The sequence below is a fragment of the Streptomyces sp. NPDC024555 genome (assembly GCF_055559335.1).
Genome location: NZ_JBVHKV010000001.1, coordinates 569546 through 627216, shown reverse-complemented (window position 1 = coordinate 627216; position 57671 = coordinate 569546). Strand labels below are relative to the sequence as shown.

40 protein-coding genes, 10 tRNA genes, 1 other RNA gene and 1 riboswitch (2 of these 52 running past the window's edge) are annotated in these 57671 nt (G+C 71.2%); of the genes, 22 read left to right on the top strand and 29 right to left on the bottom strand.

Going from position 1 to position 57671, the window contains the following annotated elements:
- Positions 1-754, top strand: the 3' end of a protein-coding gene (locus ACZ4FH_RS02600) for a PrsW family intramembrane metalloprotease (protein WP_467301709.1). Its footprint begins 914 nt before the window's first position; the window shows 754 of its 1668 coding nt (coding positions 915-1668); its start codon lies beyond the left edge, outside the window; the stop codon is at positions 752-754.
- Positions 755-881: 127 nt separating this feature from the next.
- Here ACZ4FH_RS02600 and ACZ4FH_RS02595 read toward each other — a convergent pair whose 3' ends face one another.
- From ACZ4FH_RS02595 to ACZ4FH_RS02580, 4 genes are all read right to left on the bottom strand, one after another.
- Positions 882-1826: an aldo/keto reductase gene (locus ACZ4FH_RS02595; protein WP_467301708.1), complete on the bottom strand. Its 945-nt coding sequence runs from the start codon at positions 1824-1826 to the stop codon at positions 882-884.
- 162 nt (positions 1827-1988) lie between these two features.
- Positions 1989-3113 carry a M23 family metallopeptidase gene (locus tag ACZ4FH_RS02590; protein ID WP_467301707.1) on the bottom strand — a complete coding sequence of 375 codons (1125 nt, stop codon included), beginning with the start codon at positions 3111-3113 and terminating at the stop codon, positions 1989-1991.
- 11 nt (positions 3114-3124) lie between these two features.
- A riboswitch (cyclic di-AMP (ydaO/yuaA leader) is annotated at positions 3125-3280 on the bottom strand.
- A 215-nt stretch (positions 3281-3495) separates the two neighbouring features.
- Positions 3496-4668, bottom strand: a complete 1173-nt coding sequence (locus tag ACZ4FH_RS02585) for a PP2C family protein-serine/threonine phosphatase (protein WP_467301706.1) — start codon at positions 4666-4668, stop codon at positions 3496-3498.
- Between the two features lie 204 nt (positions 4669-4872).
- Positions 4873-4946 (bottom strand) — tRNA-Met (locus ACZ4FH_RS02580).
- Positions 4947-5392: 446 nt separating this feature from the next.
- On the opposite strand from ACZ4FH_RS02580, the gene ACZ4FH_RS02575 reads away from it, so the two are divergent.
- The 4 genes from ACZ4FH_RS02575 to ACZ4FH_RS02560 all read left to right on the top strand — a co-directional run bounded on the left by ACZ4FH_RS02575 (position 5393) and on the right by ACZ4FH_RS02560 (position 8389).
- Complete coding sequence (locus ACZ4FH_RS02575; protein ID WP_467301705.1) at positions 5393-5884, top strand: hypothetical protein; 492 nt, start codon at positions 5393-5395, stop codon at positions 5882-5884.
- A gap of 157 nt (positions 5885-6041) precedes the next feature.
- Positions 6042-6446: an SHOCT domain-containing protein gene (locus tag ACZ4FH_RS02570; protein WP_467301704.1), complete on the top strand. Its 405-nt coding sequence runs from the start codon at positions 6042-6044 to the stop codon at positions 6444-6446.
- Positions 6447-6626: 180 nt separating this feature from the next.
- Complete coding sequence (locus ACZ4FH_RS02565) at positions 6627-7205, top strand: peptidoglycan-binding domain-containing protein (protein ID WP_467301703.1); 579 nt, start codon at positions 6627-6629, stop codon at positions 7203-7205.
- A gap of 206 nt (positions 7206-7411) precedes the next feature.
- Positions 7412-8389, top strand: a complete 978-nt coding sequence (locus ACZ4FH_RS02560) for an alpha/beta hydrolase (RefSeq protein WP_467301702.1) — start codon at positions 7412-7414, stop codon at positions 8387-8389.
- A gap of 81 nt (positions 8390-8470) precedes the next feature.
- Here ACZ4FH_RS02560 and ACZ4FH_RS02555 read toward each other — a convergent pair.
- From ACZ4FH_RS02555 to ACZ4FH_RS02530, 6 genes are all read right to left on the bottom strand, one after another.
- Positions 8471-8544: transfer RNA gene (locus tag ACZ4FH_RS02555), tRNA-Lys, on the bottom strand.
- A gap of 133 nt (positions 8545-8677) precedes the next feature.
- Positions 8678-11905, bottom strand: a complete 3228-nt coding sequence (locus ACZ4FH_RS02550) for an FG-GAP repeat domain-containing protein (RefSeq protein WP_467301701.1) — start codon at positions 11903-11905, stop codon at positions 8678-8680.
- Positions 11906-12187: 282 nt separating this feature from the next.
- Positions 12188-15247: an FG-GAP-like repeat-containing protein gene (locus ACZ4FH_RS02545; RefSeq protein ID WP_467301700.1), complete on the bottom strand. Its 3060-nt coding sequence runs from the start codon at positions 15245-15247 to the stop codon at positions 12188-12190.
- Between the two features lie 318 nt (positions 15248-15565).
- On the bottom strand, positions 15566-17734 hold the full coding sequence (locus ACZ4FH_RS02540; protein WP_467301741.1) for a DEAD/DEAH box helicase: 2169 nt from the start codon (positions 17732-17734) through the stop codon (positions 15566-15568).
- Between the two features lie 240 nt (positions 17735-17974).
- Entirely contained in the window at positions 17975-18562 is a 588-nt protein-coding gene (locus tag ACZ4FH_RS02535) for a hypothetical protein (protein WP_467301699.1), read from the bottom strand.
- A 167-nt stretch (positions 18563-18729) separates the two neighbouring features.
- Positions 18730-19080: a metallopeptidase family protein gene (locus tag ACZ4FH_RS02530; RefSeq protein ID WP_383632010.1), complete on the bottom strand. Its 351-nt coding sequence runs from the start codon at positions 19078-19080 to the stop codon at positions 18730-18732.
- An 85-nt stretch (positions 19081-19165) separates the two neighbouring features.
- On the opposite strand from ACZ4FH_RS02530, the gene ACZ4FH_RS02525 reads away from it, so the two are divergent.
- From ACZ4FH_RS02525 to ACZ4FH_RS02495, 7 genes are all read left to right on the top strand, one after another.
- Positions 19166-20704 carry a metallophosphoesterase family protein gene (locus ACZ4FH_RS02525; RefSeq protein ID WP_467301698.1) on the top strand — a complete coding sequence of 513 codons (1539 nt, stop codon included), beginning with the start codon at positions 19166-19168 and terminating at the stop codon, positions 20702-20704.
- Positions 20705-20784: 80 nt separating this feature from the next.
- Positions 20785-20857 (top strand) — tRNA-Glu (locus ACZ4FH_RS02520).
- Positions 20858-20896: 39 nt separating this feature from the next.
- Positions 20897-20971, top strand: a tRNA-Asp gene (locus tag ACZ4FH_RS02515).
- 22 nt (positions 20972-20993) lie between these two features.
- A tRNA-Phe gene (locus tag ACZ4FH_RS02510) sits at positions 20994-21067 on the top strand.
- 167 nt (positions 21068-21234) lie between these two features.
- Complete coding sequence (hrpA, locus tag ACZ4FH_RS02505) at positions 21235-25155, top strand: ATP-dependent RNA helicase HrpA (protein WP_467301697.1); 3921 nt, start codon at positions 21235-21237, stop codon at positions 25153-25155.
- A gap of 148 nt (positions 25156-25303) precedes the next feature.
- Positions 25304-25378 (top strand) — tRNA-Asp (locus ACZ4FH_RS02500).
- Positions 25379-25660: 282 nt separating this feature from the next.
- Positions 25661-25951, top strand: coding sequence for a DUF6274 family protein (locus tag ACZ4FH_RS02495; RefSeq protein ID WP_467301739.1), 291 nt, complete (start codon positions 25661-25663; stop codon positions 25949-25951).
- Positions 25952-26467: 516 nt separating this feature from the next.
- Here ACZ4FH_RS02495 and bldC read toward each other — a convergent pair.
- Entirely contained in the window at positions 26468-26674 is a 207-nt protein-coding gene (gene bldC, locus ACZ4FH_RS02490) for a developmental transcriptional regulator BldC (RefSeq protein ID WP_003949541.1), read from the bottom strand.
- Between the two features lie 511 nt (positions 26675-27185).
- The gene (locus tag ACZ4FH_RS02485) at positions 27186-28031 is read right to left on the bottom strand and encodes a DUF8083 family protein (protein ID WP_467301696.1); all 846 of its coding nucleotides are present in this window, start codon (positions 28029-28031) and stop codon (positions 27186-27188) included.
- Positions 28032-28205: 174 nt separating this feature from the next.
- On the opposite strand from ACZ4FH_RS02485, the gene ACZ4FH_RS02480 reads away from it, so the two are divergent.
- Positions 28206-29297 carry a Leu/Phe/Val dehydrogenase gene (locus ACZ4FH_RS02480; RefSeq protein ID WP_467301695.1) on the top strand — a complete coding sequence of 364 codons (1092 nt, stop codon included), beginning with the start codon at positions 28206-28208 and terminating at the stop codon, positions 29295-29297.
- A gap of 312 nt (positions 29298-29609) precedes the next feature.
- Positions 29610-29867 (top strand): DUF3073 domain-containing protein, encoded by a 258-nt coding sequence (locus tag ACZ4FH_RS02475; protein ID WP_383631991.1) that lies wholly within the window; start codon positions 29610-29612, stop codon positions 29865-29867.
- A 184-nt stretch (positions 29868-30051) separates the two neighbouring features.
- Here ACZ4FH_RS02475 and purM read toward each other — a convergent pair whose 3' ends face one another.
- Both purM and purF read right to left on the bottom strand, forming a co-directional pair.
- Positions 30052-31125, bottom strand: a complete 1074-nt coding sequence (gene purM, locus ACZ4FH_RS02470; protein ID WP_383631988.1) for a phosphoribosylformylglycinamidine cyclo-ligase — start codon at positions 31123-31125, stop codon at positions 30052-30054.
- A gap of 60 nt (positions 31126-31185) precedes the next feature.
- Entirely contained in the window at positions 31186-32712 is a 1527-nt protein-coding gene (purF, locus tag ACZ4FH_RS02465; protein WP_383631985.1) for an amidophosphoribosyltransferase, read from the bottom strand.
- Between the two features lie 438 nt (positions 32713-33150).
- Here purF and ACZ4FH_RS02460 point away from each other — a divergent pair, with 438 nt between their 5' ends.
- Together ACZ4FH_RS02460 and ACZ4FH_RS02455 are read left to right on the top strand one after the other, a co-directional pair.
- Positions 33151-33243, top strand: coding sequence for a putative leader peptide (locus ACZ4FH_RS02460; RefSeq protein WP_365397685.1), 93 nt, complete (start codon positions 33151-33153; stop codon positions 33241-33243).
- Between the two features lie 346 nt (positions 33244-33589).
- Positions 33590-35044 carry a sulfatase family protein gene (locus ACZ4FH_RS02455; protein WP_467301694.1) on the top strand — a complete coding sequence of 485 codons (1455 nt, stop codon included), beginning with the start codon at positions 33590-33592 and terminating at the stop codon, positions 35042-35044.
- Between the two features lie 92 nt (positions 35045-35136).
- Here the strand turns inward: ACZ4FH_RS02455 and ACZ4FH_RS02450 are convergent, their stop codons facing one another.
- Complete coding sequence (locus ACZ4FH_RS02450) at positions 35137-35937, bottom strand: maleylpyruvate isomerase family mycothiol-dependent enzyme (protein WP_467301693.1); 801 nt, start codon at positions 35935-35937, stop codon at positions 35137-35139.
- 67 nt (positions 35938-36004) lie between these two features.
- Complete coding sequence (locus tag ACZ4FH_RS02445; protein WP_467301692.1) at positions 36005-36643, bottom strand: TetR/AcrR family transcriptional regulator; 639 nt, start codon at positions 36641-36643, stop codon at positions 36005-36007.
- 300 nt (positions 36644-36943) lie between these two features.
- Between ACZ4FH_RS02445 and ACZ4FH_RS02440 the strand changes: the two genes are divergently transcribed.
- Positions 36944-38404, top strand: a complete 1461-nt coding sequence (locus tag ACZ4FH_RS02440) for an MFS transporter (RefSeq protein WP_467301738.1) — start codon at positions 36944-36946, stop codon at positions 38402-38404.
- A gap of 14 nt (positions 38405-38418) precedes the next feature.
- On the opposite strand, the gene ACZ4FH_RS02435 is transcribed toward ACZ4FH_RS02440, so the two are convergent.
- The 5 genes from ACZ4FH_RS02435 to purS all read right to left on the bottom strand — a co-directional run bounded on the left by ACZ4FH_RS02435 (position 38419) and on the right by purS (position 43320).
- Entirely contained in the window at positions 38419-39384 is a 966-nt protein-coding gene (locus ACZ4FH_RS02435) for a M23 family metallopeptidase (protein WP_467301691.1), read from the bottom strand.
- Positions 39385-39473: 89 nt separating this feature from the next.
- Positions 39474-40010, bottom strand: a complete 537-nt coding sequence (locus tag ACZ4FH_RS02430; protein WP_467301690.1) for an ArsR/SmtB family transcription factor — start codon at positions 40008-40010, stop codon at positions 39474-39476.
- Between the two features lie 126 nt (positions 40011-40136).
- The gene (gene purL, locus ACZ4FH_RS02425; protein WP_467301689.1) at positions 40137-42386 is read right to left on the bottom strand and encodes a phosphoribosylformylglycinamidine synthase subunit PurL; all 2250 of its coding nucleotides are present in this window, start codon (positions 42384-42386) and stop codon (positions 40137-40139) included.
- Positions 42383-43063, bottom strand: coding sequence for a phosphoribosylformylglycinamidine synthase subunit PurQ (gene purQ, locus ACZ4FH_RS02420; RefSeq protein ID WP_467301688.1), 681 nt, complete (start codon positions 43061-43063; stop codon positions 42383-42385). Before purQ ends, purL begins: the two co-directional genes overlap by 4 nt.
- The gene (purS, locus tag ACZ4FH_RS02415; RefSeq protein ID WP_383631957.1) at positions 43060-43320 is read right to left on the bottom strand and encodes a phosphoribosylformylglycinamidine synthase subunit PurS; all 261 of its coding nucleotides are present in this window, start codon (positions 43318-43320) and stop codon (positions 43060-43062) included. The genes purQ and purS overlap by 4 nt, the downstream gene beginning before the upstream one ends.
- 383 nt (positions 43321-43703) lie before the next feature.
- On the opposite strand from purS, the gene ACZ4FH_RS02410 reads away from it, so the two are divergent.
- The 4 genes from ACZ4FH_RS02410 (at position 43704) to ACZ4FH_RS02395 (ending at position 44670) form a co-directional block, all read left to right on the top strand.
- Positions 43704-44039 carry a histone-like nucleoid-structuring protein Lsr2 gene (locus tag ACZ4FH_RS02410; protein ID WP_383631954.1) on the top strand — a complete coding sequence of 112 codons (336 nt, stop codon included), beginning with the start codon at positions 43704-43706 and terminating at the stop codon, positions 44037-44039.
- Positions 44040-44205: 166 nt separating this feature from the next.
- A tRNA-Gly gene (locus ACZ4FH_RS02405) sits at positions 44206-44277 on the top strand.
- 80 nt (positions 44278-44357) lie between these two features.
- Positions 44358-44430, top strand: a tRNA-Gly gene (locus ACZ4FH_RS02400).
- A gap of 167 nt (positions 44431-44597) precedes the next feature.
- A tRNA-Gly gene (locus ACZ4FH_RS02395) sits at positions 44598-44670 on the top strand.
- Between the two features lie 57 nt (positions 44671-44727).
- Here ACZ4FH_RS02395 and ACZ4FH_RS02390 read toward each other — a convergent pair.
- From ACZ4FH_RS02390 to ffs, 6 genes are all read right to left on the bottom strand, one after another.
- On the bottom strand, positions 44728-45642 hold the full coding sequence (locus ACZ4FH_RS02390; protein WP_467301687.1) for a phosphoribosylaminoimidazolesuccinocarboxamide synthase: 915 nt from the start codon (positions 45640-45642) through the stop codon (positions 44728-44730).
- A 117-nt stretch (positions 45643-45759) separates the two neighbouring features.
- The gene (locus tag ACZ4FH_RS02385) at positions 45760-47211 is read right to left on the bottom strand and encodes a N,N-dimethylformamidase beta subunit family domain-containing protein (RefSeq protein WP_467301686.1); all 1452 of its coding nucleotides are present in this window, start codon (positions 47209-47211) and stop codon (positions 45760-45762) included.
- A 180-nt stretch (positions 47212-47391) separates the two neighbouring features.
- Complete coding sequence (locus ACZ4FH_RS02380) at positions 47392-49122, bottom strand: hypothetical protein (RefSeq protein ID WP_467301685.1); 1731 nt, start codon at positions 49120-49122, stop codon at positions 47392-47394.
- A 267-nt stretch (positions 49123-49389) separates the two neighbouring features.
- A complete protein-coding gene (gene purD, locus ACZ4FH_RS02375) occupies positions 49390-50640 on the bottom strand; it encodes a phosphoribosylamine--glycine ligase (RefSeq protein WP_467301684.1) in 1251 nt (416 codons plus the stop codon).
- 147 nt (positions 50641-50787) lie between these two features.
- Positions 50788-52986 (bottom strand): DNA polymerase III subunit gamma and tau, encoded by a 2199-nt coding sequence (locus tag ACZ4FH_RS02370; protein WP_467301683.1) that lies wholly within the window; start codon positions 52984-52986, stop codon positions 50788-50790.
- 100 nt (positions 52987-53086) lie between these two features.
- Positions 53087-53181, bottom strand: an RNA gene (gene ffs / locus ACZ4FH_RS02365) — signal recognition particle sRNA small type.
- Positions 53182-53314: 133 nt separating this feature from the next.
- On the opposite strand from ffs, the gene ACZ4FH_RS02360 reads away from it, so the two are divergent.
- Positions 53315-53402, top strand: a tRNA-Ser gene (locus ACZ4FH_RS02360).
- 554 nt (positions 53403-53956) lie between these two features.
- Here the strand turns inward: ACZ4FH_RS02360 and ACZ4FH_RS02355 are convergent.
- Both ACZ4FH_RS02355 and ACZ4FH_RS02350 read right to left on the bottom strand, forming a co-directional pair.
- Positions 53957-56347, bottom strand: coding sequence for a tetratricopeptide repeat protein (locus ACZ4FH_RS02355; protein WP_467301682.1), 2391 nt, complete (start codon positions 56345-56347; stop codon positions 53957-53959).
- A protein-coding gene (locus ACZ4FH_RS02350; protein ID WP_467301681.1) for a hypothetical protein crosses the window boundary here: on the bottom strand, positions 56344-57671 show its 3' portion. It continues 310 nt past the right edge of the window; the window shows 1328 of its 1638 coding nt (coding positions 311-1638); the start codon falls outside the window, past its right edge — the gene reads right to left on this strand; the stop codon is at positions 56344-56346. Before ACZ4FH_RS02350 ends, ACZ4FH_RS02355 begins: the two co-directional genes overlap by 4 nt.

Sequence of the window (57671 nt, the reverse complement as noted above, 5' to 3'; positions counted from 1 at the left end):
CGGGCTGGTGACCTGGCTGGCGATCTGGTCCCGGCAGCGGGATCTGCGCACCCTGGTCGTCGAGCTCCCGGCATACGCCGCGGCGGGCTGGCTGTCGCCCGCCGAGCCGCTCGCCCTGTCCTCGATGCGGGCCCGGGGCATGGCCCGCGACATCGCGCGCCGCCTGCACCACGGACCGGGGACGCACCCCTTCCCGGCCCAGCAGCTCATACCGGCCCCCGCCCCGCAGCTCGTACCGGCCCCCGCCCCGCCGCCGGGCCGGGCCCGGAAGGAGGCGAAGGCCCGCGAGAAGGCCGCGGCCCGTACGGTCGCCGAGTACGAGTCGTTCGCGACCTCCCTCGCGTTCCTGCGCCGCCAGGCCCGCCGGGGCACGGCCGGACCCGACTTCGCCGAACGGGAGCTGGAGCTGCTGCACCATCTGTGGCAGCGCCGCGGCACGGCAGGCCCCGCCCTGGTCCACGCGGCCCACGCCACGGGCCGGCTCCGCCCCCGCTTCGCCCCGCCGGTGCCTTCGCCGTACCCGGGCCAGGCGTACGGGCCCCGGCCGCTCCCGTACGAGGGAGGCCCCGTGCCGTACCGGGGCGGCCCCGTTCCCTACCCCACCGGCCAGGCCCCGTATCCGACCGGTCAGGCCCCGTATCCGGGCGGCCAGGTCACGTACCCGGCGGGCCAGGCCCCGTACGAGTCCGGGCCCGTCCCGTATCAGGGCGGCGGCCCGCTTCCGTACGATCCGCAGGCGGGCCCCCGGGGCTGACGGCCCCGGAGCAGGCGGCTCCAGGGGCGGGCGGCCCCCGGGGCGGAGAAGGACGATGGCCCGAAGGCCGCGGGGGCGTCGGGGCATCGCGTCGTGCCGGCTTCGGGGCGCCGGGAGGCCGGTGCGGTCAGGCGGAGGCCTCGGTGAGGCGGGCCAGCTCCGCGTCGGTCAGGTGGAGGTCGGCGACGGCGAGCAGGGCGGGAAGCTGCTCGACGGTGCGGGCCGAGGCGATGGGCGCGGCGACGGTCGGCCGGGCGGCCAGCCACGCCAGCGCCACGGTGGCGATCTCCGCCTCGCGCTCGGTCGCCACGGCGTCCAGTGCGGCGAGCACCTTCTGTCCGCGCGCGGACTCCAGATGGGCGGAGGCACTGCCGGCGCGGGCGCTGTCGACGGTCGTCCCCGGGCGGTACTTGCCGGTGAGGAATCCGGCGGCGAGGGCGTAGTAGGGGACGGCCGCGAGTCCGGCGCGGGCGGCGGTCTCCTGGAGTTCGCCCTCGTAGGTGTCCCGGGAGACGAGGTTGTAGTGCGGCTGGAGGGCCACGTACCGGGCGAGGCCCTCGCGCTCGGAGAACTCCAGCGAGGCGCGCAGCCGCTCCGGGCTGATGTTGGAGGCGGCGATCTCGCGGACCTTGCCCTCCTTCACCAGCTGGTCGAGCGCGGTGATGATCTCCTCGACCGGAACGGTCTCGTCGTCGAAGTGCGTGTAGTAGAGGTCGATGCGGTCGGTGCCGAGCCGGCGCAGCGACTCCTCCGCACCGGCCTTGACGGTGGCGGCGGAGAGGCCCTTGTAGTCGGGGTGGGCGCCGACCTTCGTCGCCACGACCACGTCGTCGCGGTTGCCGCGCGCGGTGAGCCACTTGCCGATGATGGTCTCCGACTCGCCGCCGACGTTGCCGGGGATCCAGGACGAGTAGGTGTCGGCCGTGTCGATGAAGTTGCCGCCACCGGCCGTGTAGGCGTCGAGCACGGCGAAGGACTGCGTCTCGTCGGCCGTCCAGCCGAAGACGTTGCCGCCGAGGGAGAGCGGGAAGACCTGGAGACCGGAGGTGCCGAGGGGGCGAAGGGAAGTCATGGGGTGAACAACCCTTCCCACCCGGGCCGCTATTCCGTGCCCGGTACACGGGAAGTACCCGGAAGCCCCCGGGCGGCCGGGCGCGGGCAGACCGGCAGCCCTGACGTCGGGGGGTCAGCGTCAGGGCTGCCGGGGTTTCTCAGAGCGCCTCGGGGAAGGCTGTCAGACGGTCAGGCCGCGGGCGTTCAGCCAGGCCATGGGGTCGACGCCGGTGCCGTCCGCGGTGTGGACCTCCAGGTGGAGGTGCGGGCCGGTCACGTTGCCGGTCGCGCCGACGTTGCCGATGACGTCCCCGGTGGTGACCTTCTGGCCGACGCTGACGCCGATCGAGGACTGGTGGCAGAACCACAGCTCGGTGCCGTCCTCCAGCTCCAGGACGGTGCGGTAGCCGTAGGACCCGGACCAGCCGGCCGACTTGACGGTGCCGGTGTGGATGGCCTTGATCGGGGTGCCCGTCGGGGCGGCGAAGTCGAGGCCCGTGTGGTAGCCGGAGGACCACATCGAACCGGCTTCGCCGTAGGTCGAGGTGATCGTGTACGAGGAGGTGGGGATGGCGTAGCTCGCGGCGAGCTTGGCCAGCCGCAGGGCCTCGGCCTTCTTCGCCGCTTCCTCGGCCGCCTTCTTCTTCTCGGCGGCGAGCTTGGCCTCGGCGGCGTCCTGCTTCTTCTTGGCCTCGGCCGCCGCCTTCTCGGCCGCGGCCTTCTCCTCGGCGGCCTTCGCCTCGGCGGCGGCGGCGTCCTGCTGCTGCTCGGCCTGCTGGAGGATGCGGGCGCGCAGCGCCTCACCGGCGTCGGTGGTGCCCTGCTCGGCCTCGGCGGTGGTCACACCGGCGGAGGTCAGCGGTGCGGCGGCGATGGCCGCCTCGGCCTTCTCCTCGGGGGTCTCGGCCTTGTCGGACGAGAAGAGCGCGCCCACGCCGGGCAGCGACTTGGCGGCCGGAAGGTTGTCCGCGATGGAATCGGGAAGAGAAATGGAGACCGGCGGCTTGCTCTGGGCGGTGGCCATGCCACCCGCTCCGACGGCCGCGATGACACCGACGCCGAGGACGGTGGAGCTGCGGGCCAGACCGTTGCGCTGCTTGGCGACGCGGTGCCTGCCGCGTACGGGACGGATGGACTCCTCGGTGGGGTTCCACTCCTCCCAGGCCTGATCGGACCCGGCCTCCTCGGTACGGAAGCCGGCCGCGAAGCCGTCGCCCCGATCGATCCCGCGCTCGGGCGCGAAGTCGTTGCCGTAGTCGTACCCGAAGCGGGAAGAGCCTTCGGGGGCAGGCTTGTTGGACGCCACGGAGGCGCACTCCTTTCCTTCCTTCTCGCCTACCGGGTTAGCTGACGGGTTCGGAGCAGGAAGGTCTCCTACGGGTTTCCCGGCCTCGACAGGCGAGACAGAGATGCCCGATTCACCCCATGTAGGTGGTTCCCCGGTTCCCTTGCGGAATTCGGCGCTCGCGCACGGTGCCGCCACTGACGGCGGCTGGGACAACCGCGCTGCGTTATCGAACGTTAATAGACAGACGGGCTCGATACCAAGCCGTTCCCCTTGATCGTTCCCGCCCTTGGCCTGGACTTTACGGGACACAACCGGGTGGAATCGGGCGAGTTCATCGCCCCTCGACGACCACCCGGTTTCTGACAGTGCGTCAAATGTTATGCGGAGTGGGGTCTCCCGGTTACGGTCCGTGGCCCTGCTCGTCGCCCCTGCCGACGATCTTCACCGTCCTGCGCCGGTCGGGCTGCCCCTCGGCGGGCCGGGCGACGGCCAGGAGCGCCATGTCGTCCGTCGTCTCCCCGCCCGTGTGCAGCCGCACGTCCTCGGTGAGCGCCGTCAGCAGTTCCTCGGGGCCGGGGAAGATCCGGCCCCGCAGCCGGGCGGCGGGGTCGTAGAACACCCCTGCGGCGTCACGGGCCTCGGAGAGGCCGTCCGTGTAGAAGAGAAGCATCGCCCCGGCGGGCAGCTCCCATTCGTCGGTCCGGTCCGGCCACGTCCCCAGGTCCAGCCCGAGGGGCAGCGCGGGCACCGAGGGCCTCAGCACCTCCAGCGCCCCGTCGGCGTGCAGCAGCAGGGGCTCGGGGTGCCCCCGGTTGACGATGCGCACCCGCCCCGCCCCCGCCGGGATCTCGGCCAGGACGGCGGTGATGAACCCCTCGAAGGCGTCGAGGCCCCCGCGTACGTCCGACTCCCGGGCCAGCGCCCGCTCCAGCCGCACCGCCACCTCCGCCGGGCCGTCCTCCTGCTCGGCGGCCTCCCGGAAGCAGCCGATGGCCACCGCCACCGCCCCGACCGCGTCCAGCCCCTTGCCCCGTACGTCCCCGAGCAGCAGCCGCACCCCGTGCGGGCTGTCGGCCACCGAGAACAGGTCGCCGCCGATATAGGCGTCCGCCTGCGCCGCCTCGTACCGCGCGGCGACCCGCAGCCCTCCGATGCGCTCGGGCGGGGTCGGCAGCACGGCCCGCATGGCGGTCTCCGCGATGACCCGGGCGGAGGCCAGCTGCTCGTTGCCCCGCCGGACGACTCCGTTGATCACGACGGCGAGGACGGAGACGGTGAGGACGGTGAGCAGTTCGATGATGATCACGGGCCCGGTCAGGCTGCCGTGGTAGATCCGCAGGAGGGACACGGCCAGCAGGGCGGCGGCGCCCGTGCGGACGGTGCCGGCCCGCGAGAACAGCGGGGCGGCGATCAGCGGGGCGGCCGCGAAGAGGGGGATGGCGGTGAACCGGGGCGGGGTCAGCGCGTCGAACACCACCCCGCCGACGATCATCAGCGCGGGAAGCGCACGGACGAACCGGCGGGCCGTGATGCCCCCGGCCGGCCCGGTCCGCCGCCGCTCCCGCTTCCCCACCTGTCTGGCCTCCTGCCCGGCGCCTCGACGGCCACGGCCGGTGCCGCACCACCGCCCCCAGGTTTCCCCGGGCGGACGCGCGGGGCGAACGCTCGTCGGCAAATGGGGGAAGGGGGCGCGGGCCACGGGACCCCGCACACGCATCAGGCCCCGCACATGCATCAGGCCCGGCACGCTGTATGCGTGCCGGGCCTGATGTTTCAGTAGCGGGGACAGGATTTGAACCTGCGACCTCTGGGTTATGAGCCCAGCGAGCTACCGAGCTGCTCCACCCCGCGTCGGTGAACACAACTCTACGCCATCCCCGACGCACTCGTGACCACTCGCCCCGTTCACCCCCTCCGCACCCCCCCCTCGCACACGCACCCCACCCCCTCTCCGTACACGCCGGAGCGCGCGCCACCTGCACGTCCTGCGCGCCCCAACACCCCAAGCAACCAAGGGAGTAGAAACCAGCCATCCCGAACGCACGCCGTCTCGGCCACCCTTGGAGAGCGGAATCCGGGACTCCTGACGTCCGGCACAGGTGCAGCCCGACCGTCGGTCCGTCAAGGTGTGGAAAGCGAGAAGGTGTTGCAAGGAACACGTGTTCTGCCGCAAGGTAACTGCTGCATCCCCCGGTCCGGTGGGCTGCCCGTGCGAGCAGGCCGCCGACCGCGCATGTCATCGCGCCCGGACGCCTCTCCCGGCCTCGCGTCGCAACCCGTCTGGAGGGCCCTCGACGATGACCGCACCGCTCACCTCTGACCACGCCCCCGCTTCCCCGGCCGCCCCGGCGCCCCCGGCCTCCCCCGTACGCGCCGCCGCCACGGGCGGACTCATCGGCGGCGTCATGGGCGCGGTGATGAGCGCGGTCGTGAACTACTTCGCGATCGGCCTGCCGGGCAGCGAGTCCGTCAACGCGGTCAACCACGCGATATCCGGCCTGATCAGCGGCTTCATCGCGGGCTTCATCGGCATCATGGTCCACAGCAGGAAGACGGCGGCGGACACCGCCGCCACCGCCCCCGCGACCGCTCCGGCGACCACCGGGACCGCCCCGGCCACGACCGCCCCGGAACCCGAGGCGTCCCCGGAGCCCGAGGAGCCCGCCACGGCCGGGGAGCCCGCGAAGGCCGAGGAGTCCGCGAAGGCCGAGGGCGTCGCCGAGTCCGACGACGCGACCGCCGCCGAGTCCACGGAGTCCGCGAAGGCCGTCTCCGTACCGGAGAAGTAGCCGCCGCCCTCCGGCGCCGCGCCGCACAGCCCCTCGCCCGGCCCCTCCCTCTCCCCCGCACGGCGGAAGGGGGACCACACCAACGGGCGAGGGGCTAAATGCGGTGATATGACTGATTCCAGTTTCAGCCATTTCGACGCTGCGCCAGGAGTGGACGATGGACGACTACCCCCTGCTCAACCTGTTCTGGACCATGCTCTGGTTCTTCCTCTGGATCATGTGGCTGTTCCTGCTGTTCCGGGTCATCATGGACATCTTCCGCAGTGACGACCTCGGCGGCTGGGCGAAGGCGGGCTGGCTGATCCTCGCTCTGGTGCTGCCGTATCTGGGTGTCCTGATCTACGTGATCGCCCGGGGCAGGTCCATGGGGCAGCGCGACATGAAGGACGCGAAGGACCGCGAGGCCGCGTTCAAGGCGTACGTACGGGATGCCGCGGGCACCTCGGACGCGCAGCACGGCGGCGGACACGTCGACGATCTGTCCAAACTGGCGGACCTCAAGGCCAAGGGCGCGATCTCGGAGGACGAGTACCAGCGCGCGAAGACCAAGCTGCTGGCCTGACCGCGGAACACGACGGCGCCGGACCTCACCCGAGGACCGGCGCCGTCGTCGGTCCCGGTCCGGAGGCCGCGCCGCACCCTGCCCCCCCCTGAAATGTTGCAGGTACCGGCACCACCCCTTCCCTCGCAGCATGGTCACGGCAAGAACACCTTGCTCGAACCAACGGGGGAAGGACCCATCATGAGCTTCCGTACCACGCGTGCCCGGCTCGGCATCGCCACCGTCGCCGCGCTCGCCGCAGGCACCCTGGCCGTGGGCGCGTCACCCGCCGCGGCCTCCGCCTCCAGCGGCTACGTCAGCGGCGCCGACTCCTTCTACGACGACTTCGGGGACGAGGGCAACCTCTCCACCTCGTCGTACGCCAGCTCCAACGCGACCTGCCTGTGGCAGATCATCCTCCTGGCGGAGGGCGCCAAGGAGAGCGACGGCACCGCGTTCGACATGGCGGACATCGACGGCCACTTCGGCCCGAACACCGCGGCGGCCACGAAGAGCCTCCAGAAGACCTGGGGTCTCGGGGTGGACGGCGAGGTCGGCCCGCAGACCTTCGGCGCCGCGGACAGCCAGTGGAACGCGTCGACCGGCGCCGGGGAGCTTCAGTACCTCGGCACCGGCTCGGGCGACTCCACGAAGTACAAGCTGCGGTACCACGGCGCGAAGTACTACTTCGACTTCTACCGGACGGCGTCCGGAAAGTACCGCTTCTACCACAAGAACGTCTGGCACGACGCGAGCTACACCTCCAACACCTGCGACTGACGCTCGCCCGTAAGGGACCGCGGGCGCACCGGACCTCGGACCGGTGCGCCCGCCGGCGTGTTCCCGGGGCACCGGCCGCGCCTCGGCACGGTGTCCTCGTCTCCCCGCTTGCGGCGGCCCCGTACACGGGAATCATGGGAGCGGAAGAGCCGGAACAGGGGGGCCCGTGCCCCGCCCCCGGGGCGCCCGCACGCACTGGAGTGCTCATGACGCAGCAGCCCCCGCCCGTCACGCCCTATCTGGAGCGCGCCGCGCGGGAACTCGCCGAAGCCACCGACCCGCATCCCCGGATCTACGAGGTACCGCCCGAGCAGGGCCGCGACATCCTCGCGGGTCTGCAGAGCGGCGAGGGCGTTCCCCGTCCGGAGGTCGACGAGGAGTGGGTGGACGTCGACGCCGGTGAGTGGGGCACGGTCAGGACGCGGATCATCCGCCCCAAGGGCGCGTCCGGGCCGCTCCCGGTCGTCGTCTACATCCACGGCGCCGGATGGGTCTTCGGCGACGACAAGACGCACGACCGGCTCTTCCGCGAGCTGGTCGTCGGGGCGGGTGCCGCCGGTGTCTTCCCCGTGTACGACCGGGCGCCGGAGGCGAAGTACCCGACGCAGGTCGAGCAGAACTACGCCGTCGGCCAGTGGGTCCGCAAGAACGGGGCCGACCACGGCCTCGACGCCTCACGCGTCGCGGTGACCGGCGAATCCGTCGGCGGGTGCATGTCCGCGGTGTTCGCGCTCATGAACAAGGAGCGCGAGGACGGCATCGCCCTCAAGGCCCAGGTCCTGCTGTACCCGGTGACGGACGCCGACTTCGACACCCCGTCGTACCACCAGTTCGCCGAGGGCTACTACCTCACCCGCGACGGGATGAAGTGGTTCTGGGACGCGTACACGACGGACCCCGCCGAGCGGAAGCAGCACTACGCCTCCCCGCTTCGGTCGACCCTCGATCAGCTCAAGGGGCTGCCGCCGACGCTGGTCATCACCGACGAGGCGGACGTCCTGCGCGACGAGGGCGAGATGTACGCGAACAAGCTCCGCGAGGCCGGTGTCGACGTCACCTCGGTCCGGGTCGCCGGCATGGTCCACGACTTCCTGCTCCTGGACAGCCTCCGCGACACCCGCGCCGCCAACGTCGCCCGCCATCTGGCGACCGACGCCCTCAAGAAGGCCCTCCACGAGGGCTGAACGCCGGAGCGCCCCGCCCGGTCGACACCGGGCGGGGCGCTCCCTCGCAGGTCAGAAGGGTTTCCCCCGCCCTGCGTCGCGTAGGCCGTGTGGGACTCGAACCCACAACCAACGGATTAAAAGTCCGCTGCTCTGACCAATTGAGCTAACGGCCCTCGGCACATCACCCCCGAGCATAGCCCGCCGCGGCCCGGCCGCCGATCGGGTATCGGTCGGCGGGGGTTCCGGGTGGGGTGGAACGGGGAAGGCGCCCCCGCCGGAGCGGGGGCGCCTTCCGTCGGTGCGGGGTCAGGCGAGGCGGTCGTACATGAGCCAGCCGCCGCCGATCTTGACGCGGGTGGCGAACAGGCCCTTGCCGTCGCCCTGGTAGCTCCAGAGCGCGCCGGAGGTGTCGCGGGCCAGGAGGTCCGCCCGGCCGTCGCCGCTGATGTCGCCGACGCCCACGAGGGCGTCGTAGACCTGCCAGCCGCCGCCGACCTTCACGCGGGTGCCCAGGGTCGTCGCGCCGGTGCCGTCGGCCGGGTAGCGCCAGAGGACGCCGGCGGTGTCGCGGGCCAGGAGGTCCGGCCTGCCGTCGCCGTTGAGGTCGCCGGCGCCGGCCAGCAGATAGCCCTTCCAGCCCTTGCCGATCTGGAGGCGGGCCTTGAAGACGCCCGCGCCCTTGCTCTCGTAGAGGAAGAGCAGACCGGTCGTGGTCTCGCGGGCGATCAGGTCCGCCCGGCCGTCGCCGGTCACGTCGCCGGGGGACGTCAGCGTGTCGTAGACGTTCCAGCCGAGGCCGACCTTCGTGTACGGCGTCGACGGCGTCAACGCGGCGCCGCACGCGGGGCGGTAGGCGCGCAGCTCGCCGCTCTTCACCCGCACGAGGACGTCGTTGCAGCGGTCGCCGTCGCCGTCGTCGAACGGGACGGCGGCCGTGACCGTGGAGGTGCCGGTCCAGCCCGCGCCGGAGACCTTGGCGTCGACCCGGCCGGTGCCCGTACCGGTACCGGCGCGGAAGTCCGCGACGCCCGCCGGGGTGAACGCGAGGAGGTCGCCGAAGCCGTCGTCGCCCGTGAAGTCGCGGGCGACGGCGGCGCCGCCGGTGACCTTCACCGTGTTCGAGACGGAGAGGGCGGCGCCCTGGCCGTCCGCCGGCACGGCCGTCAGCGTCCAGGTGTACGCGCCGTTGCCGACGAGCCGGCCGGCCGTGTCCTTGCCGTCCCAGACGGCGGTGAGCGAGCCGCGGACCTCGCCGCCGGAGACCGTGCGGACGACCTTGCCGGAGGCCTTGTTCTTGACGGTCAGCTGCCAGGAGGCGGCCGGCTTGGACAGCCACCAGGTGCCCGTCCACCGCGGCGCCGAGGCGCGCAGGTCGAGCGAGGCGGCCGGGGCCCGGGTGTCGATGACCGACAGCGGGGACGCGGCGATGCCGGTCGGGACGATCCGCACGCGGCGGTCCTGCCCGGTGTACGCGACATGCCCGCCGAAGCGGTCGACGGTCCAGCCGGAGCGCCGCACCGTGCTGTCGCCCAGGTCCGCCGCGTTCACCAGCACCCGCCGGGGCAGGTCCGCGTACGCGCCCGAGGCCGGCAGACCGCTGTGCAGGTCGTAGACGGTCAGACCGTCCTTCTCCGTGTACGCGACGAAGTAGCCGTCGCCCAGCAGGCCGGGGCCCTCGGGCGCGGTCGTCGTCCGGCCGGTCTGCCGGTCGCTGATCCCGGCGCCCCGGACCCAGGAGCCGTCCCGGCACTCCCAGTACACCCACCGGCCCACGGCCTGGAGCTCACTGGGAACGCATCCGTTGGGCGTGGTGAAGGAGGCGCCGGCCGCGCCCGTGGACAGCGTCTTCGAGGTGATCGTGGACGAGCCCGGGAGGTTGCTCCAGAGCGTGCCGCCCCACAGCGCGGCGCTCTGCTTCCCCGTCTCCACGACCGTGCCCGGGTCGGCGCCCTTGAACTCGGCGATCCGCTGGGTTCCGCCCGTGCCCTGGCCGATCACGCCGTAGCGGCCGGAGAGGTCCACGAGTTCCGGCGACGACAGGCCGGTGGTGAGCTGCGGGCCCCATTTCTGCTCACCGTTGCGGTAGAGCAGGGTCACGTCCTGCTCGGTGGCGTCCTTGCGGCCGTGGAAGCCGTCGCCGCTCGCGAACATGGTCACGCAGTAGATGGCGTCGGTCCATCCGCAGTCGGCGTCCCGCCCGCCGATGAGTCCGTCCTGCGTGGTGCGGATCTCCTCGGGGCGGCCGGAGGTCTTCAGCCAGGTGCTCCGGTAGCCGCCGACGTACGTGTGCGGCTGGTAGAGGTACGAGTCGTCGGCGGTGGTGAGGATGCCGCTGCCGAGCGCGATGCCGGCCGGGCGGGCGGGCATGTCCTCGATGTCCGCGACGCGCGTGCGCGTCACCGTGCCGTCGGCGCCCGCCGTGAACCGGTAGTAGCCCCAGTCGAGGGCCCCGTAATCGGTCCGCTTCTCGGCCCCGGCGACCAGGAGGGAGCCGTCCGGCGTCCGGGTGAGGTCCGTGTGCGCGACGGCCAGGAGCTCCTCGCCCCAGTAGCCGTCCGCGACCAGGGACAGGCTGTTCCCCCGGTACTCGTTGTTCCCCGCGTTGGCGCGGTCGACCGCCACCAGCGAGTCACCGAGGGTCCGGAACGTCGTGTCGTACGAGAAGTTCCGCAGGTCCAGCGGGCGCGGCGCGGCCGTCGGATCGTTCCGGTCCAGCACCTCCCCGCCGTAGGAACCGACCTGGAGGACGGAGTCCGGGGTCAGGCTGACCGATTCGGCGTGCGCGTCGAGGGTCCTGACCGCCCCGGTCGCGAGGTCGACCAGCCACCACCCGTTCTTCATGGTGGTGTCCTCCCAGAGGATGCCGCGCACGAGCGCCGAGCGGCCGTCCCCCTCCTGGAGGCCCAGGTTCCACCCCTCGGGCAGCCCCTCCAGCCGCTGGTCCTCGATCCCGTCGGCCGTCCGCCGCAGCAGATGGAGGCTCGTGGTGGCCTTCTCGGTGCCGGTGCGGGTGACGACGGTCGTGCCGTACGTCTGGACGTACGTCTGCCCCTCCGGGATCGGGACGACGGTGGTCGCCCCGCCGCCCGCGCCCTGCCGGAGCGTCACCTGCGGGCTCGGTGTCGCGGCGTAGACCGCGACGGTGTCCGAGCCCTGGCCGAACCCGGTGGGCCAGGCGCCGACCTCGCGCCCCTCCTCGGGGTTGTACGCGAGCGGCTTCGGCAGCCGTTCGGGCAGGACCGTGGCCGTGCCGGTGGCGTAGTCGATCCAGCGCAGCCGGTCGTCGCCCTCCTGCGCGGTCAGGAAGCCGGTCTCACCGGCGTTGAGGATCCGCGTCATGCGGGGCACGAAACGCGCCCCCGGGCTCGCGACCACGGTGTCGGCCGCCGAGGTCCCGGCCACCGCCGTCCCCGTGTCGGCCACCGCCGTCCCGGCGCCGGCCGCACCGGCGCCGCCGGTGATCGCCAGGGTGATCAGGAGAGCGAGGTGCCCGGACGCACGCCTGCGTCTCCACCCGCTGGATGAGCGAGTCAATGTGAAAGTCCCTCCCCGGGAAACAAGGGCACGGGAGGGGCTCGCGGCGCGCACGAGAGGCGCCGCGGCCTGCGTGGTGCGGCCGATACCGCTCGCACCACCACCCCCGAGCAGATGCGGCGACTTTAACAGCCGTCCCCGACATCCCGACAGCGTGTTTCGAACCCGTTCAAAGCGGCGGGGGCCCGCACGGCGTCATCCGCCGTACGGGCCCCCGCACCGCCCGGAATCAGATCCTTCGGGCCCCGTGCGCTCCCCGGAGTCAGATCGTCCGGGCGTTCGTCAGGCCAGCGTGGAGTACATCTTCCAGCCGCCGCCGACCCGCGCCCGCGCCGCGAACAGGCCCTTGCCGTCGCCCCGGTAGGACCACAGCACCCCGTCCGTGTCCCGGGCCAGCAGATCCGCCTTCCCGTCCCCGCTGATGTCGCCCACACCCGCCAGCGCGTCGTACACCTGCCAGCCGCCGCCGACGCGCACCCGGGCCCCCAGCGTCCCCGTCCCGGTCGTCGGGTAGCGCCACAGCACCCCGGACGGGTCCCGCGCCAGCAGGTCGGACGTGCCGTCACCGTTCAGATCACCGGCGCCCGCCAGGAGGTAGCCCTTCCAGCCCTTGCCGATCTGCACCCGGGACGCGAAGACGCCGACGCCCTTGCTCTCGTACAGGAAGAGAAGGCCCGTGGACGTCTCCCGCGCGATCAGGTCCGCCCGGCCGTCACCGGTCAGATCGCCCGGCGACGTCAGCGCGTCGTAGACGTTCCAGCCGAGGCCGACCTTCGTGTACGGCGTCGAGGGAGTCAGCGCGGCGCCGCAGGCGGGCTTGTAGGTCCGCAGCTCACCGCTCTTCACCCGCACCAGTACGTCGTTGCACCGGCGGTCGCCGCTCACGTCCTCGAACGGGACGGCCGCGGTCACGGTGTTCGCGACGGTCCAGCCGGGACCCGACACCTTCGCGTCCACGGAGCCCGACCCCGTGCCGGTGCCGGCGCGGAAGTCGGCGACGCCCGCCGGGGTGATCGCGAGGAGGTCGCCGAAGCCGTCGTCGCCGACGAAGTCGCGGTGGACGGCGGCGCCGCCGGACAGCTTCACCGAGCCCGAGGCCGTGAGGTCGGCGCCCTGCCCGTCGGCGGGCTTCGCCGAAAGCGTCCAGGTGTACGCGCCGTTGGCGACGAACCGGCCGGACGCGTCCTTGCCGTCCCACACCGCCTTCAGCAGACCGCGCGCCTCGCCGCCCGTGAGCGTCCGGACCGTGGCACCGCTGATCTTGCTCTTCACCGTCATCTGCCAGGACGCGGCCGGCTTCGACAGCCACCAGCGGGCCGTCCAGGACGGGACACCGCCCCGCACCGACGCCGCCGCCGGCACGTCCGAGTCGATCCGGGTCATGGGCGAGGCGGGGATGCCGAGATCCGCCACGGTGATGTCCCCGTCGGCCTCCCGCTGATAGGCGATCCGCCCGGTCCCGGTGTCGATCGCGTACTGCTCTTCGCGCTCCCCGTCACCGGTCATCCGGTAGGTGTGCACCGGTACGGGGTCCGTGCCCCGGACGTCGGTGATCCGCACGTCGCCGCCGTTGCGCCAGGCGACGTATCCGTCGCCGAGGACGGACACCGGATCGGTGTGCGTCACGTTCCGCTTCGTGTCGAGATCGAAGACACCGCCTCGCGCAGGGCTTCCGGCGCACCACCAACTGAGCCAGTGCGTCAGGACCTTGACACCCTCCGCTTTGCATCCCGTGCCGAGGTCGACGGTCTGCGCGACCTCACCCGTCCTGACGTCACGGGCGACGACCGTTCCGGCCACCGTGCCTGCGCTCCACACCCGGTCCCCGTACAGGTCGGAGTCGCTGGCGTCCACGGGCAGGCTCGCCAGTTGTGTCCCGGTGTCGAGATCGACGGTGACGGCGCCGGTGTCCTCTCCGTCCGTCCGGCCGCCGAGGCCCAGTGCGTAACGGCCCGACACATCCGCGACCTGGAACCAGGCGAGACCAGGAATCCTCAGGGGCACCGCCGTGGCTCCCCCCGGCGCCACCACCGAGGGCATCTCGTCGGCGCCGCCGCTCGGCGCCGGCCTGATCACAGTGCGCCCGTCACCCGTCGCGGTCAGGGTCGGGCACCCCCCGGTGTCCGTGCACTCCGACAGGTCGAAGCCGCGGTCACCGGCCGGACCGGTGGAGCCGGCGGCCGGCGGGCCCGAGACGCTGACCGTCCGCGACCGGAAGGCGTTGCGCTGGCCGGGCATGACCTCCAGCGATTCGAGCGCCCCCTGACTGAAGCTGAGCGCCCTCGGCCGGGAGGTCGCAGGCGTGACGTCCTTCAGCTTGCCCACCGTCGGCCCGTCGGCTCCGGGCCGCATCACCTGCACGCCCAGCCGGTCCGGGGCGGACCCCCCCACCACGAGCAGCCCACCGTCCGGGGTCGGCATGGCGTCGGCCCGGCCGTACGCGAGGAGCGTCTCCTCGGCCCCGCCGTCCAGCGGCACACCCACGAGACCGTACGGGGTCGAACCGTCCTGGCCCGAGGCGCGCGCCACCACCAGGCGGTCCCCCACCACGCCGAGCAGCCTGTCGCCCTTCCCGTACGGAAGATCCACCACCCGGCTCACGGCGAGGGGGCCGGTCGGTGCGTCGCCGTCCTTCGCGTAGAACGTCGCCTTGCCGTCCTCGGTCCACTCAACGACCTGGTCCGGTGACGTGACCGTCGAAACCGATCCGGCGGTGACGTCGGGGCCCACCGGTTGGGCCCGGCCCGTGGAGAGCGAGATCCACAACGGCCGTTGGCGGCCGCCCTGTCCGTACTGGACGAGGATTCCGTCGGCTCCCCCGGTGACGGCCTTGAGCGGCCGCTCGGCGCCTTCGGGCCATCCGACGACCCCGGTCTCCCGGACGACCCCGTTCACGAGCCGCAGAAGATGCCACTCGGGGGCCGCCTCGGCGTCGGTGCGGCTGTAGCTCACCACGGTTGTGCCGTACGTACCCACGTACGTGTGCCCGGTAGGGAGGTCCACGTAGGTGTTCGCCCCAGCCACGGGGTTGTACAGCCGAATCTGCTCCGGTCGGGACCACCCCTGGTACAGGGGAGCGGCCACGACATCCGCTCCGGCCCCGTAGGTGCCGTCGGCGTCGGGCCCCTCGGAGTCGTTGTAGATGATGAGGTCCTCGCCGCCGTACGTACTCCAGAACTGGCCGCGTCCCTCTTCGTACCGCAGGAAACCCGTGGGCCCCGCGGACAGCGGGACGACCTTTCTCGGCTGCGCGGCGACATCGGCCGGGAAGACCACCTCTTCGCTCGTCGCCGCTCGCGCGGGTTCCGCGGACAGCGGTACGAATCCAGCGCTGATCCCCACTGCCGCAACCACGGCGACAGCACTGCGCACAGCCATATGACGTCTCAAACCGAGCCCCTCCCGGACATCTTCGAAAAACATGGGGAGGACGCGGCAGCGTGTGCCGCGGTCTGCGCGAAGAAAAGCCCCCCGGCCCGACCCCCCATGCAAGTGACGTGACCATAACAGCAGCCGCCCAGGCCCTGGTACCGAGATTCGCAGCGGGCCACGGGCCTGAAGTGCGCCGGAACGCGACGCCCGGACGGGAACGCCGAAGGGCCCTGCCCGATGCGGTGCATCGGGCAGGGCCCTTCGGTTCAGGCGGTGCGGCGCCGGGGATCAGCCGTTGCGCTTCCAGCGCGGCTTGTCGTCGCGGCGGCCGAAGGAACCGGTGTTGGTGCCGGTGCCCCGGTGGTCGTCGCGGCGGCCGGTCGGGCGGTCCGAGCGGTAGCCGCCCGAGGGGCGGTCGTCGCGGCGGTCGCGGTTGAACGGACGGTCGCTGCCGCCGGAGCGGTAGCCACCGGACGGGCGGTCGTCGCGGCGGTCGCGGAACGACGGACGGTCGTTGTCACGACGCTCGAAGGGGCGGCCGCCCCGGTCGTCCCGACGGTCGTCGCGGCGGTCGTCGCGGCGGAAGCCGCCACGGTCGCCGCCCGAGGGACGGTCGTCACGACGGTCACGGAACGACGGACGGTCGTTGTCACGGCGCTCGAAGGAACGACCACCCCGGTCGTCCCGACGGTCGTCACGGCGGTCGTCGCGGCGGAAGCCGCCACGGTCGCCGCCCGACGGACGGTCGTCACGACGGTCACGGAACGACGGACGGTCGTTGTCACGACGCTCGAAGGAACGACCACCCCGGTCGTCCCGACGGTCGTCACGGCGGTCGTCGCGGCGGAAGCCGCCACGGTCGCCCCGGTTGTCACGGCGCTCGTAGTTGCCGCGCTCGTCGCGGCCGGCCGGCTGCTCCGGGACCGAGGTGGCGGCCAGCAGGGCGGCCTCCGCCTCGGCGGTGACCTCGGCCACGGCGGCCTCGGGGTCCTCGCCCCGCTCACGGGCGGCGCGGGCGACCAGACGGTCGGCCTCCTCGCGCAGCTCCACGGCACGGCGCTGGACGCGCTCCAGCTGCTTGGTCAGGTCGGCGGCCTCGCGCTCGGCCTGCTTGGCGGCGTTGTTCGCGGAGTCGGCCTGGACCTCGGTGAGCGAACGGGCGCCGGTGATCTCGGCGACCTCCGGCTCGAAGACGCCCGCGCCCTGGACCATGTGGCGCGAGGCGTCGACGCCCGCGTCCTCCATCAGCCGGAAGATCTGGCGGCGCTGGTGCGGCAGCGCCAGCGAGACGACGACACCGGACTTGCCGGCGCGGGCGGTACGGCCCGAGCGGTGCAGGTAGTCCTTGTGGTCACCGGCCGGGTCCACGTTCAGCACCAGGTCGATGCCGTCGACGTGGATACCGCGGGCGGCGACGTCGGTGGCGACCAGGGCGTTGACGTAGCCCTTCTTGAAGTCCTCCAGGACGCGGGTGCGCGCACCCTGCGTCATGCCGCCGTGCAGCGCGTCGGCCTTCACACCGGACTCGATGAGCTGCTCGGCGATGCGGTCGGCGCCCAGCTGGGTGCGGACGAAGATGATGGTGCGGCCCTTGCGGGCGGCGATGGCGGCGGTGACCGGCGCCTTGTCCTTCGGCTTCACGACCAGGACGTGGTGCGACATCGTCGACACGTTGCCCTGGGCGGAGTCGACCTCGTGGGTGACCGGGTCGGTCAGGTAGCGCTTGACCAGGGTGCTGATCTCGTTCTCCATGGTGGCGGAGAAGAGCATGCGCTGGCCGCCGCCCGGGATCTGGTCGAGCAGTTCGGTGACCTCGGGCAGGAAGCCCAGGTCCGACATCTGGTCGGCCTCGTCGAGCACCGCGACCTGGACGTCCTCCAGGGAGCAGGCGCCGCGGTTGATGATGTCGCGCAGCCGGCCCGGGGTGGCGACGAGGATGTCGACACCGCGCTCCAGGGCGTAGATCTGGTTGCCCATCGACGTACCGCCGCAGACGACCTTCATCTTCAGGCCGAGCACGTCGCCGTACGGCTGGAGCGCGTCCGCGACCTGCATCGCGAGCTCACGGGTCGGGGTGAGGATGATGGCGCGGGGCTTCTTCTTCTCGGTGCGCCCGCCCGCCAGCGCGGACAGGGTCGGCAGACCGAAGGAGAGGGTCTTGCCGGAGCCGGTGCGGCCGCGGCCCAGGATGTCCTTGCCGGACAGGGCGTCCGGGATGGTCGCCGCCTGGATCGGGAACGGGGCGGTCACCCCGTTCTGCGCGAGCTTGCGGACGATGCCCTCGGGCAGGCCCAGGTCGGCGAAGGTGATGGTCGGCTCGGCGTCCGCCGCGTCGGCGGAACCGGCCTGCTCGGCCTCGGAGGCGTCGGCCTCGATGACGTCGGACTGCTCGGCGACGGCGGCCTCGGCGGCCTTCGCCACCTCGGCGAGCTCGTCGTTCTCGACGTTCTCGGGCATGACGGTGCGGTCAGAGCTGGAAATTGACATGCGAAATGCGAAACCTTCCGGAGTCTCGGCACGCGCCCGTAACTCCGTGATTCGCAATTTCGACCGCCTCAATGCGGTCCAGCCACGGCAAGGGAGAGTACGCGCCACACGGCGCTCTTCTGTGTCGGCGCCGGGCAATGGGATCAAACGATCTACCACCATACGCACTCTCACCCGCATTGCGCAAGCCGCCCCCGTCCGGACCCCCGCTCAGACCGGCCCCACCTGCGGCGATGCCCGCGGAGTCCGCAGCGCGTAGACCCCCTCGGAGGACTGCGCGGAGTCGGAGCGCAGCTGCGCGGCGGGCGAGGCCGAGGGTGCCGGCGGCTCGGAGTGCTCCGGCTCGGGCTCCGGCGGTACGGACGGCTCGGGGCTCTCCGAGGCCCCCGGGCCGGGGTCGGACGGAGCCGGCGGCTCCGAGTGCTCCGGGGCGCCCGGCCCCTTTCCGGGCCCCTTCCCCGGCTCCGGGGGCGTCGGCGCCGGATGCCCGCCGGACCCGCCCGGACCGCGCGAGTCCGGTGTCGCCCCGGGACTGTCCGAGGGGGCGGCCGAGGCACTGGGGTCGGCGGACCGGCCGGCCTCCTGCCCGGAGTGCGCCCCCGCGCCGCCCCCGGTGCGCGCCCGCCCCGTCCCGGCCACGGTGGCTCCGGCGGGCTCCTCGGCCGACCCCTTCGGCGCGGCGGAGCGCGAGGGCTCGGGGCTGCCGCCGCCGGAGCCGATGCTCATGCAGCCGGTGGACGCGGCGGCCGTCACCAGCGTGACGGCCGCCCAGCGGACGGGGACGGACAACTGGCGCACGGGGGCACCTCCGGGGCGCGAAGAAGGTCGGGGCCCCGCGAGAACGAGCCGGGGAGCGCTCTGCCCAACTCCCGCCGCCCCGCCGGGGACACGCCCCGGCCGCCGACTGCCGCGCCGACGGCGCCCGCGCCCCCGTCCGCGCCCCCGCGAGAACCGGGGCGCGCCCCTCACCCGTAACCCAGCGCGTGCAGCCTCTCGTCGTCGATGCCGAAGTGGTGGGCGATCTCGTGGACGACCGTGATCTCCGTCTCGGCCACCACGTCCTCGCGCGTCTCGCACATGCGCAGCGTCGGCCCCCGGTAGATGGTGATGCGGTCCGGCAGCACGCCCGCGTACCACTCCCCGCGCTCGGTCAGGGGCGTGCCCTCGTACAGACCGAGCAGCTCCGGATCGTCCGCCTCCGGCTCGTCCTCGACGAACACCGCGACGTTGTCCATCAGCCGGGTGAGCTCCGGCGGGATCCGGTCCAGCGCCTCGCCGACCAGTTCCTCGAACGCTTCCCGCGTCATCTCCAGCACCCCGTCATTGTCCCGTACCGCCCCCGGACGTGTCCCCGCGCGGCATACGCGCATATCCGCTTCCCTCCTGGGGCATACGCGCCCAATGGCCCGCGACCCGTTCCGTGCCGCAGCAGTCCGCGTACGGCACCTCATCCGCCCCCGCACCGGCCGGCGCCCCCGCACCGGCGGCCTGCCCGGCGCCGCGCCGCGCCCCTTCGTCCGCGCGCTGGGGCTGGTCGCCGTCGTCCTGCTGGGGGCCTGGCTCGGACTGCTCGCGGTCGGCAGCGTCCGCACCCCGGTCGGCCCGATGGACACGACCATGACGCTGCGCCCCTCCCTCAGCGGCGGCACCAAGATCAACGTGTCACCGCTGGGCGCCCTGGAACTGGACTCGCACCACGCCCCGGTCCGCCTCGACGTCGACGTCGACCGCCTCGACCCGATCCGCTCCGAGGCCCTGGTCCAGCACCCCGAACGGCTGGCCGGACTGGAGGACGAGGTCACCGGCGACGTCAGCGCCGGGGCGCGCGAACTGGCCGTGCGCTCCTGCGTCGCGGTCGTCTCCGGAGCCACCGCGCTCGGCCTCGCCGTGTACCGCAGGCCCCGCCGCGCCCTCGCGGCCGGCGGGCTGGCGCTGACCCTGCTGGCCGCCTCGGGGATCGGCGCGTACGCCACCTGGAACCCGAAGTCCGTCCTGGAGCCGAAGTTCTCCGGGCTGCTCTCCAGCGCCCCGTCCGTCGTCGGCGACGCCCGCTCGATCGTCAGCGACTTCGACGTCTACCAGCAGGAGCTGGCCCGGCTCGTCACCAACGTGACCAAGCTCTACGACGCCACCTCGACGCTCCCCGTCTACCGCCCGGACCCCGCCACCCTCCGGGTGCTGCACGTCTCCGACATCCACCTCAACCCGGCCGCCTGGCACATCATCGGCTCGCTCGTCGAGCAGTACGGCATCGACGTGATCATCGACTCCGGCGACACGATGGACCACGGGGCGGCCGTCGAGAACAGCTTCCTCGACCCGATCGCCGACCTCGGCGCGCCCTATGTCTGGGTCCGGGGCAACCACGACTCCGCCGTGACGCAGACGTATCTGGAGAACAGGAAGCGGTTCCCGAACGTGCGGGTGCTGGACGAGGGGCGCGCCGTGAACGTCGGCGGGGTACGCGTCGCGGGCATCGGGGACCCGCAGTTCACCCCCGACCGCACCGGCCCCGAACAGGCCGGCGACGTCCAGCGGACCGCCGGGCTCCGGCTGGCCGCCGGCCTCGGGGCCCAGCGCCGGGCCGGCACCCCGGCCGACATCGCCGTCGCCCACGAGCCCGAGGCGGCCCGGCAGACCGACGGGGCGGTCCCCCTGGTGCTGGCCGGCCATGTGCACCACCGGCAGAACGAGGTCATGAAGGGCGGCACCCGGCTGATGGTCGAGGGGTCCACGGGCGGCGGCGGACTGCGGGCCGTACAGAACAAGAAGCCCGAACAGGTTCTGGCGTCGGTGCTCTATCTGGACCGTTCGACCCGCACGCTCCAGGCCTGGGACGAGATCACCCTGGGCGGACTCGGCCTGACGACCGCCGAGGTCAGCCGCCATCTGCCCAAGGACGCACCGGCCCCGCCGACGCCCTCCGCACCCTCCCCGTAAACCGTTTTGGCGATACCCCCCGGCATCCCATATGCTTCTCACGTCCCCGACGCGCTGGAAAGCGCGCAGGTGGGCCCTTAGCCCTCATCGTCTAGTGGCCCAGGACGCCGCCCTTTCAAGGCGGTAGCACGGGTTCGAATCCCGTTGGGGGCACGCTTTACCGTGTGCGAGACTTGTTCTCGCACATTGCTTGGTCCTGTGGAGCAGTTTGGAGTGCTCGCCACCCTGTCAAGGTGGAGGCCGCGGGTTCAAATCCCGTCAGGACCGCTGCAGCTTGTACGAGCTGCGTGGCTGGGTAGCTCAGTTGGTACGAGCGATCGCCTGAAAAGCGATAGGTCGCCGGTTCGATCCCGGCCCCAGCCACCTTCCGAAGGCCCCGTCCACAGGACGGGGCCTTCGTCGTTGCCCGTGCGAGGCTCCCCGGGCCCCCGCACGCCGCGCGCGTACGCCGTCGTGCGCCCCGCGGGTGACCGGGGCCGCACGAAATACGCTCGCCGTTCCTCGGGCCCGGGTGAGATCCTGGGGTCCGTATGTCTACTTCCTTCGCCGATCTCCAGTCCCAGCTCGGACAGCTCTCGCTCCGCGACGCGCACCGGCTCGGCCGCCGTCTCGAAGGCGCCCGCCGCATCCGCAAGCCCGAGGCCCGGCAGGCCGTGCTGGACGAGATCGCCGCCCAGGCCGGCAAGGGCGCCGAACGGCTCGCGCTGCGCGCGGGGCGGGTGCCCGCCGTTTCGTATCCCCCGCAGCTCCCGGTCAGCCAGAAGAAGGACGAGATCCTGGAGGCGATACGCGACCACCAGGTCGTGATCGTCGCGGGCGAGACCGGCTCCGGCAAGACCACCCAGATCCCCAAGATCTGTATGGAGCTGGGCCGGGGCGTCCGGGGCATGATCGGGCACACCCAGCCGCGCCGGATCGCCGCGCGCACGGTGGCCGAGCGCGTCGCCGAGGAGCTGGACACCCCGCTGGGCGAGGCGGTCGGCTGGAAGGTGCGCTTCACCGACCAGGTCAACCAGGACGCGACCTTCGTCAAGCTGATGACGGACGGCATCCTGCTCGCCGAGATCCAGACGGACCGCGAGCTGCTCGCGTACGACACGATCATCATCGACGAGGCCCACGAGCGGTCGTTGAACATCGACTTCCTGCTCGGCTATCTGGCCAGGCTGCTGCCCCAGCGCCCCGATCTGAAGGTCGTCGTCACCTCCGCGACCATCGACCCGGAGCGCTTCTCGCGCCACTTCGGCGACGCCCCGATCATCGAGGTCAGCGGGCGGACGTACCCGGTCGAGGTGCGCTACCGGCCGCTCCTCGAAGAGGACGGCGAGGACGCCGACCGCGACCAGATCACCGCGATCTGCGACGCCGTCGACGAGCTGCAGTCCGAGGGCCCCGGCGACGTCCTGGTCTTCCTCTCCGGCGAGCGGGAGATCCGCGACACCGCCGACGCCCTCGGCAAACGCCATCTGCGGAACACCGAGGTGCTCCCCCTCTACGCGCGCCTCTCGCACGCCGAACAGCACCGGGTCTTCCAGCGCCACACCGGGCGCAGGATCGTTCTGGCGACCAACGTCGCGGAGACCTCGCTGACCGTTCCGGGCATCAAGTACGTGATCGACCCGGGCACCGCCCGTATCTCCCGCTACAGCCACCGCACCAAGGTCCAGCGGCTGCCGATCGAGCGGATCTCCCAGGCCAGCGCCAACCAGCGCAAGGGCCGCTGCGGCCGTACGTCGGACGGCGTCTGCATCCGGCTGTACTCCGAGGACGACTTCCTGACCCGTCCGGAGTTCACCGACGCGGAGATCCTGCGGACGAACCTGGCCTCCGTCATCCTCCAGATGACCGCGGCCGGTCTCGGCGACATCGAGAAGTTCCCCTTCATCGACCCGCCGGACCACCGCAACATCCGCGACGGTGTGCAGCTGCTCCAGGAGCTGGGCGCGCTGGACCCGGCGGAGAAGGACCCCAAGAAGAGGCTCACCCCGCTCGGCCGCAAGCTCTCCCAGCTTCCCGTCGACCCCCGGCTCGCCCGCATGGTCGTCGAAGCGGACCGGAACGGCTGCGTCCGTGAGGTCATGGTCATCGCCGCCGCGCTCTCCATCCAGGACCCGCGCGAGCGCCCGGCCGAGAAGCAGACCCAGGCCGACCAGCAGCACGCCCGGTTCAAGGACGAGACCTCGGACTTCCTGGCCTACCTGAACCTGTGGCGCTACCTCCGCGAGCAGCAGAAGGAGCGGGGCTCCTCCAGCTTCCGCCGGATGTGCAAGCAGGAGTACCTGAACTTCCTGCGCATCCGCGAATGGCAGGACATCTACGCGCAGTTGCGCACGGTGGCGAAGCAGATGGGCATCTCGCTCAATGAGGAGGACGCGCCCGAGCAGTCGGTGCACACCTCGCTGCTGGCCGGTCTGCTCTCGCACATCGGGCTGAAGGACACCGAGAAGAACGAGTATCTCGGCGCCCGCAGCGCCAAGTTCGCGATCTTCCCCGGCTCGGCGCTGTTCAAGAAGCAGCCCCGCTTCGTGATGTCGGCCGAGCTGGTGGAGACCTCCCGGCTCTGGGCCCGGGTCAACGCCCGGGTCGAGCCCGAGTGGATCGAGCCGCTGGCCCAGCACCTGCTGAAGCGCACCTACAGCGAACCGCACTGGGAGAAGGACCAGGCGGCGGTCATGGCGTTCGAACGGGTCACGCTCTACGGCGTACCGATCATCGCCCAGCGCAAGATCAATTTCGGCCGGATCGACCAGGAGGCCTCGCGGGACCTCTTCATCCGCAACGCCCTGGTCGAGGGCGACTGGCGCACGCACCACCAGTTCTTCCACGACAACCGCAAACTGCTCGGCGAGGTCGAGGAGCTGGAGCACCGCGCCCGGCGCCGCGACATCCTCGTGGACGACGAGACGCTCTTCGACTTCTACGACCAGCGCATCCCGGACCACGTCGTCTCCGGCGCGCACTTCGACTCCTGGTGGAAGCACAAGCGCCGCGAGGAGCCGGACGCGCTCGACTTCGAGCGCTCCATGCTCATCAACGAGAAGGCCGGCGCGGTCACCAAGGACGACTACCCGGACTCCTGGCGCCAGGGGAAGCTCAAGTTCCGTGTGACGTACCAGTTCGAGCCCGGAGCGGACGCCGACGGTGTGACCGTCCACATCCCGCTCCAGGTGCTCAACCAGGTCACCGCCGAGGGCTTCGACTGGCAGATCCCGGGCCTGCGCGAGGAGGTCGTCACCGAGCTGATCCGCTCGCTGCCCAAGCCGATCCGCCGGCACTACGTCCCCGCGCCGAACTACGCGGAGAAGTTCCTGGACCGGGCCGTGCCCCTCCAGGAACCGCTGCCCGCGACCCTGGCCCGGGAGCTCCAGCGGATGGTCGGCGTGCCGGTCACCGCGGACGACTTCGATCTGAGCCGCGTCCCCGACCACCTCAAGATCACCTTCCGGATCGTCGACGAACGGCGGCGCAAGGTCGCCGAGGACAAGGACCTGGAGGCGCTGCGCGTCCAGCTGCGCCCGAAGGCCCGGCAGGCGCTCTCCAAGGCCGCCGCGGCGACCGCGGGCCCGTCCGGGAGCTCCATCGAGCGTTCGGGCCTCACGGACTGGACGATCGGCACGCTGGACAAGATCTTCGAGACCCGGCGCGCGGGCCAGCCCGTGAAGGCCTATCCGGCCCTCGTCGACCAGGGCGCGACCGTGGCCGTCCGGCTCTTCGACAGCGAGGCCGAGCAGCAGCAGGCCATGTGGCGGGGCACCCGGAAGCTGATCATGCTGAACATCCCGGTGAATCCGGCCAAGTTCGCCTCGGACACCCTGACGAACCAGCAGAAGCTCGCCCTCTCCCGCAATCCGCACGGCTCCGTCCAGGCGCTCTTCGAGGACTGCGCGACCGCGGCCGCCGACCGGCTCATCGCGGCCCACGGCGGGCCCGTCTGGGACGAGGCGTCGTTCCGCACGCTGTTCGACAAGGTCCGCGCCGATCTGGTGGACCTGACCGTCCGCACGATCGGCCAGGTGCAGCAGATCCTCGCCGCCTGGCAGGCCTGCGAGCGCCGGCTGAAGTCGACCAACAGCCTGGTCCTGATCAACAACGTCACGGACGTACGGGACCATCTGGCCCGGCTGATGCCGCCCGGCTTCGTCACCGCGACCGGGCTGCGCAGGCTGCCCGACCTGATGCGCTATCTGGTCGCCGAGGACCGCCGGCTCCAGCAGATGCCGACGAACGTCCAGCGCGACACCACGCGCATGGAGAAGGTCCACGAGATGCAGGACGAGTACGCCTGGCTGCTGGAGCAGCTGCCGAAGGGCCGGCCCGTCCCTCAGGAGGTCCTGGACATCCGCTGGATGATCGAGGAGCTGCGGGTCAGCTATTTCGCCCATGCGCTGGGCACCGCGTTCCCGGTCTCCGACAAGCGGATCGTGAAGGCGATCGACGCGGCCGTGCCGTAACGGTCCTCCGGCGGGCGGGTCACGGCGGGCACGCGGCCGTGACCACGGGTGCGTGACGGCTCCACCACCAGGAGTGAGTTCGACCGCACCCGCCGGCCTCCTGTACAGTCTGTCTTCGCAGGCAGCCGCGAGGCCGCCGCGAAAACCTGGTCCTGTGGAGCAGTTTGGAGTGCTCGCCACCCTGTCAAGGTGGAGGCCGCGGGTTCAAATCCCGTCAGGACCGCAGTAACGAAAGCCCGGATCCCCTGGATCCGGGCTTTCGCGCGTCTTGACTGCGGTGGCGGGCGACGAGTACTCAGAAACCAGGGCTGCTCCCGGTTTCCCGGGCGGGGCGGCACGCATCCACCGGGAGGTGGCGCGGATGGCGGCATCCACGGGCGAGGAGTTCCTGCCGGGCGGACCGGGCCTCCCCGAGCCGGTCCCCGTTCCGGACCGCGGCCCCGTCGCGGTCCCCGAGCCGCTCCCGGCCCCGGCCCCGGCCTCCGGGCGGCAGCCCCGGCACGAGATCCGCGCCCTGCTGCGCGCCCATCTGGCGGCGGCGGCCGGTCTGCGCCATCTGACCCGGCACTGCGCGGTGTGCGCGCGGCTGCTGCGGCTGGCCATGGAGCCGGTGACGGGCGCGGGCGGGCCGGGGGCCGCCGTGGGCCCCGTCACAGCCGCAGGGGCGCCTCCACGGGCCGTGGAGCCCGTCACGGGCCTCCGTGGCGCGGGTGACCCGACGGGGGCTCAGGGGCGCGCGCCCGGCGGCCGGTCCGCGTCCTCCTGGCCTCGGGACGAAAGTCCCCCCGCCGCGTGACCAATGGCTTGGCTTTCCATGGGTACGAAGTGGCAGGCTCGTAGTTGGCAAGAGTCGCGCGATGTGACGGGTGTCACCCAATCAGTTTTGAGAAGGGTCGACTTTACGCCCTTCCTACAAGTGGCGAATTTAATATGTGCAATTGCACCACTCGGTGAGGGTCCGCCCATGAACCCCCGTCCCGCCCCGGTCCGGCCTCCTCGGGGTGGATGCGCGACGCTCCGCACGGCCCCGGCCGGCACCCCGGGAAGCGTCCCGGAAGGGCGCTCCGAGGCTCCCTGAAGGCCCTCGGAGCCAACCGGACGTCCGGTTTTCCGCCGGGCCGGCCCGGCTCCCCGCGCGCACAAAAAAAGATCGCGCTGGACCCGGCGGAGTCCAGCGCGATCTGACGACGAGGCCTGTGAGACACAGGTACGGCGCCCGTTGGGGCGGGCGCCCGTCATATGGAGCTATGGGTGGGTCAGTCGGGTTGGGGGACCCAAAAGCCCAGGGGTGAAGCGGCGCGACAGGGGTGGATCAGGCCTCACTGCGCTGCTGCGGAATACCCGCAAGCAGTGCGCGGACCTCTGCCTCGCGGTACCGGCGATGTCCACCGAGCGTGCGGATGGACGTGAGCTTGCCTGCCTTGGCCCAACGGGTCACCGTCTTCGGGTCCACGCGGAACATCGTGGCAACCTCAGCCGGGGTCAGCAGCGGCTCGGCATCAGGGGTGCGAGCGGTCATGAGCGGCCTCCTCGGGAGAACCGAACCATCTCGGTTCTTTCCTCTAAATTCTGCACCTTGACCCACGTTGCCCGAAATGGCGGACGCGGGCCGAGTCGGTTATAGGACGAACGGCTTGTCCTCGGCACTACAACTACACCATCCGTCTAGCCACGTCGGCCAAACCGATGGAATTGCCCTCCCAGGTGTTCATCAGCGACGGAAGCCGATGGACCATGCCATAGCGGACAGTCACACCACCGTGACGATCAGTCACAGAGCGATCAGGAGTCATCAGACCCCCCATAGCGTGCAATGCAGAGCAATCCGCCCTTACTTGGACGGATGGAGCCCTCCCCGGACTCCTTGTCCTATTTTGGCACGAGGGGTAGGGAAGGGCGCAAGGGCCCCGTAAGTGCTATCCATCACGGTTGAGGCAAAGGCCCGGTTCGGGACGTAGGTCCCACACCACTCCCGTACGCTCCCGCACCTTCACCCACACGTGTCACACGCGTCACGGGTTCAGCATGCGTCAGTTCGCGAACTGACGGTCCCTCACGGCCCTCCAGCGCTCCGCGAGACGCGCGTACGCCTCACCGGCCAGCTCCGCGTCCCCGGCGCCGAGCGCCGCGATGCCCTCGGCGACGTCCGCCGCGCTCCGGTCCGCCAGCAACTGCTCCGCCGGCAGCGCGTGCACCAGCCCGCCGTAGTCCAGCTCCACCAGGGCCCGGGGGTGGAACTCCTCCAGCCAGCGGCCCACGTCCACCAGCCCCTCGGTCAGCGGACCCTCGTCCATGGACTCCCGCAGCGTCCGCAGCCCCCGCGCCAGCCGCCGCCGGGCCTGGACCATCGGCGTCCGGTAGCGCAGGACGGCCGGCTCGCCGCCCCCGCCCGCCTCCCGGTAGTCCCGCTCCTCGTCCGCGAACAGCACGAACCAGCGCACCGGCACCTGCCACACCGCGGTCCTGATCCACGGCCGGGCGTCCGGATTGCGCGCCGACCACCGCTCGTGGTCGGCGACGGCCTGCCCGCGCACCACCGGGGGCAGCACCGCGTCGAGCACCGGCCCGGGGAACATCTCCGCCAGCGCGTCCAGCGCCAGCCAGCCGCGCAGCCGGGTCCGCCACGGGCAGACGCACACCACACCGTCCAGCTCGGCGACGAACGCGTCCCCGCTCTCGTGCGCTGGCACACCCACGGGCGGAGTCGCCGCCAAGTCCGCGAGCGACCGCCGCAGTTCGTCCTGGGCGGTGGGAATCCGCCCCCCGCTCGCGTAACGGGTCCAGTGCGCGCGCTCGGCCTCCGGGAAGGCGGCCAGCGGCTCGTAGACCCGGAGGTAGGACGCGTACGGAACCCGCACCGAAGACACCACCGACATGCAGCGATCGTGTCACGCCCGTACTCCCGTAGTGGGTGATCCACGGCACTCACGCCGATCCGCGCCCCCGGAGGACTTACTCTCTTGCCCATCGGACCGTCCGTACCGGCCGGTCCGGGGCTCTCCCCACCTTCAGGAGGGCCTTCCGCCGCTTCGTACTTGGGAGTCACCACAGTGACCGATGTAACCGGCGCGCCTGTAGATGCACTGCACACCCTGTTCCACTCGGACCAGGGCGGCCACGAACAGGTCGTTCTCTGCCAGGACCGCGCCAGCGGTCTCAAGGCGGTCATCGCCATCCACTCCACCGCTCTGGGCCCGGCCCTCGGCGGCACCCGCTTCTACCCGTACGCCTCCGAGCAGGAGGCCGTCGCGGACGCCCTGAACCTGGCGCGCGGCATGTCGTACAAGAACGCCATGGCCGGTCTCGGCCACGGCGGCGGCAAGGCGGTCATCATCGGTGACCCCGAGCAGATCAAGTCCGAGGAACTGCTGCTGGCCTACGGCCGCTTCGTCGCCTCGCTCGGCGGGCGCTACGTGACGGCCTGTGACGTCGGCACCTATGTCGCCGACATGGACGTCGTCGCCCGCGAGTGCCGCTGGACCACCGGCCGCTCCCCCGAGAACGGCGGCGCCGGCGACTCCTCGGTGCTCACCGCGTACGGCGTCTTCCAGGGCATGCGCGCCTCGGCCCAGCACCTGTGGGGCGACCCGACGCTGCGTGGCCGGAAAGTGGGGGTCGCCGGTGTCGGCAAGGTGGGGCACCACCTCGTCGAGCACCTGCTCTCCGACGGTGCCGAGGTCGTGATCACCGATGTGCGCGAGGAGTCCGTCCGCCGGATCACCGACCGGCACCCGGAGGTGGCCGTCGCCGCGGACACCGAGGCGCTGATCCGGACCGAGGGCCTGGACGTCTACGCCCCGTGCGCGCTCGGCGGCGCGCTGAACGACGCGACCGTCCCGGTGCTCACCGCCGCCGTGGTCTGCGGCGCGGCCAACAACCAGCTGGCGCACCCGGGCGTCGAGAAGGACCTGGCGGACCGCGCGATCCTGTACGCGCCCGACTACGTGGTGAACGCCGGCGGTGTCATCCAGGTCGCCGACGAGCTGAACGGGTTCGACTTCGACCGCTGCAAGGCGAAGGCGTCGAAGATCTTCGACACCACGCTCGCCATCTTTGCGCGCGCGAAGGAAGACGGAATCCCGCCGGCCGCCGCCGCCGACCGGATCGCCGAGCAGCGAATGGCCGAAGCCCGCCGCGGCTGATCGCGCCGGCGCCGGAGGAAGGCGTCGCACTCCGCATACGGACAGCGGCCCGCCGGCCGGCGAGAGAAGACTCACGCCGGTCGGCGGGTCGCATGCCCGGAAGAGGTTAAAATCGCAGTTGACCAGCGAGGACACAGCTCTTCGCGGGTCCTCTTCCGGGGCACGTGATGCGGGCGGCGTACCGTATGGCCGCGGAAGCAGGTACCGTTAAAGCACTACAGGCGCGGTCTCTCTGCCGAGAGTCCGTCCTGAAACATGAACGCGTGTCAAGACTCTGGGGCCGTCGAGCCCCGTCACCGAGGGGGTCGAGCCATGGGGCGCGGCCGGGCAAAGGCCAAGCAGACAAAGGTCGCCCGCCAGCTGAAGTACAGCAGCGGCGGGACTGACCTGTCGCGTCTGGCCAATGAGCTGGGCGCATCGACTTCGAGTCAGCCACCGAACGCGGAGCCGTTCGAGGACGACGACGAGGAAGATGACCCGTACGCACAGTACGCGGATCTGTACAACGACGACGATGACGAGGACGAGGACGACCAGTCCGGTCCGTCGTCCAAGCGTCGCGGCGCTTGACCTCGCGCTGACACAACGACCCGGTCCGGGCCTGTCCCGGACCGGGTTTTGTGCTGTCCCGAACCGGGCGGCCGGACGGCGGCCGTCGCGCTCGCACCCGGCTCGCTGATCATGCCGCCCCGGCGTACGGACGGACCGGTCGTCCGGCCCGTCCGGTGCTCGGCGGCATCCCGCCCGCCCGTACTCAGCGCGCGTACCCGCCCACGAGCTCCGCGCCCGTCGTACGGTCGCCGCGGTCGGTGATCTCGCCGGCGACCCAGGAGTCGACGCCACGGTCGGCCAGGGTCGTCAGGGCCGCGTCCACGGACTCCTCCGGGACGATCGCGATCATGCCGACGCCCATGTTGAGCGTCTTCTCCAGCTCCAGCTGCTCGACCTGTCCGGCCTTGCCGACCAGGTCGAAGACCGCGCCGGGCGTCCAGGTGGAGCGGTCCACCGAGGCGTGCAGGTGGTCCGGGATGACCCGGGCCAGGTTGTTGGCCAGACCGCCGCCGGTGACGTGGCTGAAGCCGTGCACCTCGGTCGTACGGGTCAGCGCCAGGCAGTCCAGGGAGTAGATCCTGGTCGGCTCCAGCAGCTCCTCGCCGAGCGTCCGGCCGAACTCCTCGACCTGGCGGTCCAGCGTCCAGCCGGCCCGGTCGAAGACGACGTGGCGCACGAGCGAGTACCCGTTGGAGTGAAGACCGGAGGACGCCATGGCGATCACCGCGTCACCCTTGCGGATGCGGTCCGGGCCGAGCAGGCGGTCGGCCTCGACGACCCCCGTACCGGCACCGGCGACGTCGAAGTCGTCCGCGCCGAGCAGTCCGGGGTGCTCGGCGGTCTCGCCGCCGACCAGCGCGCAGCCGGCGAGCACACAGCCCTCGGCGATGCCCTTGACGATGGCCGCGACCCGCTCGGGGTGCACCTTGCCGACGCAGATGTAGTCGGTCATGAAGAGCGGCTCGGCACCGCAGACGACGAGGTCGTCCACGACCATGCCGACCAGGTCGTGACCGATCGTGTCGTACACGCCCATCTGGCGGGCGAGGTCGACCTTGGTGCCGACGCCGTCGGTGGCGGAGGCGAGCAGCGGACGCTCGTAGCGCTTGAGCGCGGAGGCGTCGAAGAGCCCGGCGAAGCCGCCCAGGCCGCCGAGACCGGCGACCTCGGGGCGCTGGGTCTTCTTCACCCACTCCTTCATCAGCTCTACGGCGCGGTCGCCGGCCTCGATGTCGACGCCGGCTGCCGCGTAGGAAGCACCTGTTGTCTCAGACATTGCCCGGGATCTTTCGTGTGGACGTACGGGGCCGGTGGGAGGACTGCCGAGCGGTCCGGGTCACGGACGGCGCAGCGCGTCGGCCGCCGCGGTCGCCGCGGGGCCTGCCGCCAGCTCGGTCTCCAGCAGCTGCTTGCCGAGCAGCTCCGGGTCCGGGAGCTCCATCGGGTACTCGCCGTCGAAGCAGGCGCGGCAGAGATTCGGCTTGTCGATCGTCGTCGCCTCGATCATCGAGTCGATCGAGATGTACGCGAGCGAGTCGGCGCCCATGGACGTGCCGATCTCCTCGACGGACATGCCGTTGGCGATCAGCTCGGCGCGGGTCGCGAAGTCGATGCCGAAGAAGCAGGGCCACTTCACCGGGGGCGAGGAGATCCGGATGTGGATCTCGGCGGCACCGGCCTCGCGGAGCATCCGGACGAGCGCGCGCTGGGTGTTGCCGCGGACGATCGAGTCGTCGACGACCACCAGGCGCTTGCCCTTGATGACTTCCTTGAGCGGGTTCAGCTTGAGGCGGATGCCCAGCTGCCGGATGGTCTGGGACGGCTGGATGAAGGTCCGGCCGACATAGGCGTTCTTGACCAGTCCGGCGCCGAACGGGATGCCGCTCGCCTCCGCGTAGCCGATGGCCGCGGGGGTGCCGGATTCCGGCGTCGCTATGACCAGATCGGCCTCGACGGGGGCCTCGGCGGCCAGCTTGCGGCCCATCTCCACGCGGGAGAGGTAGACGTTGCGTCCGGCGATGTCGGTGTCGGGGCGCGCCAGGTAGACGTACTCGAAGACACAGCCCTTGGGCTTCGCTTCAGCGAATCGGGAGGTGCGCAGACCGTTCTCGTCGATGGCGACCATCTCGCCCGGCTCGATCTCGCGGACGAAACTGGCACCGCAGATGTCCAGGGCGGCGGACTCGGAGGCCACCACCCAGCCGCGCTCCAGCCGGCCGAGGACCAGCGGGCGGATGCCCTGCGGGTCACGGGCGGCGTAGAGGGTGTGCTCGTCCATGAAGACCAGCGAGAAGGCGCCCCGCACATCGGGAAGCACCTTGGCGGCGGCCTCCTCGATCGTGAGCGGCTTGCCGTCGTCGTCGGTCTGGCCGGCGAGCAGCGCGGTCACCAGATCGGTGTCGTTCGTCGCGGCGACCTGGGTGGCGCGGCCGTCCTTGCGCGGAAGGTCGGCGACCATCTCGGCGAGCTGGGCCGTATTGACCAGGTTGCCGTTGTGACCCAGGGCGATCGAGCCGTGCGCGGTCGCACGGAACGTCGGCTGCGCGTTCTCCCACACCGAGGCACCGGTGGTGGAGTAGCGGGCATGACCGACCGCGATATGGCCCTGGAGCGATCCCAGAGACGTTTCGTCGAAGACCTGCGAGACCAGTCCCATGTCCTTGAAGACCAGGATCTGCGACCCGTTGCTCACTGCGATGCCCGCGGACTCCTGTCCACGGTGCTGCAGGGCATACAGTCCGAAATAGGTGAGCTTGGCGACCTCTTCGCCCGGAGCCCAGACACCGAAGACGCCGCAAGCGTCCTGGGGGCCCTTCTCTCCGGGGAGCAGGTCGTGGTTGAGTCGTCCATCACCACGAGGCACGCCACCGAGTGTAGGCGAGATCGACCACTGGTCCGAATTGGGGACACCCCGCCGGAGCACGGGCGGAGCGCCCCGCGACCCCCCTTTCGGGCCACACCGCGCGATCACGTTCAGTGAGCACCGCCCCGGTCCGGACCAGGGCCCGCAACGGACCCCGAGCCGCCGCCGCCCGGACCATCACCGGGTTACCGACAGGTTCCGGCCATCGATCCCCTCGCTTCCCGGCCGCGGCCGGACCCTCTTCGTGGCACTGCGTGAAGCCGCGGACCACCCCGCCGAACCCCCTGGCCGAACGCCCGTTTCGTGGCGAGCCTCACACCGGGGCGGGGGCGGGTGAGGGCGGGCGAGGTCGGTATGGGGCTTCTGGGGCGGGTGGGGATGTCCGAAGCGCGAGACCATCGTTGACACGCGCATGTCTCGTTGGCAGGCTCCTCCCCCATGCAGCCCCTCGGTGACCGCACGGTCACGCTCGTGGAGCGCCGCCACGTCGATCTGGGACGTGTGTCGAGCGCCCTCTGTCGCCGCGCCTGACGCGACGGGTACGCCTGAGGGTTGCCGCTTGCCGGCGCTGTTGCCGCTGCCGCTTCTTCCGTGACTCCGTGGGGTTTTCTGCGTCCCGGACCTTCCCGCTGAGCCTCTGAGCCGCTGATCCTCCGAGCCGTACGCACTGCCCCTGCCCTGCCGGTGAACTGCCGGACGGGTGGCGGGCGGGTGCCGGGTGGGTGCCGGCGGTGAGCCCTGTCGTCGGCCCTCGGTGTCGTCCGTCGCGTTCCTCTGAGTCTTTCGCCCTCTGCCGTCCGGGTGCGCATCCCGGACCGGCCCCTCTCGCCTGCGCCGCCCTCGACGGCGGCGGGCCCCGCACTGTCTCGGAGCAGACATGCCTCCTTCGGAACCGGACAACGCCCCTTCCTCCCAGCCCCTGACGCGGCGCGCCTTCGGCACGGCCGTCGGCGCGACGGCCGCCACGGCGGCGGTCGGACTCACCGCGGCCCCCGCGACCGCCGCACCGGCCGCGCAGCACGGGCCGAACGCCCACGAGAAGCCCTTCCGGGCCGCCCGGGGCAAGCACGCGCGGCGGCCCAACATCCTGTTCATCCTCGGCGACGACCTCGGCTGGGCCGACCTCTCCTCGTACGGTGCGCCGGACATCCGCACCCCGAACCTGGACCGGCTCGGCCGTCAGGGCGTGCGGTTCACGGACGCGTACGCCGGTTCCGCCACCTGCTCGCCGACCCGGTTCAGCCTCTACACCGGCCGCTACCCCGGGCGCACGAAGGGCGGCCTCGCCGAACCCATCGCGGACCGGTCCGTCGGCCTCGAACCCACCCACCCCACACTCGCCTCGCTGCTGCGCGGGGCCGGATACGCGACCGCGCTGATCGGCAAGTGGCACTGCGGCTACCTGCCGGACTACAGCCCCACCAAGTCGGGCTGGGACGAGTTCTTCGGCAACTTCGGCGGGGCGCTGGAGTACTACTCGAAGCTCGGCCTGGGCGGGGAGTACGACCTCTACGAGGGCGATGCCGAGTACAAGGACCTGCGGTACTACACGCGCATCCTCACCGAGCGCGCGAGCGAGTACGTCCGGCGCGACCACGACCGGCCCTGGCTCCTCAACCTCAACTTCACCACCCCGCACTGGCCCTGGATAGCGGAGGGCGACACCGCCGAGAGCGCCGAGATCGTCCGCAGGATCAAGGAGGGCGGCCTCGGCGGACTGTTCCACGCGGACGGCGGCTCACTGGCCAAGTACAAGGAGATGGTCGAGGACCTGGACCGGTCGGTCGGCGAGGTGCTCAAGGCGCTGAAGCGGTCGGGCCAGGAGGAGGACACCCTCGTCTTCTTCGCCAGCGACAACGGCGGCGAGCGCTTCTCGTACCAGTGGCCGCTCTCCGGGAACAAGAGCTCCCTCCAGGAGGGCGGTATCCGCGTCCCGGCCGTCCTGCGCTGGCCCGCCCGGATCGACCCGCACCAGGTGAGCGACCTGCCGCTGTTCTCGCCCGACTGGACGGCCACCCTGCTGGAACTCGGCGGAGCGCGCCCCGATCCCGCGTACCCCCTCGACGGCGTCAGCCTCGCCGGCTATCTGCTGCGCGGTGAGCGGCCGAAGGAGCGGGACCTCTTCTGGCGCGTACGCGGGGAGCGGGCCCTGCGGCGCGGCGACTGGAAGTACTACCGGGGCAGGAGCGGAACCGACCAGCTCTTCAACCTGGCCCAGGACCAGCGCGAACAGGCCGACCGCGCCAGCGCCGAACCGGAACTCCTCGCCTCCCTGCGCACCGCCTGGGAATCCACGAACGCGGGACTCCTCCCGTATCCGAAGACGACCTGATCGTCACGGGCCTCGGGGGGCGTGACGCGCCAGCACCCCCCGAGGCCCCGGGCACCCCCGGGGCCGCGAGCACCCCGAGGCACCCCCGGGGCTCACCCCATCAACGGCAGCAACGCGTCCAGATCGGCCCGTTCGCCGCTCGCGCTGACCTTCGCGGCGTCCCGTTCCGTCGCCCATCGGGCCCGGCCGGTGGCGAGCCGGATCCAGGTGAGCGGATCGGTCTCGACCACGTTGGGCGGCGTCCCCCGGGTGTGCCGGGGCCCCTGGACGCACTGGACGACCGCGAAGGGCGGGACCCTCACCTCGACCGATCCGCCCGGGGCCTTCTCCGCGAGGGCGTCGGCGAGCAGCCGGGTGCACGCGGCGAGCGCCTGACGGTCGTACGGGATGGAGAGACCCGCCGCCTCGTTGAGGTCGTAGCTGTGGACGACCAGTTCCACGGTCCGGGTGACCAGGAAGTCCCCGAACCGCATCGCGCCGACCCGGGTGGCCAGCAGCCGCTCCTCCGGCACGCCGGAGACCGCGGCCTCGAAGCGCTCCGCCACCTCCGCGTACAGCGCGTCCAGGTCCGGACGGTCCGCCGCGATCGCCACGGTGTCGTCGGCGATCGCACCGGCCCGCTCCGCCGTGGAGAACGGCCACTCCACCAGGGCCACGTCCGGCTTCCCCACCGCCGGCTCGGGCAGCTCCAGGGTCCGGCAGACGTGCGAGAGGGCCATGGTCAGATGGACGGCCAGCTCACGCACCGTCCAGTCACCGAGCCCGCTCGGCCCGTCCAGCTGCTGGGGCGTCAACGCCCCGACAGCGGTCCGGACATGGGCGAACTGCGCCAGAACCGCCGTGCGGGTCCTGGCAAGGTCGTAGCGGCGGGCGCGCTTCTGGGACGGCGGCATGCACCGGAGCCTACGACCTCCCCGCCCGCCGGCTACCGTCAGGCGGCCCCGCCGGTCGCTCCCGCTCTCAGGCCCGCGCCCCGAAGTCGCCCAGGCCCTGCTCCAGCAGGTCGAACCCGCGCTCCGCGAGCACCTTCGCGTCCTCGGCTATCGCGTCGGCCGGCTCCCCCGCCAGCAGCCGCCGGTGGTTCTCGGTGATCAGCGCGTTCCGCGTACCGATCAACTGGGTGGCCACGATGCGGGCGACGGCGGGGTCCTCCCCCTCCTCGACCAGGGCGTCGGTGAGCAGCTCGAAGGTCTGCACGAACACGGCGTGCCCCCTGGCCATCAGGGACGGCGTCTGCTGGATCAGCCGGACGAGCCCGAGCGCCACCGCCGAATCGCTCATCCCCACCGACGGATCGCGCTCCTCGATGGAGGTCATGAACTGACGCCGCACGGCCACCACCACCGACTCACCGGGGGCCCGGCGGCGCACGACATCGGCGACATCGCCGGTGTGCTTCTCGACCGGGGCGAAGACCAGGTCCTCCTTGCTGCCGAAGTAATTGAAGACGGTCATCTTCGACACGTCGGCGGCCTCGGCGATCTCCGCGACCGAGACCTCGTCGAACCCGCGCTCACCGAACAGCCGCGTGGCCTCGGACAGCAGCCGTCGCCGCGTCTGGATCTTCTTGCGCTCACGCAGGCCCATCACCTCGGTCATGGCATCACTGTACCAGGATGAATTTTTATCCTGGATGAAACATTGACTCAGTATAGATTCATCGAGAGAGTGGGACCCGACCACGGCGGCACCTGCCGCCCCGAGGGGAGCCCTGTCATGCCCGCAGCCATGCCCGCATCCACGTCCCGGACCGACGCCACCCCTGCGGCACCCACCGCCACCGGGACCGGGACCGCCGTCGGGTCCGGGACCGCCGTCGGAGCCCCGCCCCCACCCTCGGCCCACGGCCCCGGAAGTCCCGGTCGCCGACCCGGCTCCGACATCCGCCGGACCGTCGCGCTGGTGCTCTGCATCGTCACGATCCTGCTGGCGCTGCTCGACTCGAACATCGTGTCCTCGGCGACCGTGCCGATCGTCCACGACCTCGACCCCGTCCACGGCGTCGACCGCATCCCATGGCTCATCGCCGCCTACCAGCTCGCCGCGACCGCCGCGCTCCCCCTCTACGGAAAGCTCTGCGACACCCTCGGCTCGAAGCGCGTCCTCATCGGGGCGCTCGCCACCTTCCTGACCGGATCCGCCCTCTGCGGGGCGGCCCGGTCCATGGGCGAACTGATCGCCGCCCGCGCCTTCCAGGGCATCGGCGGAGGCGGGCTGATGAGCATCACCATGGTGGTGCTGCACCAGCTCGGCACGGAGGACGAGGCGAGCGGCAAGGGGACGGGACGGGGCGGCAGCCTCGGCGGGATCGTCGCCGGCGCGGGCATGGCGATCGGCCCCTGGCTCGGCGGCGTGCTGGCCGACCACGCCGGGTGGCGGTGGATCTTCTTCGTCAATCTGCCGGTCGGCCTGGCGGTCCTGGCCACCGCCGTCGTGGTCCTGAAACCCTCCACCGGCATCTCCCGCCACCGGATCGACTTCCTGGGCGCCGGGCTCGCCGCCGCCTTCTCCACCACGCTGCTCCTGGTCACCCAGTGGGGCGGTCAGGACTACGCCTGGTCCTCGCCGCAGATCATCGGGCTGCTGACCGCCGCTGTCGCCACCCTCGCCCTGTTCCTCCGCCGCCAGTCCACGGCCGCCGAGCCGATCCTGCCGCTCGGGCTGTTCTCCATCCGGCCGGTCCGCTACGGCTTCGCCATCCAGGGGCTGGCCGGCGTCGCGATGATGGGGTCCATCGTCTACGTCATGATCTACCTCCAGGTCGTGCGCGGTGTGGCCGCGACCTCGGCCGGGCTCTTTCTCGTCCCCATGGCGATCGGCATGACCGTCATCGGTCTCGCCTCGGGACGCCTCGTCGCCCTGGGCTGGTCGCAGAAGACCTTCGTCGTCAGCGGTGCCGCCTGCGCCTCGGCCGCCCTGGCCCTGCTGGCCACCCTCGGCACCGACACCGGCCTGTGGACGGTGCGCGCCACGATGCTGGTGCTGGGGCTCGGCTTCGGCCAGCTCATCGGCCAGCTCATCCAGCTGATCCAGAACACGGTCCCCGCCGGTCGACTGGGCGTCGCCACCACGGGGCTCCGCTTCTTCCAGACCCTCGGCACCGCCCTAGGCGCCTCCGTCTTCGGCACCCTCCTCAGCAGGATGTACACGTCCCGGGGGCCGGGGGGAACCACCAGCGACATCGCCGGGCTCACCGGCTCCGCCCGCCGGCAGGCCCTGGAGGCCTTCACCACCTCCACCCACCTGGTCTTCGGATGCACGGCCGCCGTGATGGCCACGGCCCTCGTCCTGGCCGTCCGGCTCCCGGGCGCCACCCCTGGGTCAGACCGTCCGAGCCAAGCCCCGGGTCAGACCGTCTGAGTCCGGCCCCGGGGTCAGACCGTCCGAGCCGGGCCCGTCGCCCGGTCGGCGCCCGATTCGCGGTCGGCGCCCGATTCGCGGTCGGCGCCCAGTGCCCGGCCCCCGTCCTCGTTCACGGCCCTCCCGGCGGTGAACGTCCGGCCGTTGGCCGGCACGCCTATTCCACGCCAGGTGAACGGAATTCCTATCGCCACATCGGGATCGGGGTGGTCCATCAGCTGGAAATGGACGTGCGGTTCGGTGGAATTCCCCGAGTTCCCGCACTCGGCCAGCTGCTGGCCCGCCCGGACGGTCTCACCCACCCGGACCCGGAGCGAGCCGTGCCGCAGATGGGCGTAAAGCGCGTACGTACCGCCACCCAGATCCAGCACCACATGGTTCCCCACCACGGCCCGGGGGCCGACCACGTCCCGTACCGATGCCTCGACCACCATCAGATAGACCAGCCCCGGCAGCGAATTCCGGCTGAGATGGTCGCGCCGGCCGTGCGAGGCACGGACCACCGTGCCGTCCGCCACCGCGAGCAGCGGGGCCCCGAAGGCCGGGAAGTCGCGGTTGCGCCGGGCGAGCGGCCACAGCACCCGGAACTTCGGACGCGCCGGACCCGCTCCCCCGTCCGCGCTCCCCACCGGCCCGCCGTCCCCCGGGACCGGCTCCTCCCGCCGCTCCGCCACGATGTCGATCGCGTAGGTCTGCCCGTAGGTGTGGATGCCATGGCTGGGCACCCGGTCCGCCGGGCTGTTCAGCGCGGTCCACAGCCCGGACACCGGGGCCTCGACCTCGACCGCCGGCGGCGGATCCGCCTTCGCCGCCCGCGCCCTGTGGCCCGCCGCCAGGACCAGCAGCAGCGAGACGGCGACCGGCACCCAGGTCAGCCAGGCCGGATACGACGGCTCGGCAACGAGCCCGAACACCACCATCGCCAGAAAGATCATCAAACAGATGCGGTAGAGCACCATGACGGTTTTGCGGACAGACATGACATCCCCCTGACAGTCGGTCTGGTCGTCGGTCCCGATCCCGATTCCGATTCCGGTCTCGATCCCGGTTCAGCGTTCTCGCGCGCTCCTCAGGGCTTCGCCGCCGTGAGGACCACCAGCAGGGGCACCACACGGGCGCCCGGAACCTCGTACTTCCCCCGCCCCTTCGTCCGGAGCCAGCCCGCACCCGTCAGCTGACGCAGATGGTGGTAGATCTGGCCCGTCGTCCCCGTCTCGTCGAGCGCGGCCAGCTCCGCCGCCGTACGCCGGCCGCCGAGGATCTCCCGGAGCAGCCGCAACCGCACCGGATGCCCGAGCGCGGCGAAGGACTCGGCCGCCTCGGCCCAGTCCGTCCCGCCCTCCGCCCCCTCCTCCTCGGGCTCTCCGTCCAGCAACTGCGCGGTCAGCGCGCCGTACTGCCACTCGTACCGCTCGCCCGTCGGCAGACGCACCGCACCCGTGTACAGCACCCCGCCGTCGGCCACGCCGGCCTCCGACAGCTCCTCCTTCAGCCCCTCCAACGCCCAGAAATCGGCGTCCGCAGGCTTCCGGGCCGCATCGGACCGCTCTCCCACCAGCGCCTCTAGCCGCCGCTCCAGCTCCGAGACCCGTTCCTCCAACTCCATTCCACAAAGTTACGTAATTACGTAATCCCCGTCAAGAGGATCCGTGAACCGACACGCCGAAGCCCCCGCCGGATCGGGCCCGGCGGGGGCTTCGGTGAGGGAGGACGGGCACGGCCCGTCGGCGTCCTACGCGAGCAGCGCGGGAATCGTCCCCTCGTGCGCCGTCCGCAGCTCGCTCAGCGGAATGCTGAACTCGCCCTGGATCTCGACCGCGTCACCGTCCACGACACCGATCCGGGTCACGGGCAGACCCCGCGCCCCGCACATGTCGTTGAAGCGGAGCTCCTCGCTGCGCGGAACCGAGACGACCGCGCGCCCCGCCGACTCGGAGAAGAGGAAGGTGAACGCGTCCAGACCGTCCGGCACGACCAGCCGGGCGCCCTTCCCGCCGCGCAGGCAGGACTCGGTGACCGCCTGGACCAGACCTCCGTCGGACAGGTCGTGCGCCGCGTCGATCATGCCGTCGCGGGACGCCGAGATCAGGATCTCGCCGAGCAGCTTCTCGCGGCCCAGGTCGACCTTGGGCGGCAGCCCACCGAGGTGGTTGTGGACCACCTCGGACCAGGCCGAACCGCCGAACTCCTCGTGCGTGTCGCCCAGCAGGTAGAGGAGCTGGCCCTCTTCCGCGAAGGCGACCGGCGTACGCCGGGTCACATCGTCGATCACACCGAGCACGGCCACGACCGGCGTCGGGTGGATCGCCGTCTCGCCGGTCTGGTTGTACAGCGACACATTGCCGCCGGTGACCGGGGTGCCCAGCTCCAGGCAGCCGTCCGCGAGACCACGGGTGGCCTCGGCGAACTGCCACATGACGTCCGGGTCCTCGGGCGAACCGAAGTTCAGGCAGTCCGAGATGGCGAGCGGCTTGGCGCCGGAGGCCGCGACATTGCGGTACGACTCGGCCAGCGCGAGCTGGGCGCCGGTGTACGGGTCGAGCTTCGCGTACCGGCCGTTGCCGTCGGTCGCCATGGCCACGCCGAGGTTGGACTCCTCGTCGATGCGGACCATGCCCGCGTCCTCGGGCATCGCCAGCACGGTGTTGCCCTGCACGAACCGGTCGTACTGGTCCGTGATCCAGGACTTCGACGCCTGGTTGGGCGACGACACCAGCTGGAGGACCTGCGCGCGCAGCTCGTCGCCGTCGGCCGGACGGGCCAGCCTGCCGGCGTCGTCGGCCTGGAGCGCGTCCTGCCAGGACGGCCGGGCGAACGGCCGGTGGTAGGTCGGGCCCTCGTGCGCGACGGACCGCGGCGGAACGTCCACGATCTGCTCGCCGTGCCAGAAGATCTCCAGCTGGGAGCCCTCGGTCACCTCACCGATGACGGTGGCGATGACGTCCCACTTCTCGCAGATCTCCAGGAAGCGGTCCACGTGCTGCGGCTCGACGATCGCGCACATGCGCTCCTGCGACTCGCTCATGAGGATTTCCTCGGGCGAGAGGGAGGAGTCGCGCAGCGGCACGGTGTCCAGCTCGACGCGCATGCCGCCGGAGCCCGCGGAGGCCAGCTCGGACGTGGCGCAGGAGAGCCCGGCGCCGCCGAGGTCCTGGATGCCCGCGACGAGCTTCTCCTTGAAGATCTCCAGGGTGCACTCGATGAGGAGCTTCTCCTGGAACGGGTCGCCGACCTGGACGGCCGGGCGCTTGGCCGGACCGGTCGACTCGAAGGTCTCGGAGGCCAGCACGGAGACGCCGCCGATGCCGTCGCCGCCCGTGCGGGCGCCGTACAGGATGACCTTGTTGCCCGGCCCGGAGGCCTGCGCGAGGTGGATGTCCTCGTGCTTCATCACGCCGATGCAGCCGGCGTTGACCAGCGGGTTGCCCTGGTAGCAGGCGTCGAAGACGACCTCGCCGCCGATGTTCGGCAGACCCAGGCAGTTGCCGTAGCCGCCGATGCCCGCGACGACGCCCGGCAGGACGCGCTTGGTGTCGGGGTGGTCGGCCGCGCCGAAGCGCAGCGGGTCGACGACCGCGATCGGGCGGGCACCCATGGCGAGGATGTCGCGGACGATGCCGCCGACGCCGGTGGCCGCGCCCTGGTAGGGCTCGATGTACGAGGGGTGGTTGTGCGACTCGACCTTGAAGGTGACCGCGTACCCCTGGCCGACGTCGACCACACCGGCGTTCTCGCCGATGCCGACGAGCATGGCGTCGTTGGCGGGGGCCTTCTCGCCGAACTGCTTGAGGTGGACCTTGCTGCTCTTGTACGAGCAGTGCTCGGACCACATCACGGAGTACATGGCGAGCTCGGCGCCGGTGGGACGACGGCCCAGGATCTCGCGGATCCGGGCGTACTCGTCCTCCTTGAGGCCGAGCTCCTTCCAGGGCTGCGCGGTGTCCGGGGTTTCGGCCGCGTGCTTGACCGTGTCCAGGCTCATGCGTTGACCAGCTTCTTGATGATCGAGGTGAAGAAACCGAGACCGTCGGTACGACCGGTGCCGATCAGCGGCTCCACGGCGTGCTCCGGGTGCGGCATCAGGCCGACGACGTTGCCCGCCGCGTTGGTGATGCCGGCGATGTCGCGCAGCGAGCCGTTGGGGTTGACGTCCAGATAGCGGAAGGCGACGCGGCCCTCCGCCTCCAGCTCGTCGAGCGTGCGCTCGTCGGCGGTGTACCGGCCGTCCATGTTCTTGAGCGGTACGGAGATCTCCTGGCCCGCGGCGTAGTCCGAGGTCCAGGCGGTGTCCGCGTTCTCGACGCGCAGCTTCTGGTCGCGGCAGATGAAGTGCAGGTGGTTGTTGCGCAGCATCGCGCCGGGCAGCAGGTGCGCTTCGGTGAGGACCTGGAAGCCGTTGCAGATGCCGAGGACCGGCATGCCCGCCTTCGCCTGCTCGATCACGGTCTCCATGACCGGCGAGAAGCGGGAGATCGCTCCGGCCCGCAGATAGTCGCCGTAGGAGAATCCGCCCGCCAGGATGACCGCGTCGACCTGGTGCAGGTCCTTGTCGCGGTGCCACAGCGATACGGGCTCGGCGCCGGCGACCCGTACGGCCCGGAGGCTGTCCTGGTCGTCGAGCGTGCCCGGAAAGGTGACGACTCCGATACGAGCGGTCACTTCGACTCCTCGGCGCTCTCCACCTTCACGGTGAAGTCCTCGATCACGGTGTTGGCGAGGAACGTCTCGGCCATCTCGTGAATACGGGCGAGGGCGGCGTCATCGACGGGCCCCTCGACCTCCAGCTCGAAACGCTTTCCCTGACGTACGTCCGCGATTCCCTCGAAGCCGAGGCGCGGCAGTGCACGCTGCACAGCCTGCCCCTGCGGGTCGAGGATCTCGGGCTTGAGCATGACGTCGACTACGACGCGTGCCACTGGCACTCCCGGTGTGGTGGTGTGGTGCGGCTGTTTCTCCGGGGGGTTCCCCAGACCCCCGCGGGTCCACTCAGCGTACCTGGCCAGAAATTCTACGCGGGTAGATATCCACAGGCCAAGATCACGCGGAGATATCGGACACAACAACGACCACGGAAAATCCTGCGACGAAAATCCCCACCGGCACCACACAAAGCACCTTGACACGCGCATCGAATTGCGCGGGCTTCACAATGCGGCATCCATCGCTGTACAAATGATTACCAGGGAAAGCGGCATTGCCCCTAAACGGCCGGCACCGGTCGGCCGTATCCGCGCTCACAGCCGGAAGGCCGGTATCCGCGCATGTCAGGCACGGATACCGTAGGAAAGGACCGATATCCGTGGCTCAGCGCGTAGTGGTCACCCTCTCCGACGACATCGACGGGGGAGCAGCGGCGGAAACGGTCACCTTCGCCCTGGACGGGAAGTCGTACGAGATCGACCTCAATCCGTCCAATGCGAAGAAACTGCGCAAGGCGCTCGCGCCGTACGTGGCCGCCGGCCGCAAGCAGACGAACGCCGCCCGGCACGGCAAGGCCCCCGCCTCGTACCGGCACACCTCCCTCGCGCCCGATCCCGCGGCGGTCCGCGCCTGGGCCCGCTCGCACCGGATGGAGGTGCCGGCCCGCGGCCGGATCCCGAAGAAGGTCTACGAGGCGTTCCAGCAAGCCGGTTGAGCCGGCCGCGACCGGCCGCGGCCCACCGGCGCGCACAGCGGACCCTCCGTCAGCGGCCCCCGGAGCGACACCCTCCGGGGGCCGACTTGCGCGACACCCCCGCAGGTCGGCTAGAGTCTGGAGCACGCCGAAGGGCAAGGCCGAAAAGCCGGGTCCGACGCAGCGTGCGGGTGTAGTTCAGTAGCAGAACATCCCCCTTCCAGGGGGAAGGCGCAGTGTGCAATTCCTGTCACCCGCTCTGCATCGCTCTTCACGACCACTCCGGTGGATCAGGTAGAGTAGTGCTCGCTCCACCGGTGAAAGCCGAGTGGTTGCAATGCGGACGTAGCTCAGTTGGTAGAGCGCAACCTTGCCAAGGTTGAGGTCGCCAGTTCGAACCTGGTCGTCCGCTCAGTTCAAAGGCCCCGGTCATTATCGACCGGGGCCTTTGTCGTACCCGTACGCGTTTCCATGTCCGCGTCCGGTGTTGTGAGGGTGGCCACAGAGGGAGCCGTCCCGGGGCAGTGTGTTTCACGCGCCCGTGAGGATGGGTATAGTAGGCATCGCGCTTCGGCGCTTGCGGACGTAGCTCAGTTGGTAGAGCGCAACCTTGCCAAGGTTGAGGTCGCCAGTTCGAACCTGGTCGTCCGCTCGGTTCAGCAAGAAGCCCCCGGTCTTTCGGCTGGGGGCTTCTTCGTTGTGCGGGGCCCTACTTCCAGGGCGTACCGGTGAGGAGTTCGTAGGCCTCCAGGTACTTGCCTCGGGTCGCGTCCACGATCTCCTGGGGCAGCGCCGGGGGCGGCTGCTCGCTCGCGCGGTCCCAGCCGGAGGCCGGGGAGGTCAGCCAGTCACGGACGAACTGCTTGTCGTAGGACGGCTGGGCGCGGCCCGGCTCCCAGGACGCGGCCGGCCAGAAGCGGGAGGAGTCCGGGGTCAGGACCTCGTCGGCGATGATCAGTTCCTCGCCGCCGTCGGCGGTGGGCGCGAAGCCGAACTCGAACTTGGTGTCCGCCAGGATGATCCCGCGCTCGCGCGCGATGTCACGGGCCCGGCCGTACACGTCGAGGGTGGCGGTGCGCAGCGCGGCGGCGGTCTCCTCGCCGACCTGGCGGGCCACCTCCTCGTAACTGACGTTCTCGTCGTGGTCGCCGACGGCCGCCTTGGTGGCGGGGGTGAAGATCGGCTCCGGCAGTTCGGACCCGTCGGCCAGGCCCTCGGGGAGGGCGAGGCCGCAGACGGTGCGGGAGACCTTGTACTCGGCCAGTCCTGAGCCCGTCAGATAGCCGCGGGCGACGCACTCGACCGGGACCATCCGCAGCGAGCGGCAGACGGTGGTGCGGCCGGCCCAGTCCGCCGGGGCGCCGGGGGGCAGCTCCGTCGACAGGACGTGGTTCGGCACGAGGTCGGCGAGCTGGTCGAACCACCACAGGGAGAGCTGGGTCAGGACCCGCCCCTTGTCGGGGATCTCGGTGGGCAGCACCCAGTCGTACGCGGAGATCCGGTCGCTGGCGACCATGACGAGGTCACCCGCCTCGTTCCGGTACAGGTCACGCACCTTGCCCGTGTGCAGGTGGGTGAGCCCCGGCACCTGCACGGGCTCGGGCTTTTCTACAAATCCGGACACGCTGCCTCCGCGTAGGTTGATCCAGGAGCTGCTCCGATTGTCCCGTATCCGGGCGGCAGCGGCTGCGGAGGGGGTGCGCGTCCGAGGGGCCGGCCCGGGGCACGGCGGTCCGCTTCCTCAGGCGCGCTTGCAGATGCGGTCGAGGAGGTTGGCCGTGGCGCGCTGGATGCGGGGGTCGACGTGGCCGGGGCGGTCGAGCGCCGGTGACCAGGCGAAGGTGCCGGAGGCGAAGACCAGCGCGCCGGACGGGGCCCGGTACAGCGAGGTCTCCTGGTGGCGGGTGACTCCCTCGCCGTCCTGGTACGGGGAGTGCGCGAGCAGGATGCGGTTGTCGTGCTCGGGGAGCGAGGTGCGCGGGAAGTAGCGGTCGGCCTCGCCGGCGACCAGTCCCTCTATCGCGTCGCCCTCCACGGCGCCCGTGGCGTCCCAGAGCCAGTGCTCCGCGTTCCGCACGACGAGCGGATGGGGATCGGGGACCCGGCCCGCGTACTGGATGCCGAGCAGCTGCTGCTCCGGGCGGTCGATCTCCCGCCAGAGCGCGGGCTTGCCGGGTCCCCGGCGTTTGCGGCAGGTGAGCAGCCGGTCGGGGACCCCGGACGCGGACGGCGCCAGACTGACCTGCCAGTACATGGTGTTGGCGGAGAGGAAGACGAGGGACGTGCCGTGGTCGCGGGCGCGTTCGGCGGTGCGGCGCATGGGCACCGACCAGTACTCGTCGTGGCCGGGGAAGACCAGCCCCCGGTAGCGGGTCGGGTCGACGCGGCCGGCGTGCAGATCTCGGGTGTCGGCGTAGGCGATGTCGTAGCCGTAGCGCTCGGCCCAGCGGATGAAGTCGTAGGCGTGGCCGACGTGGAGCGGCAGGCCGGCTCCCGCGTACGGGCGGTCGAAGGAGACGGTGACCGCCGCGTCCTCCTCGCCGAGCAGCAGGCCCTGTTCGTCCCAGGCGTGGTAGAGGCTGGCGCCGGTCCTGCCGTCCTCCGGGTAGAGGTTGTACGCCTGCCACGTGATGTCCGGGAGCACCAGCAGCAGATCGGCCGGGTGGTCGTCGCGGACCGTGAACGGGATGTGGGAGCGGTGCCCGTCGGCCGTGGTGAGGACCGCGACGTACGCGCCGATCGACCAGTACGACGGGATCTGGAGGCGCCAGGACTGCCACCAGTGGTGGCAGGAGACGGTGCGGTCGGCCGTGAGCGGGGGCGGCTGGACGATGCCGGAGAGCCGCGGGCTCGTGGTGATCTTGGCGGCGCCATCGCCGCCGTAGTGGCCGATCCGGTAGATGTCCACGGAGAACTGCTGGGGCGGGTCCACGGTGATGTGGAAGTCGATCGCCTCGCCGGGGGCGGCGGCCCCGGTCGAGATGAAGCCCTTGATCTGGCGCCGGACGTCGTCTGCGGTCCGTGTGCCGCCGCGCGGGAGCGTGGGGTCGGCGTACCAGGGGACGACGTGCCCGGTGTCGTCGAAGTAGTTCTCGCTGCCGCGCAGCCAGGGGAGCGGTCCTTGGCCGAAAGGATCGCTTACGGCGTGCGCGAGGGCGCCCGATTCCCACCGGCGAATGTTCTCCGCCCCCATGACGCATCCCTCCCTCTGACCCCCGGAACAACACTGGTGCGCCGACTGTCAGCGCCGGTCCCCAGCACATCACATAACGCACGCACTCCGTCACCGTTCGTCGCGAATTGACGTGAACGGAAGGCGCTATTCCGGATATTCGGGTCCATAGACGTCAACAACCGTCCATCCAGCGGTGTTTCAGACGAGACGCACGGGCTTGTCGGTCCGCACACCGACCGAAGTCAGCCAGGACCGCAGCGGTCCCGCGTCGCCGTCCTCGACGAGACTGAGCACCGGGCTGCCGAGGTCCGACCGGCGCTCGCCGTCCACGAGCAGCGCGGGCCCGTCCAGCCAGTCCAGCCCCGGCCGCGCGCCCGCGGTGTCGACCGCCGCGCAGCAGACCATCGCGGCGACATGGTCGGCGAGCAGCTCCGTCCCCGTACGAGGCGGCTGGAGCGGGAGAAGCGGAAGCGGATCGGGGCCCCAGGGATCCAGCGCCCCACCGGGTCCGCCCGGCCCCGCGCCGGCGGCGGGACGGGGCGCACGGGCCTCGTCCCGGGCCACAGCCGCGCTGATCCCGGCCGCAAGCTCCTCACCGCCGCCACCGCCGGACAGATGCTCCACGACGCGTGCCAGCGTCGGCACACCCGTACAGACCGGATCGGAAGCGGAACCCGCCGCCAGGGGCACGCCCAGGGCGTCGAGGACCCGGTGCAGCCGGGCGGCCTCACTGCGCCACTTCCGGTCGACGACCTCGTCGGGATACGCCTGCCAGTCCACCGGGGCCCAGTCGGGCCCGTTCTCCGCCGGGCCGCCGTGGAAGAGCCTGGCGGCCAGCAGGGAGGCCGCCTCGTCGGCCGCGCCCGGCTCCTCCAGGAGGTCGCAGGCGGGGCGCTCACCGAGCCGGGAGGCGAACCCCTCGGCCAGCCGGTCGCGCCGGGACAGCTCCGTGAGCGCCGAAACCACGCCCACGTCCAGCCGCGAGGGCCAGCGCCCCATCCGCCAGGCGGGCAGGGCGACACGGGTGAGGAGCCGGTCCCAGCCCGCGTAGGCCAGACCGACCTGCTCCTGCGCGACGATCCGCAGCCCGTAGTCCACGGCCTGGGCGCGCGTCGACGCGGCGGCCGCGACCCCGCGCTCCATCTCCGCCGCGTGACCGCGGCAGCTGCGCAGCAGCAGCCGGGCGATCCGGCCGGTCAGCAGGCGCGGAAGCCGCAGGAGGGCGCGCAGCGGCCCCGGGGCGGGTGCGGCGGCGTCGGCCACGGCACCGTCCAGACCGCGCACGAAACGGCGGGCCGCGGCTATGTCGGGGTGGGCGGAGGGGCCGGTGCCCGCGACGACCGGCGCGAGCACCGCCCGCAGCTCGGCGACGCGCATCCACCACAGGAACGGCGAGCCGATGACCAGCACGGGCGCGGCCTGGGTCCTGCGCCGCGGTCCCGTCCGCCGGCCCGCGCCGTCCGGGGAGCCGTCGGAGGAACCGCCCGAGGCCGCCCGTACGGCCTGCTCGGCCGCCGGATGCGTGCGGTCCTCCAGCCAGCTGTCGCAGTCGGGCGTGAGGGCTATCGCCGAGGGCGCGGGCACTCCCAGCCGCTCCGCCAGATCGCGGACCAGCCGGTAGAGATCGGGGGCGGCCGCCTCGCTGAGCGGGACGGTCGGGCTCACCGCGGGTTTCGCGCGGACGACCGCGAGCGCGACGGCCGCGGCGACCAGCAGGACGACGACGGCACAGGCCGTCACCGCCCAGCGGGCCGCGTCCCAGCCGCCGCCCTCCGCGAAGCCCTGCGCGCCTGCGGCGAACAGCACCACGGCGCACGCGGCCGGCAGCAGAGCCGCTGCCGTCGCCCTGCTGCGGATGCGCAGCAGGGCGAGCGCACGGGTGCGCGCTGCCTGCGCACCCAGCTCCTCACCTGTACCGGTAACGGACACGGCCGGACCTCACCCCCTCTGCCCCCACGGCGGTGTTGCTCACTCCCCCACTGTGGCACCCGTCACTGACATCGCAATGCCGGTGGGCCAAGTGCCGGAACGCTTGCGCCGCACCCTAGTTGGGGCTTCGACGAGCGTCATCCGGATGGCTCAGCCGTCACTCGATGGAATGGCTTTGGGCAAAGGTGCTGACGCGCCGCGGCCCATGGGGCAGCAGCGCGTCAGTGGTGGTCAGGAGGCCGGGGCGGGGCCCCGGCACGGGACCGGTCAGGCCTCCGCGGCCTTCTTCGCGATGTCGGTACGGAACTGGGAACCGTCGAGCCGGATCCGAGCCGCGGCGGCGTACGCGCGCTCGCGGGCGCCCGCGAGGTCCTTGGCGGTCGCGGTCACGGAGAGCACCCGGCCGCCCGCGCTGACGACCGTCCCGCCGTCGAGCCGGGTCCCGGCGTGCAGGACGTACGCGTGCGGGGCATCCTGCGCCGCGACCTCGTCGAGCCCCTCGATGGGATCACCCGTTCGCGGCGTACCCGGGTAGTTGTGGGAGGCGATGACCACGGTCACGGCGGCCTCGTCGCGCCACTTCAGCGCGGGGAGCTCGTCCAGGGTGCCGTTGGCGGACCCCAGCAGGACACCGGCCAGCGGGGTCTTCAGGCGGGCCAGGACCACCTGGGTCTCCGGGTCGCCGAACCGGGCGTTGAACTCGATGACCCGCACCCCGCGCGAGGTGATCGCCAGGCCCGCGTACAGCAGACCCGAGAACGGCGTCCCGCGGCGGCGCAGCTCGTCGACCGTGGGCTGGAGCACCGTCTCCATGACCTCGTCGACCAGCTTCGGATCGGCCCACGGCAGTGGGGAGTAGGCACCCATGCCGCCGGTGTTCGGGCCCTGGTCGCCGTCGAGGGCGCGCTTGAAGTCCTGGGCGGGCTGGAGCGGCAGCACGGTGGTGCCGTCGGTGATCGCGAAGAGGCTCACCTCGGGGCCGTCGAGGTACTCCTCGATGACCACGCGGTCGCAGGCCAGCGCGTGGGCGCGGGCGGTCTCGACGTCGTCCGTGACGACGACGCCCTTCCCCGCGGCGAGGCCGTCGTCCTTGACCACGTACGGGGCGCCGAAGGCGTCCAGCGCGGTGTCGATCTCCGCGGGCGTGGTGCAGACGTAGCTGCGGGCGGTCGGAACGCCCGCACCGGCCATGACGTCCTTGGCGAAGGCCTTGGACCCCTCCAGCCGGGCCGCCTTGCCGGACGGGCCGAAGCACGGGATGCCGGCCGCGCGCACGGCGTCGGCGACCCCGGCGACGAGCGGCGCCTCCGGGCCGACGACCACCAGTCCGGCGCCCAGCTCGGTCGCGAGGTGCGCGACGGCGGCGCCGTCGAGGGCGTCGACCGGGTGCAGTTCGGCCACCTCTGCGATGCCGGCGTTGCCGGGAGCGCAGTACAGAGCGGTGACGTCGGGGTCGAGGGACAGAGAGCGGCACAGGGCGTGTTCGCGGGCGCCGCCGCCGATGACGAGGACCTTCACGGGGTGCAGCCTAGCCGCCGGGGCGCGCCGCCCTTGACGCCAACCGGTCCGTGGACACGGGGCGGGCGGCCCGCGCGGGTGGGTGGGTGGTGGGCCGGGCATGGCAGGGCGGACAGCCCTCACGGGCGGGTGGGCCGGCCGGGCGCCCTATTCGTTCGTGTACTCCTCGACGACCGTGGCGCCCAGCTCTCGGACGATCAGGTCGTGGCCGGAGAGGGCGGAGTCGACGAGGTCGGGGTCGTCGGCCTCGGGGGTGTCGTCCTCGGGGGCGACCGCGCGGGGCGGCTCGGGGGCCGTGTACGCCGGAGGGGCCGGTTCCGGAGCCGGTCCGCCAGAGGCGGGCTGCGGGCGCTCGGGCGCGGGCGGGCGGGGCTCGTAGGACTGCTGGGGCGGCGGGGGTGCCTGACGCTGGGGAGCGGCGGGCGGCGGAGGCGCGGAGGGCCGGCCGCCTCCGGTCTGCGGGGGCTGTCCGGCGCCGCCGGACGGGTCGACGATCGCCTCGATCTTCCACTGGGCGTTGAACCGCTCGGCGAGGGCCTGCTTCAGGACCTCCTCGCTGCCGCTGCTCGCGAAGTTGTCGCGGGCACCGGCGTTGAGGAAGCCGATCTGCAGGGTGGTGCCGTCGAAGCCGGTGACCTGCGCGTTCTGACTGAGGAGGATCCACGTGAAACGTCGGCGGCCCTTGACCGCCTCCAGGATGTCGGGCCACATGGCGCGCACCTGTCCGGCGCCCTGGGCCATGCCCGGTGCGGGGGCGGCGGGTGCCGGTGCGGACGCCGCGGGCGCGGGGGCCGCCGGGGCGGGGGCGGCCTGGGGCACCGGGGCCTGGCCCGGGGCGGCGGCGGTCGGCCAGCCTCCGGGCCTGCGGCCCTGCTCGGGTGCGGCGGCAGCGGTGGGCCAGGCCCCGGGCCGCTGCGCGGCCGGCGCCTCGGCGGGCGGGGGCTGCACGGGGGCGGGTGCCGGGGTTGCCGGGGCCGCCTGGGCCGGGGCGGGCGGGGGCGCGTCGCCGCGGGCGGCGGCGCGTGCGGCGGCGGGGCCCGATCCCGGGTCCGGGTGGCCCATGGGGGCGGACGCGGGGGCGGCGGCGGGAGCGTGGTGCTGCGGCGCGACCGGAGCCGGTGCGTGGGCCAGCACCTCGGGCCCGGGGACGTACCCCATCGCGGGCCCGGGGCCGGTGGTGGCGAAGGAGGCGCCCCGCTCCAGCCGGTCGAGCCTGGCCTGAAGGGAACGCTCGTCGTCGTAGGCGGCCGGGAGCAGCACCCGGGCGCAGATCAGCTCGACCTGGAGGCGCGGCGAGGTCGCGCCGCGCATCTCCGTCAGCCCCTCGTTGACCAGGTCGGCGGCGCGGCTCAGCTCGGCGGCGCCGAAGACGGAGGCCTGGGCCGTCATCCGCTCGACCACGTCGGCCGGTGCGTCGATGAGGCCCTTCTCCCCGGCGTCGGGCACGGCGGCGAGGATCACGAGGTCGCGCAGCCGCTCCAGGAGGTCGGCGACGAAGCGGCGCGGGTCGTTGCCGCCCTCGATCACCCGGTCCACGACCTCGAAGGCCGCGGCCCCGTCGCCCGCCGCGAACGCGTCCACGATCGAGTCGAGCAGGGAGCCGTCCGTATAACCGAGTAGGGACGTCGCCATGGCGTACGTCACACCCTCGTCGCCCGCGCCGGCCAGCAACTGGTCCATGACCGACATCGAGTCACGTACGGAACCGGCGCCGGCCCGCACGACCAGCGGGAGGACCCCGTCCTCGACGGGGCTGTTCTCCCGCCCGCAGACGTCCGCGAGGTACTCGCGCAGCGTGCCGGGCGGCACGAGGCGGAACGGGTAGTGGTGGGTGCGCGAGCGGATCGTGCCGATGACCTTCTCGGGCTCGGTCGTCGCGAAGATGAACTTGAGGTGCTCCGGCGGCTCCTCGACCACCTTCAGCAGGGCGTTGAACCCCGCCGAGGTGACCATGTGCGCCTCGTCGATGATGTAGATCTTGTAACGACTGGACGCGGGCCCGAAGAACGCCTTCTCCCGCAGGTCACGGGCATCGTCCACACCACCGTGCGACGCGGCGTCGATCTCGATCACATCGATCGACCCCGGCCCGTTGCGCGCGAGGTCCTGGCACGACTGGCACTCCCCGCACGGCGTCGGCGTCGGCCCCTGCTCGCAGTTCAGGCAGCGGGCGAGAATGCGCGCGCTGGTCGTCTTGCCGCAGCCGCGCGGACCGCTGAACAGGTACGCGTGATTGACCCGGTTGTTCCGCAGGGCCTGCTGGAGCGGGTCAGTGACATGGTCCTGACCGATGACCTCGGCGAACGACTCGGGGCGGTAGCGGCGGTACAGCGCAAGGGACGACACACATACGAGGTTATCGGGACCGACTGACAACCGGCCCCGGACCGCCCGCTCCGGCGGACCCGGCAGACGCCGCAACCCCGAGCCACAGCCCCCGGGAAACACAAGGGCCCCCCACGCACCCGCCAGAGCCAACCTACCCTTGCTGCCTTCCGGCCCTGGGGGAGTTCAGTCAGATAGCGCCACGTGAGGGGCTGACGCCCACCTTAGCCGATCCCCACCCCCGCAAGTCCACCTCCCCGGCCCCCGCGACCCCCTCCCGAGGCCCACGGACCCCTCCCCCGGGGAACGGGTTCGCGAGCACTCCTCAACGTCTTGTATTGTTTGCCGCGGAGGATTCGCCTAGTGGCCTAGGGCGCACGCTTGGAAAGCGTGTTGGGGGCAACCCCTCACGAGTTCGAATCTCGTATCCTCCGCCAGTGCCTCACCGGGCACGTTGTCGAAGGGTCCCATCGTTCGCGGTGGGGCCCTTCGACGTTCTCGGTCTCGGCCTGCGGCCAGTGCACCGGCGTCCTCAAGGAGCTGATCACGCCGTCCACCACGGCGGTCCGGCTATGTTGACGAGAGAGTCGGCAACCACGTCGCCAATCCAGCAGGGTCTCGTACGTAATCACTTCTATGCGTATCGCACGGGTGTTGCAGGACCGCAACGTCTCCGCGACCTCTTGGACCTCGAGGACCTCGCTCACGTACCGTGAGTGCCCGATCAGAACCGTCGCTGAGACCCGACGAGTATCGACACCATGATCCGCGAGGATGGTCTGGCGGTTCTCGTCCATGGCGCGTAGGTGGTTCTGCGACTGGGAGACCGGCGGGCCAGCTTGGCCATGTAGGCGCCGCTGAAGATCCACTCCTGATGCCTCAGCTCGAGAAAGTTGGGCCAGCAGTCCCGCGCAGGCGTCAGCCATCGCGTCGCCCACCAGCTGCGCGACTTCGGCGGGGGGCGAGGGCTGCCAGTCGGCTCCGGTTTCCGTCATGCTCTAGCGATCCGGCTCTCAACGGGACGCACTACCGCCCCGAACCTTCGTCGCATCTGTTCGACGGCTTCGAGCGTGGCAACAGCCTTCTGTCTGTCACCGATTCGGTGATATAGGTCGGCGGCGAGTTCCAGGTCCTCCAGGGCCTCGGTGTTGCGGCCTACCTGGAAAAGTGCAGACGCGAGGCTGCCGAGCTCAACTGCCAGACCGTGATCGTCCTTGCCTTTGAGGAATGCCTCCAGGGCGAGGGTATGCAGCCGTACAGCCTTGCTCCACCTCCCTTGCTGCTGGCGTACGAGGGCCATGTTGCCCAAAGTCATCGCTTCACTGCGGAAGTCACCCAGCTGCCGAAAGGTGTTCAGCGCTTCCTGCTGAGCGGCAAGAGCCGCGTCGAACTCCCCGAGCATGCTCAGCGCATTGGCGAAGTTGGACAACTCGACTGCCCTCTCATGAGGCATGAACAGACCGTCGGGCATGTCGAGCGCGCGCTTATGCAGTTCCAGGGCCTGCTCGGCTTTCCCGTCATCGCGCGTCGCCTTGGCTAGGCCGCCCAGGGCGCGAGCGTAACTGCGTAGGTCACCCTGTTTCCGGAAGATCTTCGCAGCCTTACGGAAGGCATGCGAAGCCTCCTCCAGACGGCCCCGCTCGGTCAATGTCTCGGCGGCGTTGCTCAGAGCATGTGCCGCTCCGATCCTGTCACCGGCGCGCTGGAACAGCCGTGCAGCTTGGTTATGGGCCGCCACTGCCTGCTTGAACTTGCGCTGCTCGTGGAGCGAGAGTCCCAGGTTGTTCAGCGCGCCGGCCAGGGCTCGGCGCTTCATCAGGGCCCTGCAAATCTCGATGACCCGGTGGTGCGTGCGAACAGATTTGCGCAGCTTGTGCATGTTGCGAAACACCTCTCCGAGAGCGCTCAGCAGAGACGCCTCACTGGAGCTGTCCTTTCGCCTTCGCGCCGACCGGATCCCCGCCACCAGCACCGCCCGGGCGTCGTCCAAGTACCGCGCTTCTCCCAGGAATTGCGAGACGGGCACAGCCAAGGCCACACACGTCAGGTCGTCTTCGGCGGCATGAGCCCATCTGACAGCAGCGACCAAGTTGTGTCGCTCGGATTCCAGCCACTTCAGCGCCGATGCCCGATCGAGGAAGAGTGGCTCGGGCGTCCTCTCGGGTCGCGATGCTGGGGCGAAGAGCCTTTCGAATGCCCAGGAGGCCGTTTGGTGAAAATGAATGAGCAGACGCACAAGGTTCTCGCCCCACGAGTCGTCGCCCGATATGAGCTGGTCCCGGGAGTAGAGGCGTACAAGACTGTGCTGCTGCCAGCGGCCGTACGGTTCTCGTGGCTCGACCATGTGCCGACGGGCCAGCTCCAGCAGCAGCCGTTCGGTTTGTTTCATGCTCTCGCCGTACAGCTGGGCGGTGGACTCGGTTGAGAAGTCCGGTGCGGGATGCAGAGACATCAGCCGAAAAAGCTTCGCCTGCTCCTTGGTGAGCCTTCGGTAGGACAGGTCGAAGGCTGCGGTCACCGCGCGCTTCTCCCGGCTCAGCATGGCGAGTCGGGAATGTGCGTCCTCAAGGTCTTGGCGGAGCTGGGACAAGCGTCGGGTTGGCACGTCCCCGAGCGAGGACGCCAGGATGCGCAGGGCCAGCGGCAGGCCGCCGCACAAGGCAACGAGCCGGTCGGCGTCATCGGTCTCATCGGCAACGCGCGAGTCCTTGGGCAGTGCCGTCCGGAGGGCTTCATCCAGCAATTCCCTCCCCTCATCGGCAGGCAGTTCTCGCAAGGTCAGGGCAAGTGCATCCAGCTCCGTGAGGGAGTTCCGCGAAGAGACGAGTGTGGCCGTGCTCCCATCGCCCGGCAGGAGATAGCGGAACTTCCCGGTCGCCGGTACATCGTCCAGGACCACGAGTACCCGTCGGCCGGCGGCGGCCAGTGCGCCAAGCGCGGAACGGTAGATGCGTGCGCGGTCCTCAATCCCGGGAGGGATATGTTCCGGAGGGATACCGAGCGCACGCAGGAGGGCACCGAGCGCACGCTTTGGCGACACCTTGCGCTCTGCGTCATATCCGTGAAGGTCAACGAAAAGAACCCCACCAGGGAACCAGCCTTCTTTCCGCAGTGCCCGATGCGCAGCCTGCAGTACGAGTTCGGTCTTCCCCACCCCGGCAAGCCCGGACACCACCGCAGTGCCGACCGATGCTGCCGGCGCCAGGGCCGCAAGTACTTGCTCCAGCTGGGGGCGTCTACCCGCGAAGGTCACCGACTGCCGCGGAAGTCCGTGGAGTGCCGGGTCCGGGCGGTCCGGGAGTGTCAGAGTGACGGTCCGCCCCTGGATGACGACACCGAAGAAGACCCCTCCACTGATGTGGTTCTCGGTGCTGTCCGTCATTCTCCGCCCTGCCTGTGTCGACCGACGGCCCTGCTGAAGGCGAGCGCTTCGGCAGTGGTGAACATGTTCCGATTCTCCTCGGTGACCACATATCCGACTTCGCGCCAGGCCTGGAGGAACGCGGGGTCGATGCCCAGCTCGTCCGCACGCTGCACCATGTCCAAAATCATGCCGTCGAAGTACTCCTTGGTGAGTGGAGTGGGTTCGTCAGCGTCCGGATCGAAGATCAGCGGGTCGCCCGGTCCCGGCTCACGGCCGAACTTTTCTCTGAAGGACCTTATTTGACGTTCCATGCCTTCCCCCAGCACCCGTCCGAGCGCGGTATCGGTCGAGAACCGGACCACGGAGCTGCCGTCCGCGTTCCAGATACGCTCGACAGGACGGTCGGACCGGCGATGCGTGGCAACTGCCCCGCCAGACTTCTGACGGACCTGGTCCAGCACCGCTGCACGCCTCTCGGCCCACCGCTCGCCCGAATCCTCCTGGGTGCCGTCCATGACGTCGGCACTGTCCGTCTCCGCGAGATGGGCGGCACTCTCCTGAGCGGCGGCGCTCAGGCGCATTCTGCTATGCATACCCACCCAGTCCAGCAGGTCCGGGGTGATCTCCGCGCTCAGTGTGGACACCTTGGGGATGCCCAGTTCGAAGGCCAGGCGCGGCAGCGCGAGACCGGGAGAGCTGGTCCACAGCAGGGCATCCGAGGGGATCGGCTCGGTGAAGGCAGGCAATGCGAAGAGGCACCCAAGGGTGTCGGTGGAGGACATCTCCATTTCAGGGGCGACCAAGAGGGTGTCGAGCACCGGTACCAGCATCGACTCCTCATCCAGGGAGAGAGCCCATGCCTCGGCATGTTCCCCCATGTCCGACAGCGGCTCACCGGGCTTTGTCAGGAGCACTGCGTACAAAGCCGGCAGGAGCATTGCGGATTCCTCCTTCACCAGCAACCCGGCTTCTTGGAATCGGCGCAGCCCATCGCGGAGCACGGCACACGGCGTGGCGTCAGCCCACGTCTCCTCCGCCCGATCCTTCCAGAATCGCTTGACCAGCTTCTTCACGTCTCGCGGCGGATCGGAGAGCTGCAAGTCCAAAGACGGCCCCCGGACCGCGCGGCAGTCTTGGAGCGCTGACACAGGGAGCAGCCTTCGGGGCAGGTGGCGTTGGTCGAGTCCGGCCGTTTCAAGCCTGCCCGTGAGGGCCAGCATCAGTTCCCGATCATCTACAGGAAGCCCCAGTTCCGCGCTGGTCGAGACGACTTCTCGTACGAAACGCTGCACACCCTTCCCGTGCACGGTGCCACGCAGAAGCCGGAGCCACGCATCGCGCG

Bases quoted from the DNA above. Each gene is read 5' to 3' on its own strand.
- ACZ4FH_RS02575 (WP_467301705.1), top strand. From the start codon at position 5,393: ATGACCGCACCGCTCACCTCTGACCACGCCCCCGCTTCCCCGGCCGCC.
- ACZ4FH_RS02445 (WP_467301692.1), bottom strand. From the start codon at position 36,643: ATGACCGAGGTGATGGGCCTGCGTGAGCGCAAGAAGATCCAGACGCGG.
- ACZ4FH_RS02385 (WP_467301686.1), bottom strand. From the start codon at position 47,211: ATGGGGGCGGAGAACATTCGCCGGTGGGAATCGGGCGCCCTCGCGCAC.
- ACZ4FH_RS02565 (WP_467301703.1), top strand. From the start codon at position 6,627: ATGAGCTTCCGTACCACGCGTGCCCGGCTCGGCATCGCCACCGTCGCC.
- ACZ4FH_RS02450 (WP_467301693.1), bottom strand. From the start codon at position 35,937: ATGCCGCCGTCCCAGAAGCGCGCCCGCCGCTACGACCTTGCCAGGACC.
- bldC (WP_003949541.1), bottom strand. From the start codon at position 26,674: ATGACCGCTCGCACCCCTGATGCCGAGCCGCTGCTGACCCCGGCTGAG.
- ACZ4FH_RS02595 (WP_467301708.1), bottom strand. From the start codon at position 1,826: ATGACTTCCCTTCGCCCCCTCGGCACCTCCGGTCTCCAGGTCTTCCCG.
- ACZ4FH_RS02560 (WP_467301702.1), top strand. From the start codon at position 7,412: ATGACGCAGCAGCCCCCGCCCGTCACGCCCTATCTGGAGCGCGCCGCG.
- ACZ4FH_RS02355 (WP_467301682.1), bottom strand. From the start codon at position 56,347: ATGACGGACAGCACCGAGAACCACATCAGTGGAGGGGTCTTCTTCGGT.
- hrpA (WP_467301697.1), top strand. From the start codon at position 21,235: ATGTCTACTTCCTTCGCCGATCTCCAGTCCCAGCTCGGACAGCTCTCG.
- ACZ4FH_RS02455 (WP_467301694.1), top strand. From the start codon at position 33,590: ATGCCTCCTTCGGAACCGGACAACGCCCCTTCCTCCCAGCCCCTGACG.
- ACZ4FH_RS02430 (WP_467301690.1), bottom strand. From the start codon at position 40,010: ATGGAGTTGGAGGAACGGGTCTCGGAGCTGGAGCGGCGGCTAGAGGCG.
- ACZ4FH_RS02460 (WP_365397685.1), top strand. From the start codon at position 33,151: ATGCAGCCCCTCGGTGACCGCACGGTCACGCTCGTGGAGCGCCGCCAC.
- purM (WP_383631988.1), bottom strand. From the start codon at position 31,125: ATGTCTGAGACAACAGGTGCTTCCTACGCGGCAGCCGGCGTCGACATC.
- ACZ4FH_RS02570 (WP_467301704.1), top strand. From the start codon at position 6,042: ATGGACGACTACCCCCTGCTCAACCTGTTCTGGACCATGCTCTGGTTC.
- ACZ4FH_RS02475 (WP_383631991.1), top strand. From the start codon at position 29,610: ATGGGGCGCGGCCGGGCAAAGGCCAAGCAGACAAAGGTCGCCCGCCAG.
- ACZ4FH_RS02525 (WP_467301698.1), top strand. From the start codon at position 19,166: ATGGCCCGCGACCCGTTCCGTGCCGCAGCAGTCCGCGTACGGCACCTC.
- ACZ4FH_RS02540 (WP_467301741.1), bottom strand. From the start codon at position 17,734: ATGCCCGAGAACGTCGAGAACGACGAGCTCGCCGAGGTGGCGAAGGCC.
- ACZ4FH_RS02485 (WP_467301696.1), bottom strand. From the start codon at position 28,031: ATGTCGGTGGTGTCTTCGGTGCGGGTTCCGTACGCGTCCTACCTCCGG.
- ACZ4FH_RS02435 (WP_467301691.1), bottom strand. From the start codon at position 39,384: ATGTCTGTCCGCAAAACCGTCATGGTGCTCTACCGCATCTGTTTGATG.
- purL (WP_467301689.1), bottom strand. From the start codon at position 42,386: ATGAGCCTGGACACGGTCAAGCACGCGGCCGAAACCCCGGACACCGCG.